We start from the raw sequence: 57,671 nt of genomic DNA on the forward strand, positions 1-57,671 counted from the left end.
TATGTCTATGAACGTATTTTCTTGTTTTTATACCACTTTCATTCCCAAAGCGGGTGCAAAAGTAATCATTATTTTTTTCCTAACAAGCTTTTTTAAAATTATTTTTTAAAAATTATTTTGAAAATATTACTTTATAAACTTATCAAGAACTTCTGACCCTTAGCGGGGTGCAAATATATATAATATTCATATCTAATTCCAAATAATTTTAAAGCCTTTTTAACTTTATTTTGTAAACAACTGAAAACCTTTCGCTTTGCTTAGAACATTAAAGATTTTATTATAATTAATTTTTGATTTTATAGACTATTAAAAAAACTTACAAAATATAAATAGCACATATCTATTAAGTAAAAAACTTTAATTTAAATTATTATCTACTTTTTTCATAATATGTATAGTTTAGATAGAAAGTATTTTTTAAATCTACTATATTTGCCTCTTTTAAAATTTAGCGAATGATAAAGATTACTTTACCTGATGGTTCGGTTAGGGAGTTCGTACATGGTTCGACTCCGATAGATGTTGCAAAAAGCATCAGTGAAGGATTAGCGCGAAATGTTATTTCGGCAGCTTTTAATGGTGCAACTATAGAAACTTCGACGGAATTGACAACCGACGGTTCCCTTATATTATATACTTGGAATGATAAAGAAGGTAAAAAAGCTTTTTGGCACTCTACTTCTCACGTTATGGCTCAGGTTTTGGAGGAAAAATACCATGGTATTAAATTGACGCTTGGACCTGCAATTGATAATGGGTTTTATTATGACGTTGATTTTGGCGACAACAAAATAAATGACGCCGATTTTAAAGCTATCGAAGATAGAGTTTTAGAAATTTCTAGAGAAAAGCATGAATTCAAAATGCGAGCGGTTTCAAAAGCTGAAGCTTTGGAATTATATAAAGGTAACGAATACAAGACTGAGTTGATTTCAAACCTAGAAGACGGGACAATTACCTTTTGTGATCATGCTAATTTCTTTGATTTGTGTCGTGGTGGACATATTCCGAATACTGGGATTATTAAAGCTATGAAAATCATGAGCGTTGCCGGAGCTTATTGGCGTGGTGATGAGAAGAACAAACAGTTAACTCGTGTTTACGGAATTTCATTTCCTAAGCTAAAAGATTTGACTGACTACCTAGAACTATTAGAAGAAGCAAAACGTCGAGACCATAGAAAACTAGGAAAAGAACTTGATTTGTTTGCTTTTTCGCAAAAGGTTGGTCAGGGCTTACCTTTATGGTTACCAAAAGGTGCTGCTTTGAGAGATCGATTAGAGCAATTTTTAAAAAAAGCACAAAAAAAAGCTGGATATGAACAAGTTGTTACTCCACACATCGGTCAAAAAGAGCTTTATGTAACTTCTGGACATTATGCAAAATATGGCGCTGACAGTTTTCAACCAATAACTACGCCGGCTGAAGGTGAGGAGTTTCTATTGAAACCTATGAATTGTCCTCATCACTGTGAAATTTACAACACTAAACCTTGGTCTTACAAAGATTTACCAAAGCGTTATGCGGAATTTGGAACCGTATATAGATATGAGCAAAGTGGAGAATTACACGGATTGACACGTGTTAGAGGATTTACTCAAGATGATGCCCATATTTTCTGTACACCAGATCAATTGGATAATGAGTTTAAAAAAGTAATTGACCTTGTATTATATGTATTTGGTTCGTTGGGTTTTGAAAACTTTACCGCTCAAATATCATTACGCGATAAAGAAAATAGAGATAAATATATAGGAAGCGATGAGAATTGGGAAAAAGCTGAAAATGCAATTATTAATGCTGCTGCAGATAAAGGTTTAAATACTGTAATTGAATATGGTGAAGCTGCTTTCTACGGTCCAAAATTGGATTTCATGGTAAAAGATGCTCTAGGAAGAAGTTGGCAACTGGGAACTATTCAGGTTGATTATAACTTACCGGAACGTTTTGAATTAACCTATAAAGGTGCAGATGACAAATTACACCGACCAGTTATGATTCACAGAGCACCTTTTGGTTCGATGGAGCGTTTTATAGCCATTTTACTAGAACATACCGCAGGAAACTTCCCGCTTTGGTTGATGCCAGAACAGGCTATTATATTGTCTTTGAGTGAGAAATATGAAAATTATGCTAAAAAAGTTTTAGAATTGCTAGAAAATCACGAAATTCGCGCCCTAATTGATAATCGCAACGAGACTATTGGCAAAAAAATCAGAGAGGCTGAAATACAAAAAATGCCATACATGCTTATAGTTGGTGAGGAAGAAGAGAAAAATGGAACCATTTCTGTTCGCAGTCGTGGTCAAGAAGGAAAAGGTAATGTAACCGTTACAATTGAGGAATTTGCCAAAATTGTAAATGAAGAAATTGCCAAAACATTAAAAACATTTGAAGTTTAACTAAAATAATAAAGTCATAGCAATAAGAAGCAACAGAGGTTATCAACCTCGAGTAGAGAAAACAGCAGCCCACCGAATAAATAATTTAATTCGAGGCGTAGATGAAGTTCGTTTAGTAGGCGAAAATATTGAACCAGGTGTCTTCAAGTTTAGTGAAGCTATTCGGTTAGCCGAACAATTTGAGGTAGATTTAGTTGAAATTTCTCCTAATGCGGTTCCTCCGGTTTGTAAATTGATGGATTATGGTAAATTTATTTACCAACAAAAAAAACGTGATAAAGAGTTAAAAGCTAAATCAACCCAAATAATTATAAAGGAAATTCGTTTTGGTCCTCAAACTGATGAGCACGATTATGAATTTAAAAGAAAAAACGCCGAAAAATTCCTCAAAGAAGGAGCTAAATTAAAAGCATTTGTTTTTTTTAAGGGAAGATCTATTATTTACAAGGAACAAGGTCAAATCTTATTGTTAAGACTTGCACAAGATCTTGAAGAATATGGAAAAGTTGAAGCGTTACCAGTATTAGAAGGAAAGAGGATGATTATGTTCATTGCTCCAAAGAAAAAAAGTAAGTAAGTTGAATTAAATAAACTAGGAAAAAATGCCTAAAATGAAAACAAAATCCAGTGCTAAGAAGCGATTCAAAGTAACTGGCTCTGGAAAAATCAAGAGAAAACACGCTTTTAAAAGTCACATATTGACTAAAAAATCGAAAAAGCGTAAATTAGCTTTAACTCATTCTGCTTTGGTTCACCCAACAGATGAGAAAAGCATCAAACAACAATTAAGGATAATCTAGTAGTCAGTGAACAGGAGCAGTTGGCAGTTTTTATACTGTAAACTGAGACTGAAAACCGTAAACTTTTACCTTTAGGTTAAAACAATTTTAATAACCTTGGAGTGTGGCCATTAAAGTTCCCTTGATTAAATTCGGGACGCCAACTACAAAAAAAACAGAAAAATTATGCCAAGATCAGTAAATTCAGTTGCTAAAAGAGCAAGAAGAAAAAAGATAATGAAGCAAGCCAAAGGTTTCTTTGGTAGACGTAAAAACGTTTGGACAGTTGCAAAAAACGCAGTAGAAAAAGCGATGGTTTATGCTTATCGCGATAGAAAGCAAAATAAGAGAAATTTCCGTTCTTTATGGATTCAACGTATCAACGCTGGAGCTCGTTTAGAAGGAATGTCTTATTCGCAATTTATGGGATTAGTTAAGAAAAACGGTATCGAATTAAATCGTAAAGTATTAGCTGATTTAGCAATGAATCACCCAGAAGCTTTTAAAGCTGTTGTGAAAAAAGTGAAATAAAAACGTTTGTACAACCTTGATTTAACTTACTTACTAAACATAAAATCGTCTCAAAATAAGAGACGATTTTTTTTTAACATATCTTTTATAACATAACCTGTAGTGTTTAACTATTTTTAACGAAAATTTAATATATGAAAAAAATTGTCCAACTAACTTTCTTTCTAGTTGCATTTATGTCTCAAGCTCAAACAAATCTAACGGAAAAAAAACAAGATACACAGGGTTACAGCTATGAAATTGTCAAGAATGATAAAACAGGCACAAGAATTTATACTTTAAAAAATGGTTTAAAAGTATATTTAGCTCAAAATACAGATGAGCCACGAATTCAAACTTACATTCCAGTGAGAACAGGTTCTAATAACGATCCTGCAGACAATACTGGACTTGCACATTATCTTGAGCATATGGTTTTTAAAGGAACAAGTAAAATAGGAACTCAAAATTGGGAAACTGAAAAAAAACTTATCGCTCAAATTTCTGATTTGTATGAAAAACATAAAGCAGAAACCGATCCTGACAAAAAGATAGCCATTTACAAGCAAATTGATGAAGTTTCACAAGAAGCATCGAAATACTCTGTTGCCAACGAATATGATAAACTTATATCGTCTCTAGGCGCTAGAGGAACCAATGCGTTTACAAATCTTTATGCTACAGTGTACCAAAATAACATTCCAAATAATGAATTGGAAAAATGGATGATGGTTGAAAAGGAGCGTTTCTCAGAATTAGTTTTGCGCCTATTCCACACAGAATTGGAAGCAGTTTATGAAGAGTTTAATCGTTCGCAAGACAATGATGGCCGTTTAGTTAATTTTGAATTAATGGCTGCTTTATTTCCTGATACGCCTTATGGAACACAAACAACCATAGGAAAATCAGAGCACTTGAAAAATCCATCAATGGTTGCCATTCACAATTATTTTGATACTTATTATGTGCCCAATAATATGGCTGTAGTTCTAGTTGGCGACTTGGATTTTGATAAAACCATTAAAATGGTTGATCAATATTTTGGCGCTTTTCAATATAAAGAACTTCCAGTAAAAAATGACAAGGTAGAAAAACCAATGACTAATATTGTCTCTCGCGAAGTAAAAAGCCCTACAGCAGAAAGATTAAACATCGCTTGGAGAACTTCGGGAACTGGAACAAAAGAGGCAATTCTAGCTGACATGACATCTGAAATTCTAAGCAATGCTGGCGGTGTTGGTTTAATTGATATCAATATTGAGCAAAATCAATTAGCACTAAATGCTTCGGGCTTTTCCACTACCTTTGATAAATACGGATATTTTGGATTGACGTTAACAACTAAAGAAGGTCAAACTTTAGAACAAGGAAGAGATTTATTGCTTTCGCAAATTGAAAAATTGAAAAAAGGAGATTTTGACGAGTCATTAATTCAAGCTACTATCAACAATAGAAAACTTGATATAATGAAAACTTTCGAAACTACTAATGGCTTAGCAAGTGCCATGCACTTAAGTTTTACACAAGGTAGAAGTTGGGAACAGACATTATCAGAAATTAATGAATTTTCAAAAATCACCAAAGATGACATTGTAAAATTTGCAAATGATTTCTTCAAAGACAATTATGTAATTGTATACAAGAGAAAAGGTATCAACGACAAATTAGTTCGCGTTTCTAACCCAAAAATCACTCCTATTCAATTAAATAGAGAGGCACAATCTGAATTTTATAAAGACTTTGCTACATTAACCTCAAGCGAATTGACACCAGTTTTTGTTGATTTTAAAAAAGAAATTCAAACCAAAAAAGTTAAAAACACCAATATTAGCTTTGTTAAAAACACGACCAATTCCATTTCAAATCTGTATTATATTTTCAAAATGGGTACAGACCACAATAAGAAATTGTCTTTAGCAATGGGAATGTTAGACTATTTTGGAACAGATAAATTAAGTGCAGAAGAAGTAAAGAAAGAGTTTTATAAATTGGGAGTGTCCTACTCTGTGACGGCTGGAAATGACATCAGCTATATAACACTTACAGGCTTAGAAAGCAACTTACCAAAAGGTATTGCATTGTTAGAAATCTTAATGGCAAATGTAAAACCAGACCAAGAAGCTTACAATAAACAAGTAACTTCAATTTTAAATAATAGACAAAATGCTAAAAAACGTAAAGAAAGTATTCTCAACGCATTAGTAAACTATGCCAGATATGGCAAAGAATCTCGCTTTAGAGATATTATTTCAGAAAAAGAAATGAAAGAAATGAAAGCTACTGAAATGACCGATATTATCAAAGGATTGAACAGTTACGAACATGAAATTTTCTTTTATGGAAGCGATTTAAGTCCCATTTTAAAAGCACTAGAAAAAAATCACAACCTAAATGCAAATAAAGCAATACCAACGCCAAAAGTATATGTTGAAGCAGAAACAAATAATGTGGTCTATTTTGCAAATTATGACATGGTACAAACTGAAATGACAAGAGTTGCCAAAGGAGCTAAATTCAATATGGATTTAGCAGGAACAGTAAATGTTTTTAACTCTTATTTCGGATCAGGATTATCATCCATTGTGTTTCAGGAGATTCGTGAGTCAAAGTCATTGGCCTATTCTGCTGGAGCAAGTTATAGAATGGCCAATGATAAAAACTTAAACGATTATATGCAAGTCACAATTGGAACACAAGCAAACAAACTACCAGAAGCAGTAGATGCTATTTCAGTTTTATTATCTGATATGCCAAAGATTGAAAAACAATTTAATAATGCAAAAGAGTCAAGTTTGAAACAAATTGCATCAAGTAGAATAATCAAAACAAATATTTTCTTCAATCAAATGAACTTAAAAAAACTTGGCTTTGATTACGATGTTCGAAAGGATACGTACAAAAACATTCAAAATCTAACGCTAGATGCAACAAATGATTTTTTCAATAAAGAAGTAAAAACTAAAAAATACAACACCGCCATTATTGGAAAAAAAGAAAGTCTTGACTTTGAAGCGTTAAAAAAACTCGGCGACATCCAAGAGGTAACTTTAGAAGAAATTTTTAACTACTAAAAAGTAGGTTTCAATAAACTTATAAAAGGTCTCAACGAAAGTTGAGGCTTTTTAGTTTTTACTAAATTCGTTAAAAAAATCACAACATAAATTAAATGATACCAATTATAATTATTTTAGACAACCTTTAAAAACCAAATTAAAACATTATAAATGACGACAAAACTCAAACTCACAACTATTTTATCATTAGTATGTCTACTAACCTTTAGCACAAACTTTGCGCAAGAAAAATCTGAAAAGAAAAAGAAAAATAAAAAAGAAAGTGCTGAAGTTGCTAAAAAAGACTCAATTAAAGATAAGAAAGCAGCCAAAGTTACGATCAAAGATAAAGTAAAAGGTAGTAAAAAAATTGAAGGTTTGTTTACGATATACCAAGATACAGTAACGGGAAGCATGCAACTTCTAATTAAAAAAAACCAATTGGAAAAAGAATTTATCTACCAAAGCTTTTCTATTAATGGTCCGACAGAGCTATTTTTAAATCAAAGTATGCATCGCAATACTAATGTGATCACGATTAAAAAAGCAAATGATAAAATTGAATTTGGCTTAGTCAATACAAATTTTTATTACGATAAAAATAATCCTGTTAGCAAAACCGCAAATACCGATATTGCTGAAGCTATTTTCCTAGCAGAAAAAGTAATTGCGCAAGATAGTACAAGCTATTTAATTGCAGCTGATGGTCTGTTTCTGAGCGAAAAACTAGATCCTGTAAAGCCCACAACACCGCCAGGAATGCAACCTGGCGCAATGTTTAACCTAGGGAATTTTAATGCTGCTAAATCAAAATATCACAACGTTCGTTCTTTTCCTAATAACACAGATGTAATTGTAGACCTTGCTTATGACAATCCTAATCCGTTAAATGGTGGTGATGCTTCTATAACAGATGCCAGATATGTTCGCGTTCGAATGCAACATACTTTTTTAGAAATGCCAATTAATAATTTTAAATCAAGAAGAGATGATCCTCGCGTTGGCTATTTTGGACAAACTATTGATGATAAAACGAGTTTAAAAGCAGCACCTTATAAAGACATCATTAACCGATGGTATTTGACTAAAAAAGATCCATCGTTGGCCATTAGTGAACCAGTTGAACCTATCGTTTGGTGGATTGAAAATACCACACCTCTTGAATACAGACAAACTATAATGGAAGCAGGAAATCGTTGGAACCAAGCATTTGAAAAAGCGGGTTTTAAAAATGCTATTGTTATGAAAATTCAGCCCGATGTAGTGGATTGGGACGCAGCCGACGTTCGTTATAACGTAATTCGTTGGGTATCGTCTTCCAGCGCTAGTTACGGTGCAATTGGTCCTAGTTTTGCAAACCCAAGAACTGGTCAAATATTGGGTGCAGATATAACAGTTGAATGGGAATCAGGAAGCTTCTCTCCTATTTATAATGAGTTATTCTCTGCAGCAGCTGTTCAAAATCAGGACAATTTAGCAACTCATTTTCACAAAGATGGAAAAGCATGTACCATGGCCAACGAATTGAAAAATCAATTTTTAGCAGGCACAACTTTAGTAGAAACTGGTAATGAAGACCCAAAAACAATTCTCAAAGTACATAAAGAGTTTTTATACTATTTAATGCTCCATGAAATGGGTCATACTTTAGGACTAAATCACAATATGAAATCAAGTCAAATGCTTGCGCCATCGGAACTTCACAATACTGAAATTACTGAAAAAATTGGTCTAATAGGTTCAGTAATGGATTATCCTGCTATAAACCTTTCTTTAGACAGAACAAAGCAAGGTAATTATTATACGACAAAACCTGGACCTTATGATTTATGGGCTATCGAATATGGCTACAAAGAATTTGACGAAAAATCAGAAGAAGTCGAATTGAATAAAATTCTTAGTCGCAGTTCGGAACCAAGTTTAGCTTTTGGTAATGATGCCGACGATATGCGCTCTCCAGGTTCAGGAATTGACCCTAGAGTCATGATAAATGATTTAAGCAGTGATGCTATCGGTAATGCTGAGGAAAGATTTAAAATCGTTAACAACGTCATGCTAAAACTTAAAGATAAGTACAGTAAAAATGGCGAAAATTATGCTGAATTAAGAAATAGATTTGGAATTTTGAATGGCCAAAGAAGAAATATGTATGCTGTCGTTAGCAGATATGTGGGCGGCGTTTTTGTAGATAGAAGTTATGTTGGACAAAACACAACCCAAAAACCATTTACGCCTGTATCAAAAGAACAACAAAAAAGAGCCATTGAAGTTTTAAATAAATATGCTTTCGCACCAAATGCTTTCAATGCAGACGTTGCTTTATACCCGTATTTACAATTACAAAGACGCGGATTTAATTTTGGCGGAACTACAGAAGATCCAAAACTAAATGATATTTATTTATCAATGCAAATGGCAGCTCTTTCACACGTAATACATCCAAGAACGCTGTTACGATTATCAAATACAAATTTATATGGCAATTCCTATTCAGTAACCGAAATGATGAGTGATTTAGTGAATGGAATTTTTAAAGCTGATTTAACCACAAAAGTAAATATGCAACGTCAATACCTACAAACTAATTTTGTAAAAGGAGTTATAGACATTGCAAATGTTAATGACCCAAAAAATAGATACGACGATATTTCAAGAGCTGCTGCTCGTCAAACATTAAAGAAAATAAAAGTACTATTAACAACAGCGGTATCTGCAGATGAAGCAACGAAGGCACATCGAAATTATATCCTATTTTTAATTGATAATGCGCTGGCCATAAAATGAAAAATTTAAGCCCTTTTTAAAACACTAAATCCCAGCTAAAAACTGGGATTTAATTTTTTATGAAGGTACAAGTTATAAAAATACCACTTCATTTTCTCCATCAAAACTAGCAAAAACCATGCTCGGATGAGAATCTTGGTGATACATATTTCCTTTATTATCAATGGCAATTGCTCCAGCAAATCCGTCAAAAGGTTTTAGTTCTGCAAATGTTTTTTCAAATGCTTGTTCCAACGTAAAACCATCGGTAACACGTGTAACTATTTTAGCGGCAACCGCACCGCTCACAATGTCTTCGCCAACTCCTGTTAAACTAACACCACAAAATTCGTTGCAATAATTTCCGGCGACAGTCGCCGAGTCGGAAACGCGTCCAACGATTTCAAAACCTTTACCACCAGTTGAAGTAGCGACAGCAATTCTCCCTTTATTATCTAAAGCTACACAACCTACAGTTCCCATACCAAATGATTTTATTTTAGCCTCATATTCTGCTCTTCGTTGTGGAATTTCAGTTGAAAATGGCTCAAAACCATTTTTCCTTGCAAAATTAGTTGCGCCTTCTCCACTCAATATTCTATCGTCAACAGTCATTAACACTTTGGCCACTTGAATGGGGTTTTTTACTTCTTCAATATTAATCACACCACTCATTTTCATGGTAGTGGCATCCATCAGTGATGCACTCATCCTTATTTTGCCATCGCTTTGAATTTGCGAACCAATTCCTGCATTGAACAGCGCATCGTCTTCTAAAAGCGATGTGGCATAAACCACTGTTTCCACTGCCGAATGTTTTTCTAAATAAGCAAAAGAGTCTTTCACAATTCTAAGTAAAGCTAGTTGTTTTGCTACCTTAGTTTCAACATTAGTTGATGACTCAGAAAAAAATCCACCGTGTATAATTATTTTTGACATAAGGTAAAGTAAAAAAAAACAGATTAGAGAAAATTTAAAATTGATATAATTTCTATAATCTGTTTTCCAAAATTATTTGTTGAGTTTAACCAAGTATTAAACGTATTGAGAACTTTTTATCGTCATTTTAAATGTGTCTAAATCAAAAGTGTCATTTTTGCTCATTACATGCGTAACTAAATGATTGATAGAAACTGGCTGTCCTAATTCTACTTGCGTTAAATTAGTATCTTTTATTTCTCTACCGTCAACTAAAATGACTAATCCAGAACCAAGCGCTTCCATCTGTCTTCCATTAGTAATCAATAATCCGGTATCTTCACCTAGACCAATTCCCAATACTTTTGGATTGCCAACAACAGCTTGAAATAATCGTCCAATTCGTCCTCGTTGTACAAAATGTGTGTCAATAATTACATCGTCAATCAGTCCAAGACCTGAGGTAATTTTGACTTCTCCTTTCAATAAAGCTTCATGACTACTACCTTGATAAATCATGCTATTTGAAGCTGCGGCTGCACCAGCAGAAGTTCCAGCGTAAACAAAATCTTCAGTACGGTATTTTTTAATTAAAATATCATCAAATGGTGTTCCTCCTAATATAGAGGTCAATCGCAATTGATCGCCACCAGTAAACATTACAACATCTGCTGCTAGTAGTCTATCCAAGATTTGATCTTCCGATGCTTGTTCTCGTCGCTCAATATGAATAACATCCACATTATTTGCTCCTAAATAATTAAACGCTTTCACATATTCAGGACCAATTTCACGTGGAATTTTTGAAGCGGTTGTTATAACCTCGATTCTTGATAATTCTTTTTTCTTTGATTCTTTAATAATGCGTTTCAAAATACCTTCCTCAAAGAAGTTCAAATTTTTTGAAGCACTTTTGTCTAAATCAGTTTCAGTGAAACTGCCTTTATCTACAGCACCACCTATTATAATAAGTTTTCCTTGTATATTCATGTTGGTAAAAATAACAAAAACTGAAAACCTACCATCTTTTTTTTACATTTTTGGTGTAAATTTATCAACGAGTTATCAAAAAGTAGCAAATCGAAATTGTACTATATTTGTACTATGGAAAGTAACAAAACACGCATCAATAAATTTCTTTCAGAGTCGGGATTTTGTTCTCGTCGCGAAGCCGATAAATTATTGGAAGAAGGACGAATTACCATTAATGGCGTTGTACCAGAAATGGGCACTAAAGTAGCAATGGATGATGAAGTGCGTGTAGATGGAAAATTAGTTCGTGAAAAAACCGAAAAACCAGTTTACTTAGCTTTCAATAAACCTGTTGGAATTGAATGTACTACCAACCAAAATGTTAGAGATAATATTGTAGATTATATCAATTATCCAAAACGTATTTTCCCAATAGGACGATTGGATAAAGCCAGTGAAGGACTAATTTTCATGACAAATGATGGTGATATCGTCAACAAGATTTTGCGTGCGAGAAACAATCACGAAAAAGAATATGTTGTTACCGTTAATCGTCCAATTACGGATAGATTTATCGAAAAAATGAGTAATGGAATTCCTATTTTAGATACGATAACACGAAAATGCAAAGTGGAACAAATCAGCAAATTTGTATTTAAAATTATTTTGACACAAGGATTGAATCGTCAAATTAGAAGAATGTGTGAATACCTGGATTATGAAGTTACTGCTTTAAAACGTACCCGAATAATAAATATTTCACTCGATGTACATGTAGGTCGTTATAGAGATTTAACCGATGATGAAATAAAGCAACTGAATAAACTTATTGAACCTTCGAGTAAAACAGAAGAAGCAAGTTTGCCAAAAATAAATTTAGTTGGAAGTCGGAAGTTGGAAGATGGAAGAAAAAATGAAAAGTCTACAAAATTGGCGCCTAGAATTAAAAGAAATCTTAGACCCTAATTAAAAAATGCTAAAAACCATTTTATTTATCGCTATTGGCGGTGCAATTGGCAGTGTACTCCGATTTTTGACGACTGTTTTAGTGTCAAAATTTTATTCCAATCACTTTCCGTTAGCTACTTTTATGGTAAATGTTATAGGTTGTTTTCTTATTGGGATTTTAATGGGTTTTTTAACAAAAAACGCATTGGATAATAGCAATTTAAAATACTTTTTAGTAACCGGATTTTGCGGTGGCTTCACCACTTTTTCTGCCTTTGGTATCGAAAATGTAACGCTGTTACAAAATAACAATACAATCCTTGCTTTTGCCTATATGGCAGTCAGTATACTGCTAAGTCTTTTTGCGGTTTGGTTAGGGCTATTCGTTGCCAAATAAAAACAAAAATTGGTGTTAAGCTGTGCTATCTGTGACCTATTTTTAGTACTTTCGCTTCCTATGAAAAAAGAAGAAATAATAGCTATTCAAAATCTATTAACATCACCCAAAAAAATCGCCATCATTCCACACCGAAGTCCAGATGGTGACGCCATGGGATCAACCTTGGCGTTGTATCATTTTTTAATAAAATTAAATCAACAACCAGTTGTGATAGCACCAAACGATTTTCCAAACTTTTTAGCTTGGTTGCCTGGTTCTGACAAGGTTTTGATTTATGAAAATGATAAAATTAATTGTGCAAAAATACTGCAAGAATCAGAAATTATTTTCACCTTAGATTTTAATGCATTGCATCGAACAGGCGAAATGGAACACGTACTAAATAAACTAACAGTTCCAATGATTATGATTGATCATCATCAAAAACCTGATAATTATGCTACTTACACTTATTCAGATACACTAATTGGTTCAACCTGCGAAATGATTTACAACTTCATTTCCTTTTTAGATAAAACAGCGTTAATCGATAAAACTATTGCCACTTGTATCTACACGGGAATTACTACCGATTCAGGTTCGTTTAGGTTCCCTTCAACCACAAGTACAACACACCGAATTGTAGCCGATTTGATTGATATTGGCATCGAAAACAGCAATATCCACAACCAGCTTTTTGATAATAATTCTTATAATCGATTACAGCTTTTAGGTCGTGCCTTGCAAAACATGAAAGTTTTACCACAATATAAAACTTCCTACATAACGCTTTCGCAAAAAGAATTGGATGAATTTCACTATGAAAAAGGAGATACAGAAGGAATTGTAAATTATGGGTTAACGATAAAAGGAATAAATTTTACCGCAATCTTTATCGAACACCATCCCGAAACATCGGGAGAGAATATTATCAAAATATCGTTTCGTTCTCAAGGTGATTTTGATGTCAATCAATTTGCACGCGAACATTTTAATGGTGGTGGACACATAAATGCTGCCGGAGGAAAATCATACTTGAGTATGAAAGAAACAATCAATAAATTTGAAACATTAATATCAAAATCAAATCTTTAAGATGAAAAATATAGTTAAGACTTTATGTGTTTTGCTGCTTTTAGCAACTGTTATTAGTTGCCAAAAACAGCAAGCAAGAATGCCAATATCGCGTTCATCGGGAACTTTTATGAAAGAGTCCATCGAGCGCAATAAAAAATTAAATGCTGGCGAAGAAAGTCAAATAGACAGCATTATGAAAACCAACCCAAATATAAAATATATTGCTTCCAAAAAAGGGTATTGGTACACTTACGAAGTTAGGAATGAGCATGATACACTTAGACCAAGAAAAGGAGATATTGCTCAATTTGACTATGAAATTAAAGATTTTAAAGGAAACGTAGTTTATTCTGAAGTAGAATTAAGACCACAAACCTATAAAGTGGACAAACAAAATATAATTATGGGTTTGCGCGACGGCATAAAACTGATGCGTAAAAACGAAAAGATTACCTTTCTTTTTCCCTCACATATGGCTTATGGATATCGTGGAGACACTAAACGAATAAGTTCCAATCAACCTATAATTTGTACCGTTACACTTCACGATTTTAAACCTGAAAACATCTTAAAAACAGAAAATTAAATAGAATAAAATGAAAAAATCAATGTATTTCCTTATGCTTGCTTTGGCTATAATTAGTAGCTCTTGTAAAGATGAACATAAAAACTTAAAAGATGGATTATATGCTGAAATTGAAACTTCTCGAGGAAACATTATCGTGGCATTAGACTATAAGAAAACGCCAATAACAGTAGCCAATTTTGTTTCTTTAGCCGAAGGAAAAAATCAATTTGTGACAGACGATTTAAAAGGAAAACCATTTTACGACGATTTGCAATTTCACCGAGTTATTGCCGATTTTATGATACAAACAGGAGATCCAATAGGAAATGGTTCAGGTGATGCTGGCTATAAATTTGTAGATGAAATTACGGATTTAAAGCATGATAAACCTGGCATTCTATCCATGGCCAACTCAGGACCAAAAACCAATAGCAGTCAGTTTTTCATTACTCATGTTGCAACACCTTGGCTTGACGGTAAACATACTGTTTTTGGTCATGTTGTGGAAGGAATGGATATAGTAAATACCATCACTCAAGGCGATTTGATGAAAAAAATCACCATCATTAGAAAAGGTGAAGAAGTTAAAAAGTTTGATGCGGTAAAAGTTTTTAGCGATTATTTTAAAAATGAAATTGAAAATCAAAAAAAGCAAGCTGCCATTGATGCGCAACAACAAAAGGAGTATGACGCAAAATACAAAATAGTGAAAGACCAGAAAGTGGCCTATTTTAATCAGTTGATGAAATCAGCTACTAAAACAGCTTCTGGTTTTAAATTCAATATCCTTCAAAAATCAAATGGTAAAAAACCACAAGATGGCGAAACTATTGCTATTGAATATGCTGGCTATCTCGAAGATGGAACGTTATTTGATACAAGCAGTGCTGAAATCGCCAAACAATTTGGTAAGTTTGATGAGCAAAGAGCCATGCAGAATGGCTATACTGCTTTGCCCTATGTGATGGGTTCAAATCAACTAATACCCGGATTTGTAGAAGGAATAAATAAATTAAAAATGGGAGAAAAAGCAGTTTTCTTTATCCCTTTTAACTTGGGCTACGGCGAACAAGGTGCAGGAAATGTTATACCAGCCAATGCTAATTTAATATTTGAAGTAACAATTGTAAAATAATAACAACCTTAATAAATAAATAAATCATGAATACAATTAAAGTTAATCTAATTCTAATTCTTTGCATGGGAATGATTGGTGCTACAGCGCAAACTACGAAGAAACCAGCTGCAAAACCATCACCTACTACCACTGCAAAAAAGCCAACGCCAAAAGCTGTTGACGCAGGAATTTTTGCAGAAATTGATACAGATAAAGGAAAAATTGTCTTGAAATTGGAGCATCAAAAAACGCCGATAACAGTTGCTAACTTCATTTCATTGGCAGAGGGAACAAACACCGCAGTAACTGATGAAAAACGAAAAGGAAAACCCTTTTATGATGGTTTAAAATTCCATAGAGTTATTGCTGATTTTATGATACAAGGTGGCGACCCACAGGGCAATGGATCAGGTGGACCAGGTTATGCATTTAAAGACGAGATTGTTGCAGACTTGAAACACAATCGACCAGGAATTTTATCGATGGCTAATTCAGGTCCAAAAACCAATGGCTCTCAATTTTTTATTACACATAAAGAAACTCCTTGGTTAGATGGAAAACACACTGTTTTCGGAAACGTGGTTACAGGACAAGATGTTGTTAACGCCATCAAACAAGACGACGTTATTAAAAAAATTACCATCGTAAGAAAAGGTGCCGATGCAAAGAAATTTGATGCCGCAAAAACATTTGCTGATTATATGGCAAACAAAGCAGGAGACGACGCAAAAGAAGCCGCAATTGCTGAAGAAAATAGAAAAAAACAAGCCGAAGCGGAAGCAGCTAAAAAAGCAGAATATAATGCAAAATATGGTCCTGTTATTGCGGCAAAAGCGAAATATTTAACTGAAACAAAAGCAACAGCAACAGAAACTGCCACTGGTTTGCGCTACATCATCACCCAAAAAGGTTCTGGTAAAAAACCTGCTGATGGAACTACAGTTTATATTCATTATGCCGGTTATCTTGAAGATGGAAGTCTTTTTGATAGTAGCTATGAAACTGTAAACAAAGAGTGTGGCAAGTTTGACGAAAACCGAGCAAAACAAAACGGTTATCAACCATTTCCTTTTCAATATGGGAAAAAAGACGGTTTAATTCCAGGTTTTATTGAAGGATTAAGCATGATGAATTTTGGAGATAAAGCATTGGTTTACATCCCTTCGAAATTAGGTTATGGAGAAAGAGGCGCAGGAAATGTCATTCCGCCAAACGCTAATATCATTTTTGAAATAGAACTTTTAGAAATGGCGCCAACAAAATAACTTCTTCTAAATTCTATAACGAAAAGAGTCTCAACGAGGCTCTTTTTTTTATTGTTAAATGGATAAAAAATAGAGTATAAAAAACTAAGTCATACGCTCTAAATAATTAACTACAAATCTGATATTATGCATGGAACAAATGGTTTTGCCGTCAGATGTAAGAAAGAAGCGTTCAGATGTGCGTTTGCAAGCGTTAAATAACCAGTTGCAGCAGTCAGATGACCTTAAATAGGCTTCCGATAACTTTTCGAAGGCATCAGATAAGTAAAAGTAAGTGTCAGATGAGATAAAACAGGAGTCCGAAGACTAATCGTAGTTGTCCGAAGTAAGAAAATATCCCCCTTTTTGGTTAAATAACGCTTTTTTTACTCTATCTAGAAGCTGCAACCCTATTGCTGTGGTAAAAAAATGCTTCTCACTTCTCTATTCTTTCTTATTCATAAACCAATAATACACTGGAATACCTAGAGCCACAATAACTAATCCTAATCCGGTATTTAAAGTATCATAAATTAAAAGTGTCAAACATATTCCCGCTGTAACAACAAGATATAATATAGGAATTAGTGGGTAACCAAAAGCTTTATAAGGTCTTTCGGCATCAGGTTCTTTTTTTCTGAGAATAAAAATTCCGTAGATAGTTAAGATATAAAATAACAAAGACGCAAAAGTAGCATAGGTCAATAAATCGCCATATTTCCCCGAAATGCATAGCAAACAAGCCCAAATACATTGCAACCAAAGCGCTTTCTCGGGCACATCGTGGTGGTTTAATTCGCCTGCTTTTTTAAAAAACAAACTATCTTTTGCCATGGCATAAAACAATCGTCCACCAGATAAAATCAAACCGCTATTACACCCAAAAGTAGAAACCATAATCAAACCTGCCATCACAAAAACACCAATATTACCCATGATGACATTAGCCGCTGCTGCGCCAACTCGATTTTGATTGGCAAACATAATTCCGCTTTCAACAATAGTTCCGTTTGGATTTCCGTTTAAGGGTAAGAGTGCTAGGTATGCAATATTGGCCAAAATATAAATAATTGTTACTATCAGAGTTCCGAGGAATAAACTACGCGGAATATTTTTCTTTGGGTCTTTAATTTCTGCCGCAATAAATGTAACATTGTTCCAAGCATCGCTCGAAAACAAGGAGTTAATAATAGTAGCTCCAATAGCGCCAACTATGGCTATTCCTGTGAGTTTGGTTACCGTCACCGTTTGGGTAGCTTCATCAAAAACAGTCTTTTTTGCTTCCCACATGTTGTTGAAATTAGTAGAAAAAGTATCGGTATGAAAACCGATATATAGCCCAAAAATGATCAAGGCAAATAGTGCAATCAACTTGGCAGAGGTAAAAACCAATTGTATCACTTTTCCATTTTTTACTCCTTTTGTATTAATATACGTCAGTAAAACAATACTAAACATGGCTAAAACTTGACTGTTTGTAAAGGCATAGGTTTTGCCAACCGTAAAAATTTTGTTTTCTAAAATGGGAAAAAACACTGCCGCATAATTAGCAAATGTAACAGCTACAGCTGCTATAACTCCGGTTTGAATGACGGTAAAAACGGTCCAACCGTATAGAAATGAAACCAATCTGCCATAAGCACGTTGAATATAGACATATTGTCCGCCGGCATTGGGCATCATTCCCGCTAATTCGCCATAACTCAACGCAGCCGACATGGTCAATAAACCCGTAATTAACCAAGTGACCAATATCCATGCTGCCGAACCTAAATCGCGTGCCATGAATGTAGTTACCACAAAAATTCCTGAACCTATCATGGAACCAGCCACAATACTGGTGGCATCAATTAATCCTAAGGAACGCTGGAGATGGTGTTTTTCTTCTGACATTGTTTTTGGTTTATTGGGTTAGTCGATTTCAAATATAGTGAAATATAGATATTAGATTTTCAGATTTTCTGATGCCCAAAGCTAGCGCGAGCATCTTGCTCGTGCCAAAAAAGAATTTTATATTTTTTATTTATTATTTTTATTACTAATTAAAGTAAATAAGCAAAATGAGCAGAAAATATAAATTTGCAGAAAAAGAAGGAGCCTATTTTGTCTCTTTTGCAACAGTAAATTGGATAGACGTATTCACGCGAGATATTTATTTTTCAATAGTTACGGAGTCACTAGATTATTGTAGAAAAGAAAAGGGAATGGAGTTATTTGGGTATTGTATAATGCCAAGTCATGTTCATTTAATTTTTCGTTCTTCAATTGGTGATCCGTCTGGTTTAATGCGTGATTTCAAAGGTTTTACCTCTCGAAAATTATTAAAAACTATTGAAGAAAATCCACAAGAAAGTAGAAGAGAATGGATGTTATGGATGTTTGAAAGAGCAGGCAAAAAGAATAGTAATGTAACGCACAGACAGTTTTGGCAAAAAAACAATAACCCAATTGAAATATGGTCATTAAAGGTATTTGAACAAAAATTAAATTACTTGCATTATAATCCTGTTGAAACAGGTTTTGTAACCGAACCAATTGATTGGAAATACAGTAGTGCTAGGAATTACGGTAATAATGACCAAACTGTTCTAGAAATTGATTTAAATTAGAGTTTGCACGAGCAAGATGCTCGCGCTAGCGGGGAATGGATGTTATGGATGTTTGAAAGAGCAGGCAAAAAGAATAGTAATGTAACGCACAGACAGTTTTGGCAAAAAAACAATAACCCAATTGAAATATGGTCATTAAAGGTATTTGAACAAAAATTAAATTACTTGCATTATAATCCTGTTGAAACAGGTTTTGTAACCGAACCAATTGATTGGAAATACAGTAGTGCTAGGAATTACGGTAATAATGACCAAACTGTTCTAGAAATTGATTTAAATTAGATAGTTTGCACGAGCAAGATGCTCGCGCTAGCGGGGGACGAAGGTGCTAGCGTAATTGAACTTGTGTTTGAAGTGCCAGACCATCCTAGGGCAGACCATTGATAAACTACATTTGCACCTGCAGGAATGTTTGCGGCAGTTACCGAAAATGTTCTCGGATTTAAGTCATTGCAGCCTACACTAACTGTGCTTTGCGATAAAGTGAAAGTAGGAATTGCATTTTTGATTATTGGATTTTCACAACTCTGATATTTTACATTACCTGCGCTAGTATATTCCACAAAAATTGTACTACCAGATACTTGAATTTCGTTTGCTCCTATATTACAACTAATAGTAGATTGATACTGGGTTGGAGACCAAAAAGATGCTGGTATGCTCATAGCAACTTTTTCTGTTGGGAATGAAGAAGAAGTATTTTTTAATAGTATCCTTACAGTTCCATCACCAACTGCTTGACTAGACGGTTTTGTTAATGTATAATAGAAAACTAAGTTTACACTTTGATTGCTTGCTAGATTAATTGTGTTACATAGATTAACCGTAGTTTGATTGTTAACAAAAACTTGATCAACAGTGGTAGTTACTTGTGAATGACTAATATTCACAAATAAAATTAAGAGTATAATTTTTTTTAATAAGTTTTTCATACGAATGATTTTTAATTAATTATTTTCTAAATGTATTTGAAAACCAAAACCAATACTAAAATTTCTAATTGTGGAATCTGATGTTTGATTAGAGAATTTTGAAATTGCATAATTGAATGTAAACTCTAAACCTACACTACTATTAAAATAGACAACTGGACCAGCTTTAAAATTTAATTCATTAGATTTATTATCATTGCTATCAGCACCATAATAATAAGCTACTTGAGTCAAGACATTGACTGTTTTCTCGGTTTTTAATAAATAATATCGAGCAAAAGGTCCAATTCCATAACCAGTAGTATTTTTTCCATTTTCTGGCATTGACAATGAAAAATTTCCAGATAATCCGCTTGCAAAATTATTTGCCAGAAAATATCCTACCGTTGGTGAAACTATTATATTACTGCCTTTACCATTAGTGGTATTACCATTACTACTTGTTGATTCAAAAGTAGTGTTGTTATAACTTGCAGTACCCCCAAACATCCAATTTCCTTTGGTGATTTGAGCGTTTGCAGCTGTAGAAAACAGAACTAGTGATATACAAATTGATTTTAAGGTTTTCATAGTGTTTATGTTTTTAAATTGTTAGTAGATTGTTGTTTTTTCATATTTTTGATGTGTTAAATTAAACTTTTGTGAGAAATTGTTTCTTTGACTGTGAGAGTTGTCTGCCTAGCAGATGGCTCTCTTTTTTTATGTGTACTTTATTCCATATCGAACCATTTTTAAGAATTAATATATGCGTAGCGTTCCACGATATTCGCAGTAAACCATGAGCTAATAAAGCCAAAACTATTTTTTGTAAAAAAAATTAATTTACTTCTTTTAAGTAGTAAATTAAGTGTTCATAAATACGAGGTGGTTTGTTATTTATGAACTAATAAAATTCTGATACGTAAAACTAGAACTATATTTCTGAAAAAAAAAAAAAAAAAAACTTACATTTTTTTCAAAAATATAAGATTTAACGTTTGTTTAGGGTTGTAGTAACTTACGAGCTAATTCTGTTAAAAAAAGTATATACTAATTTATAACTGATCACTGATTCCTGCCAGCTGAACACTACAATTTCTTCGCTTCTTTCCAAAACTGAAATATTTGAAAATCAAAGATTTTCCAATTCCTATTTTTATGGAAGCAGCTTCGCTTCTTCCCAAAATTGAAATATTTGAAAATCAAAGATTTTCCAATTCCTATTTTTATGGAAGCAGCTTCGCTTCTTCCCAAAAAATATCCATTTCAGCCAAAGTCATGTCCATCAATGGTTTTCCGAGTTCGCCTGCTTTGCTTTCAAGATATTGAAATCGTTTGATGAATTTTTTATTGGTGCGTTCCAGCGCATCTTCGGGATTTACGTTTAAAAATCGGGCATAATTTATCATCGAAAATAACACATCGCCAAACTCGGCTTCTATTTTATCTTGATTGCCTGCTTGAACTTCATTTTGTAATTCTTGTAATTCCTCTTGCACTTTGTCCCACACTTGGTGTGGTTCTTCCCAGTCAAAGCCTACGCCTTTTACTTTATCTTGAATTCGGCTGGCTTTTACCAAGGCAGGCAAACCCTTTGGAACACCTTCTAATACTGATTTTTTTCCTTCTTTGAGTTTGAGTTTCTCCCAGTTTTGTTTTACTTCTTCTTCATCTGCTACAACTACATCACCATAAATATGGGGATGACGATGAATTAACTTGTCACAAATTTCGTTACACACATCGGCTATGTCAAAAGAAGTTGCTTCGCTACCAATTTTGGCATAGAAAACAATATGCAATAGTAAATCGCCTAATTCTTTTTTAATTTCTTGTAAATCGTTATTCAAAATAGCATCGCCCAACTCGTAGGTTTCTTCGATGGTAAGATGACGTAAACTTTCGAATGTTTGCTTTTTATCCCAAGGGCATTTTTCGCGCAAATCGTCCATGATATCCAGTAAACGACCGAAAGCTTCTAGTTTTTGATGACGAGTGTTCATTTTTATGTTAGATGTTAGATAATAGATACTCAGTTTCTCAGTCACTCAGTCACTCAGTCACTCAGATTGGTAAAAATAAAAAATCCTATCGTTGATTTAAACAATAGGATTTGTATTTATAAAGAAGTAATTAACTATTCTTCTTTTTTTGTTTTTTTGGTTGGTTTTTTTGTTTTCGTTTCGCTTGTTTCGGTTTCGCCTTGAGTAACTTCTTCAACTACTTGTTCTTTTATTTCTTCTGCATTTGCAATCGTTGGTTCATCCTTTGAAACCATTCCTTTTGCTTGAAGAAGATTGTACCAGTTGAGTACTTTTTTAATATCAGAAACATATACTCTATCTTGATCATAATCGGGAACAATTTCTTTGAAGTAGGCAATTAACTTGGCATTATCTTCTTTGATGGAAATTGCTGGACCTTCGTTCTCTTTAATGGCTATAGCTCGCATGATTTCTACAAGCGGTTTATCTTCGTTGTAGGTGTAAATTGAAATTTCTGTTAATAAACTAACGTTATTTCGCAAACCTACTGTAATTTTTTTTCCGTCTAGTATTGACTCGGCTAAAAATCCAGAACGGGTTTGTAGCTTTAATTCAAATAGACCTGGTTTTCCTGCAATAGCTAAAATTTTATCTACGTTCATTTTTATAGTGATTTTTTGAAATTAAATTTGATTTTGTCCCGAAGCTTGGGGATTGATTTTTAAAACTATCTTCCTTTTTTATTGGCAAATTTCATGCGATAATCGGGTCTAGCTTTTCCGTCCATGATGTTTTGAAGTTTCTTTTTGATTAAAGTTTTTTTCAAAATGGTGAGGTGATCAGTAAACAAAATACCTTCAATATGATCGTATTCGTGCTGAATTACTCGGGCAATTAAACCATCAAAAACTTCGGTTTTTTTATTAAAATTCTCATCGCAATATTCTAATGTAATTTTTTCATTGCGGTATACATCTTCTCTCACATCGGGAATGCTCAAACAGCCTTCATTAAAACTCCATTCTTCGCCTTCTTCTTTGAGCATTTTTGCGTTGATAAACGTTTGTTTAAAATTTTTCAATTGCTCTTGCTCTTCTAGTGATAAATCTTTGCTATCGCTAAACGGTTCGGTATCAATAACAAAAAGTCGTATGGCCATACCTACTTGTGGTGCGGCTAAACCAACACCATAGGCATTGTACATGGTCTCATACATGTTGTAAATTATTTCCTTTAAATGAGGATAATCTGGGGTAATTTCTTGAGCCACTTGTCGAAGGACAGTTTCTCCATAACCATAAATCGGTAAAATCATTTGATTTTAGATATTAGATTTTAGATGGTAGATAGTAGATTTATAGGCCTATTATCTGTCAATCTTTAGTATTTAAAATTAGTTAACTTTTGTTTTTTTAACGTGGCAAAAATAATGAAATTAAATCATTTTTCTAGTCAAATAATCTTGCAACATTATAGTTGCTGCAATTTCATCTATCAAAGCTTTATTTTGACGTTGTTTTTTTTTCAATCCGCTATCTATCATTGTTTGAAAAGCCATTTTTGACGTAAATCGTTCATCAACGCGTTCAACCTTTATTTCGGGAAAAGCAGTTGTGAATTGAATTACAAACTTGTCAATAACAGTGGCACTTTCAGAGGGTTGTCCATTCATTTGCTTAGGTTCGCCAATAAGGACTTTGGTCACATTTTCTTTCGCAAAATAATTAGCTAAAAAAGCAATCGTTGTTTCAGAAGGAATAGTTGTTAATCCCGATGCTATTATTTGCAAATCATCAGTAACTGCAATTCCTGTTCGTTTTATTCCATAATCAATAGCTAAAATTCGTGGCATTGGAAATTATTTTATGGCAGTAAATTTTGCGATTACTTTTGTTCTTTCACTAAATAAAAGTAACCTATCGTTTTCAATTTTGTAGCTCGCAACGTTTTCTAACATAGCTAGAAAATCTGTTTCCAAAGTCATATCAGGACAGGCCATTCTGGTCATTACTGCATTTGAAAATACAATTTTAGTAGACATTGGCATAGCATAACTTCCTGAAATAGAATTACAACCCATGTAGGCAATAAAACGACCATCTTTTGAGTTTAATTTCAAGAAATTTACTTTTTTGCTTTTTTGAACGATAGCGACATTGTTTAAGCTGGCTAACTTCCATTTTGTTTCTGCTAAGGTAAACTTACCTATCGCGGGATTTACTTTTTTTATAACCGTTGTGGTTGCTATTCTATTGTTTAAATCCACTGTCGATGTGCTGTTTTCATCAATAGTTTCGGCGGTTGTAGAATTGTTTGACTGCTTAGATAAAATGTACTGTGATGCTAAATTACCTGTAATTTTTTGACCCGATAAATCTAGTTGTGTCAAGGTATTTTCTCCCACAAAATACTGATTTGGCTCATTTTTAACATTTGTCAAAATGATAACATTGCCCTCTTTATTCCAAATAAAATTTCCTTTTTGGACAAACACCCTAAAACCTTTTCCTTGGTATCTTCTTTTGATGCTGTAAGTATCATTTTCATTGATAACAATTTCAGTTTCCAATCCTTCGCAGTCAGCGCACGGTAAAATGCCTTTATATGAACCAATATAATCGAGGGAAGTTTTAGCATTATGCATCTCAGAAAATGCACTGCTAATAGTATCTTTTTTTGCTTCAACATTATTTTTTGGTTGCTGTTGACAACTTAAAACTAGAAAAGAAAGCAACACTAACAGAATTTTGTTCATAAAAATTATTTTTTACTTCAGTAGTTTATCAATGCAACGAAATTTTTATTACAAACAAAATATTTTCACAAAATTTTAAATGGTTGTCGTTATCTGATAGCACTACTTTGACGGTCAAAAATATCAAATCAAATCGAAAAATAAAGTTAAATAAAATGCATTTTTAACAATCGTCTAAAAAAGGTATATTTGCTGACTTTAAAATTACTACATTTTTTTGCTTACAAATTAAACATACAAAAATGAACCACTTACAATCCATCATAGAAAAAGCTTGGGAAAACCGAGAATTATTAAAAGAAGAAACTACCACAAATGCTATTAGAGAAGTCATTGCGTTATTGGATGCAGGAACTTTGAGAGTTGCTGAACCACGAGATGACGCCAGTTCAACAGTATGGCAAGTAAACGAGTGGGTTAAAAAAGCCGTTGTGATGTATTTCCCTATTCAAAAAATGGAAACTTGGGAAGCAGGAATTTTTGAATATCATGATAAAATGTTGCTGAAAACGGGTTATGCAGAAAAAGGCATTCGAGTAGTTCCACCAGCAACGGCAAGGTATGGTGCCTATATTTCCAAAGGTGTTATTTTGATGCCAAGCTATGTAAATATTGGTGCCTATGTTGACGAAGGCACTATGGTCGATACTTGGGCAACCGTTGGAAGTTGCGCTCAAATTGGTAAAAATGTTCACCTTTCTGGCGGTGTTGGAATTGGTGGCGTTCTTGAACCGCTTCAAGCTGCGCCAGTAATTATTGAAGATGGTGCTTTTATTGGTTCGAGATGCATTGTGGTTGAAGGTGTGCGTGTAGAAAAAGAAGCTGTTCTTGGTGCCAACGTTTGTTTGACTGCTTCTACAAAAATTATTGATGTAACGGGAAGCGAACCTATTGAATATAAAGGAGTTGTTCCTGCACGTTCTGTAGTTATTCCTGGCAGTTACACTAAGTCATTTGCAGCAGGAGATTTTCAAGTTCCTTGTGCTTTAATTATTGGAAAACGTAAACCATCAACTGATTTAAAAACATCACTTAATGATGCGTTAAGAGAATATGATGTAGCGGTGTAACCTAAACCTTTTTAATTATTGTAAATTTGGATATATCAGTTGTAATTGTTAATTATCGTGGGTGGAAATCTTTGGACGAATGTCTTCATTCGTTGAAAGAAATTATTTCAACTACTTTACAATTTGAAGTAATCATTATCGATAATTTTTCGAATGACAATAAATTAGAAGATTGTAAAAAACGATTTTCTGAATTTAAATTTTATGAAAATTCAGGAAATAATGGTTTTGCCAACGGCTGTAACTTTGGCGCTTCAAAATCAATTGGAAAGTATATCTTATTTTTAAATCCTGACACAAAAATAACAACTGAAGCACTTGAAAAATTATTGCAAACTGCTGTTTCCAATCCAGAAATAGGGATACTTTCATGTCTTCAAGTAAACGAAAACAACCTATACTATAATCAAAAACATCTATTTCCAAAACTGGGTCGCTTCTTTGGTATATCGCGAATATTTTACAGAAAACTATACAAAAATAAACTCAAAGGAAGGTTTGAAACAAATTCAGATTTATTTTATCCTGACTGGGTTTCGGGCGCTGTGGTATTTATTAGTAGAGAATGGTTTGATAAAATTAAGGGGTGGAATGAAGATTACTGGATGTATTTTGAAGATGTAGATCTTTGCCACAAAGTAACTTTGAACGGAGGAAAAATTGCTGTTACAAGAAAAACTACAATTTTTCATAAACATGGTGGAGCATCACGAATAAATGTTAAAACAAAAGCACTCACAAAGACTGAAGTAATTATTTCGAAACATGTTTACATAAGCAATTATTTCAATGTGTCAGAACAAATTTTAATTCAAACTTTATTAATTTTAGATACAGTTATAAAGAAATTGATTTTATCAATACTTAGTTTGTTTTTATTTTTTATTCCAAAATTGATTGTCCATCGATTATTACTAAAAAACATAATCCGCTATTACTACCAAGCAATCCTAAATAAAACTTGGATTAGTCCACGGTCAATGAATTATTTAAAAATGAAATCCTAGATACGGAATGAAAATATTAGTAATTCAACAAAAAATGATTGGCGACGTATTAGTAAGTACTATTTTGTGTGACAATTTGCGTAAAAAATATCCTAATGCACAAATTGATTATATGGTGTATCAATCTACAGTGGCGGTTTTAAATGGCAATACATCGATAGATAATTTAATCTTATTTGAAGAAAAACACCGCTCAAATAAATGGGAACTTTTTAAATTGCTGCTATCCATAAGAAAAGAAAAATATGATGTTGTCATTGATGCCTACTCTAAATTAGAAAGTTGGCTTGTCGTTGTATTTTCTGGAGCAAAAATGAAAATTTCTTTCAAAAAAAAGGTAATACGTTATATTTATACTGATACCATAGAAAGACCACGAATTTCTGCTACAAACTACGGCTTAATTATCGATGAAAGATTAGCGCTTTTAGAGCCATTACATTTGAACATAACTCTTGACCCATTTCCAAAAATTTATGTTTCAACTGAGGAACAAAATTTTGCTGAAAGACTTTTTAAAGAGCATGAAATTGACCGGTCAAAAAAAATGGTCATGATAAGTATTATTGGCAGTGATAAGAACAAAACATATCCGCTAGAATACATGTCAAAACTAGTAGATTTGATAGCTGATACTGGCGATGTGAATATACTGTTCAATTATATTCCAAGCCAAATAAATGAAGCAAAAAAAGTTTTCGAAAATTGTAAATCCACCACACAAAACAAAATATATTTTTCAGTTTTAGGCAAAAACCTTCGAGAATTCATTGCCATTATGAATAAATGTGATTTGATAATTGGCAACGATGGCGGTGCAATAAATATGGCAAAAGCGTTAAAAAAACCGTGTTACATTATCTTTTCACCATTTATTGATAAAAAAGGCTGGGCTACATTTGAAGATGGAATAAATAATATCTCTATTCATTTGAGTGATTTTAAACCAGAATTGTTTAAAAACAAATCATATAAAACATTAATAAACGAGTCATCATCACTTTACCAAGAGTTTACTTTAGATTTAATTGAGCCTAGTTTGACTACATTTTTGGAGAATCAACTGAAGTAATTCCATTTTCGATTTTAATTACTTTATTTTTTCTGTTGAAAGCTCTAATAGCATTGTTTTTTTTCCAAATTTCGGGTGAAGCATAACCTCTTTCATGATCAAGATGTAAGCAAATAGCTGAATATCGAATTTGTTTTGACAGCAATCCAAGATGATCAAGTCGTTCGCCTAATTCACGGTCTAATCCACCGTATTTCATATCGTTATTAAAACCGTTTACAGCAATAATATCTTTCTTAAAACCCGATGAGTTATGACCATTCCACGTTCTCTTTGTTGGAGTAAGCCAATTCATGAACGAATTAAAGTAATAATTTTTTATCAACTTAATTAGTTTAAAACTAATTGGTAAACCCGCGCCTTTCAACCACGAAATAGAAAAACAATTTTGATTGATAATATCTTCTTCTTTGATTAATTTTGAAACAGTCATAGGTAATTTAAAATAGCCACCCGAAAGAAAAAAACCTTCCTCTTTAAATCTTAAATGTGTAGCTACAAAATCATTTCTAGGAATGCAATCGCCATCTGTGAACAACAAATACTCAGCGTTCGATTTTAGAATGGCTTTATTTAAAATTAAGGATTTCTGAAAACCATTATCTTCATGCCAAACATGAATAATAGGATGTGTAAATCGAGCAGAAAAAGAGTCTATAACTGCTTTGGTTTCATATGTTGAACCATCATCAGCAATAATGATTTCAAAATCATCAACAGTTTGCACACTAAAACCCAAGAGTACTTTTTTGAGCCATTCTTGTGAATTATAAGTGGTGATGATAATTGATATTTTCATCTAAGGATTAAAAAGTGAAAATACTACTTTTTCCAAAACTTCAATTTCTTTTTTATCCTTTTTTTTCTGTGGAAACCATATTGAAAATCTTCTGTAAGCTGCCACATGGTTTTGAAAACAGTATTTTCATCTTCGCCAGAAAGTTTAGCATATTCATTGCTCATGACAGCAATCATTTCCTTCTTAGGTGTTAAACGAGATAAGTTTTTCATGCGGGTTTGAAAATCTATTTCGTTATGAAATTTCATTCGATTTAAATCAACCAAATAGAAATTGTAGTCTCCTTTTTCATTTTTTTTAATCAAGGTGTTTCCTGGCGAATGATCTAAAAATTCAATTCCTTTTTGATGCAATTGATAAGAAAACTGAGTAAATTGTCTCAGAATTTTATCCCGATCCGGATAGTCCGGAATTTCAACTAACTCACGGTAGGTTAAATCACAATTCAGGTGTTCGCTAACATAATAGCTATCTTTTAAACCTAGCCAATCAAAATTCTCAAAATAAGCAATGGGTTGCGGTGTGCCGATTTCGTTTTCTAACAACTTATTTGCAAATTCGAAGGAACGTCTCGCTTTTGATTTTCTGAAATAACGGTAAATTATTTTGTTAAAAAGGTTAGGGATTTTAAAGGATTTTACATTAATTGTAATTTCATTAAATTCAAAAAGTTTGATTGAATTTCGTTTGCCTATCGCAAAATTCTTACCCGATGAAGAAAAATTGATAATACAATTTCCAATTTGATTTTTATATTTATAAAATTTGGAATGATATTGCGAAAGCATGTTTTTTTAATCAAAAGTAGCTATTGTAGATTATATTTCCAATTTATTGAATATTTTTACAAAAAAAAATATGAAAACAATATTTTTAGAATCTCATAATATAAAAAATAGAGCTTCCGGATTAGGAATCTTTAATTATGAATTAATTAAAGCAATTTCAAAATTAAATTTATCAGAATTATCTATTACATTAAATGCAAAATATACTAAAATATTGCAAGAGGAATTCGGCACAACCTTTAATTACCACAGATATCAAAGTCTGCAAAGATATCCTTTTTTTCGAACAAGAAAAAAATATGATGTTTGGCATAGCTTAAATCAAAATACTAAAGTAGAACCATTCCATAAACCAAAAAAATATATTTTAACAATTCATGATGTTAATTTTGTTGAGGAATATTCTTCTGATATGAATCACAAAAAAAATAAATTCATTGAAAAGTTAAATCGAGCAGATTGTATTACTTATATTTCAAATTTTGCTAAAGAACAAACTCATCAATACTTTAATGTTCCTGATGTTCCTGAAACTATAATTTATAATGGAAATCCAGTTGCAGAGGTAGTAACCGATTCTAATGTATTTCCAAAAATGACATTCAGTAAACCTTTTTTCTTTACTCTAGGTGATTTTATTGAAAGGAAAAATTTTCATTCATTAGTTGAAATAATGAGAATTATGCCCGATTATAGCTTAATTATTTCTGGCAATAATAATAAACCTTATGGAGAATATATTAAGCAACTTATAGGGAAGTATAAGTTAAAAAATGTTTTTGTAACAGGAAAAATTTCAGATCAGGACAAGCATTTTTATCTAAGAAATTGTGAAGCATTTTTATTTCCTTCAATAAGGGAAGGATTCGGACTACCGCCAATTGAAGCAATGACTTATGGAAAACCTGTTTTTTTATCAGACAAAACATCACTTCCTGAAATTGGAGGAGATGCAGCTTACTATTGGGAAAATTTTGATCCAGAATATATGAAATCGTTTCTTTTAAAAAATATTGAACTTTTCAAAATGGAAGGTCCAATGGCTATTGTTAAAGTAAAAAAAAGAGCAGCTTTTTTTAATTGGAAAAAAGCCGCTGAAGAATATTTAAATCTTTACAAATAATTATTTATTTTTAAATAAGAATTTAAACCATTGACCTAAATTTTTTTTTCTGATATGAAAAGAGGTTGGTAAAAAAAGTTTAGAATTAAAATTTTTAGAAACTTCTTCTATATTTTTACCTGAAACATATTGCAATGATTTCCATTTTTCTGGTTCTATATAAAAAACATTTTTCAACTCTCGATAATTGTTTTTATTAGCACTTTTCCATTTATCTAAAAAATGTGGATTCAATTCATTTTTGTGTCCCCAATTTTTAATTTTCATTTCTAATTCTTTTTCAGAACGCGACAATGTTTCGTGAAAAATTAAATTACTTGTATAAATTATTCTTTTTCTTGTATTTCTACCCACCTTATAGTTAGGAACATTAGTAGCTACTAAGCAACGTGTTGGTTTGTCAACATATAAAAATCCATCTTCCACAAATTTGTATATATTAATCAAAAAAGCAGCAATTTGGATTTCTTGAACTTTGGGATTTAGAAGAAAAGAATCATACTTTCTGATATCTAAAACAAATTTTTTAAAATCTAAAAAATATTCATCTACATCCAACTGTATCAGCCAATTTCCAATTCCCATTTTTTCCGCAAGCAATTTTCTCTCTCTTACTTCGCATTCCATTGGAGTAAAACTTTCAATATAAAATTCGTCCTCATAAATGATTATTTTTTCTTCAGTATCAAATGAACGAAGCCATTTAAAAAAAGATTCTTCTATTAAAAAAACATTACCACTCCATGTCCTTCTGTATTTATCAATTGCTAAAAAAATAGTATCTGCATTATTATAAACCCTTGGTAAAGCATTTTTTAACAACTCGTAATCATAAGATATAAGGAAACCAACTTGAATCTTCATCTAATTATTATTAAACTGCACAAATGTAACATATCAAAGGATAATATTTTTATATTCGTAAAAAATTTTGATGAGTAAAATTACAGTTGTTATGCCTGTCTATAATGCACAAGCGTTCCTTATTGAATCAATTGATAGTATATTAAATCAAACTTATAAAGATTTTGTTTTTATTATTTTAAATGATAATTCAACAGATAAAACTTCCGAAATTTTAAACAGTTACCAAATTAAAGATAAAAGAGTTATTGTCATTAATAAAAATCAAAATCAAGGTCCTGCAAAACTAAGAAATGAAGGTATTAAGCTCGCACAAACAGACCTAATAGCATTGATGGATGCAGATGATATTGCACATCCTGAAAGATTTCAAAAACAAGTTAAGTTATTTGAACAAGATGAATTTCTAGGATTGTGTGGAACATGGTTTACAATTTTTGGAAAGAAAAATAAAATAATAAAACATTCAACAATTGACCCTAAATTAAGAATACAATTTTTAGATAGTTGTGGAATGGGGAATTCAACTGTAATGCTAAAAAAATCTAAATTAAATGGTTTAGAATTTGATACTGATTTAGTGCCAGCAGAGGATTACGCATTATGGAGTCAATTAATAAAAAAAACTAAATTTGCCAACATCCCTGAACCTTTATTAAGATACCGTTGGCATGACAACAATATAAGTCAAACTAAAGCTGACAACTTAAAAAAATCAGAAATAATTATCAGAAAAAGGCAACTAGAGAATTTTGGAGTTTTGTTTAATGACCCAAATATTGACTATTTCTTAAATACGGTTAGTTTAAAAAGAAATTTAGACAAAAATGATATTCTTAAAACTATAAATTTTGCTACATTAGTAATAGAGAAGAATAAACAACATAGATTTTATAATGAAATCCTATTGGATGAACACATTAAAAAGGTATTACGTAGAACTATACTAAATTGTAAAAACCCAGATATGTTTTTTTATAATTCTTTAAAATCTGGTTTTTATTTCAAATCATTGAGATTAATCGATAAAATTAATTTATTTTTTAAATGTTTTTTTTGAATAAATAACTAAATCTTATTAGATTGGATTGCAACACAGAAGTTTACAAAGCATTTGAAGTTATTCAAAATGGTGGCATCATTCTCTATCCTACCGACACAGTATGGGGAATTGGTTGCGATGCTACAAATGAAGAAGCAGTGAAAAAAATAATCGATTTAAAAAAGTTACAACAAAACACCGAGATGATTTGTATCACAAATGGTGAAAAAATGATGTATAATCTATTCAAAGAAATTCCCGATGTGGCGTGGCAAATCCTAGACCTATCCGAAAAACCAACCACTTTAGTATTGGACAACCCTAGAAATATTGCTCTAAATTTAGTAGCTACTGATAAATCTCTCGGTGTAAGAATGGTGAAAGAACCGTTTTGTTTCAAGTTATTAGAGCGTATGAAAAAACCACTGGTGGCAACATCAGCGAATGTAAGTGGCATGTTTGCTCCAAAATCTTTCAAAGAAATTGCACCCGAAATTATAAACGGTGTAGACTATGTAGTAAATTTGCACCATGACAAAATTTGTGATAAACCTTCTACTGTTATTAAATTGACAAATGATAGTCAGGTGAAGATAATTAGAAAATAAAATCTACCGCAAATTCGCAAATTATTTTAAAAAAATGTTAGAATATTTACATAAAGAAGAAAGTTATAAAATTGTAGGTGTCCTTTTTGATGTTCATAAAAATCTTGGAAAAGGTTTCTCTGAAATTGTTTATAAGGATGCCATTGAATATGAATTTAACCAACTTAATATTTCTTTTGAAAGAGAAAAAGAATTCGCAGTACATTATAAAAATACCATATTAAACCATAAGTTTTATGCTGACTTTGTAGTTTTTGATAAAATAATTCTTGAAATCAAAACAGTAGATTGTTTTAATAATAGCCACTACAATCAGTGTTTGAATTATTTGAATATATCTAAAAATGAATTGGCAATTTTAGCGAATTTTAACCTAATTTCATTGGAATACAAAAGGATTGTAAATTCAAAAAAACAATTTAATAAGTTGTAGTTTTTCATTTTAAAAATTACTTGATTACATTATTATTAACTCATTACAAATTAGAAAAAAATAATTTGCGAATTTGCGGTAAAAACCATGAACTACAAAAAAGCATTAATTATTCCCATATTTGAAATTATTTCAAAAGCAAGTCAAGAACTTAACCTCGAAAGTTACGTTATTGGCGGTTTTGTGCGTGATTATTTATTAGAACGTGATTTCAAAAAAGACATTGATATTGTGGCTATTGGTTCGGGAATTGAATTAGCATTGAAAGTTTCTGAATTATTACACAATAAACCGAAGGTTCAAGTTTTTAAAAACTATGGAACCGCTATGTTGCGATATAAAGAGATTGATATCGAATTTGTTGGCGCACGAAAAGAAAGTTACTCAGAAGACAGTCGTAATCCTATAGTTGAAAACGGAACGCTTGAAGACGACCAAAATCGTCGTGATTTCACCATCAATGCATTAGCTTTTTCGTTAAACGCATCAAATTATGGTGAACTCCTTGATCCATTTAATGGGTTGCAAGATTTAGAAAACAAAATCCTAAAAACACCTTTAAACCCAGATATTACGTACTCAGACGATCCGTTGCGAATGATGCGCGCCATACGATTTGCAACTCAATTGAATTTTACCATTGAAGCAGAGTCTTTAAAAGCAATTGAAAGAAACAAAGAACGTATCAAAATCATTTCGGGTGAAAGAATTGTAGATGAATTGAATAAAATTTTGGAAACACCAAAACCATCCATAGGATTTTTACATTTGTACAAAACGGGTTTATTGGACATCATTCTTCCCGAACTTACTGCTTTAAATAATGTAGAAGAAATTGAAGGGCAAACTCATAAAAACAATTTTTATCATACTTTAGAAGTCGTAGATAATATTTGTCTGAATACCGACGATGTTTGGTTACGTTGGGCAGCTTTACTGCACGACATTGGCAAAGCGCCCACAAAAAAATTCAACAAAAAACAAGGTTGGACCTTTCACGGACATGAGTTTCTGGGTAGTAAAATGGTCAAGAAAATCTTTGAAAGATTGCACATGCCATTAAACCAAAAAATGAAATTTGTACAAAAAATGGTGATGTTGAGTTCACGTCCTATTGTTTTATCGGAAGATATCGTGACAGACTCTGCTGTTCGTCGCTTAGTTTTTGATGCTGGCGAAGATGTAGATAACTTAATGACTTTGTGCGAAGCAGATATCACAACCAAAAATCCAACGAAATTCAAAAAATACCATAATAATTTTGACATCGTTCGTCGAAAAATCATTGAAGTAGAAGAACGAGACCAGGTTCGCAATTTTCAACCGCCAATTTCAGGAGAAGAAATTATGGAACTTTTCAACTTGAAACCATCGCGCGAAATAGGAATTTTGAAAGAAGCCGTTAAAGAAGCCATTCTTGAGGGCGAAATTCCCAACGAATATCAAGCTGCCTACAATTTTGTTTTAAAACGCGCTGAAACATTAGGTTTGAGAAAAGTTTAAGGTTTGTTAAACCAAATAGATTTAATGCTTTCTCTACTTTTGTAACATAATTATTTTCAGAAAAAAAATGAAAAAACACTTTGTCACTATTGCAAAAATTTCTTTGATTTTAGTTTATTTAGTAATAGTTGCTGGCGCATTAGTGAGAATGACCGGTTCGGGCATGGGTTGTCCTGATTGGCCCAAGTGTTTTGGCTACTACATTCCACCCACAGAGTTAAAAGAATTACTCTTTACCGCCAATAAAGAGTACACAAAAGGACAAGTCATCATTTTAGACGAAACACTTTTTGTGGCAAAAAAAGATTTTACATCGTCGACGACATATCAAGCCACAGATTGGGAAAAATATACCAAACACGATTATGCTATTTTTAACCCGATGCATACTTGGATAGAATATATCAACAGATTATTGGGCGCATTGGCTGGGTTGGCTTGCTTTATAACGTTTTTGGTTTCATTCTATTATTGGAAAGAACGCAAACTTTTTGTTTTCTTTTCACTTGGAATCTGTGTATTAATGGGTTTTCAAGCTTGGTTAGGAAAAACTGTAGTCGACTCAGAACTGAGTCCTTATAAAATTACTACTCACATGTTAGTTGCCTTCCTGATTGTAGCCATGCAACTGTATCTGATTTTCAAAGCGACAACAAAGATAACATCATCAAAAATTGATAATCCACTGTTTAAAAAGGTAATAGTTGTTGCATTAGGATTAACCATTATTCAAGTGGTTTTGGGTACAACAGTTCGGGAGTTTATTGACCACATGCAAGAAGCAGGTTTGGAAAAAATGATGTGGTTACAGTCGCCCGAAGTTTCTTTTTACGTGCATAGAAGCTTTTCAATCGCAGTTTTACTACTCAATATTTATCTTTTTTACAGCAATCGAAAACTGAATTTAGGTTTTTCAAAAATAAATTGGGTGATGTTAATTATAGGATTTGAAATACTAAGTGGTGTAATTATGGCTAACTTCTATTTTCCTTTTGGTTCACAAACCATTCACCTGATATTAGCAGCGCTGTTATTTGGTGTGCAGTTTTATTTGGTTTTAGAAAATTATGCTAAAAAAACTCGCAATTAAACGTTACGACTTATCATTGATTTACTAGAAATCGATTTTCTATTTCAACCCAAGAATTGCCTTAGAGGTTGTTATTCCAAGTCTTTAACCGATGTAAAATTACTGCAGAAGACAGAGTAACAATTACAAAAGATTTATATTTCTAATTATGTATCATAATGTAGAACCCACAATGAAAGTAATCAAAATAATACTCATCACCATACTTATGTCAACAACAACAAGCGCTCAAAAATTCATCCCCATTGAAAACGACTCTAAAATAAAATTTGCAATCAAAAATTTTGGACTAACCGTTGATGGGACATTTTCAGGATTGACAGGTACTTTAACAGTAAATAATGAAAGCATAGAAAAATCAGAAATAGCACTAAGTGTCAATGCTGCTTCTGTGAATACAGAAAACAAAGCACGTGACAAACATTTGAAAAACGAAGATTATTTCGATGTGGCGACGCATCCATTAATTAGCTTTAAAAGCACAAAAATTACCAAAACAACTGGCTTGCATAAATTTGTGGTCGTAGGGAATTTAACCATCAAAGGAATTACAAAACCTACAGAAGTTGTTGCGACAATTACTACCAAAGAAGGAGTAAAATTAATCAAAGGCACATTCGAAGTAAGCAGAAAAACTTTTAAAATAGGAGATCGCAGCATGGTTCTTTCAGACTCCGTTAAATTAAATGTTAGTATTAGTTGCAAAGAAGTACAACCTTAAAAGTTGCCTGTTGATATCATTTTACTCTCGATATTTCGCTTGTTTTTCATTATATAATATGATAAAGAAGTGTATTAAAATGTCATAATCTTTTCCCTGTTATTTCTTCTTTGTTACCAAATTGTAAATTAAAATTTTATACCTACTTTTGCAACCCGACTATTTTGTCACATCCTCTTGTTTACTGATAGTACATGTCAAAACTTGCTGCTGAAGATAAATTTTTAGATTTATCAGATTATGGAAGAACCTTTGGACGGTTTTTTGCCAATCAATTAAAAAACACGCGCTTCACTCCTATTCATGTCACCTTGTTATTTGGAATTTCGGGTTTGATTGCCATTTATTGTATCCTCACAAATCACTTTTATTTGGCTGGATGTTTTATCCTTTTAAAATCAGGGATTGATGCGGCTGACGGCGAATTGGCCCGATTGAAAAAAACACCTTCTTATTCGGGAAGGTATTTGGATAGTGTATTTGATATTATATTGAACTTTTTGTTTTTAATGACCATTTGTTATGTTTCTGCAACTAACATTTGGCTGACTTTGGTCGCTTTTATTTGCATTCAGTTGCAAGGCACTTTGTATAATTATTACTATGTAATTTTGAGAACAAAATCAGTTGGTGGCGACACAACCAGTAAAATATTTGAATACAAAACACCTAAGGCTTTGCCGGGAGAAACGCAGCAATCAGTCAATATTTTATTTGGAATTTACAAAATCGTCTACGGAATTTTTGATAAAATAATCCATTTTTTAGACACCGACGCGTACAAAGCCAAAACATTCCCAAACTGGTTTATGACCTTTCTTTCTATTTACGGATTAGGATTTCAACTTTTGGTCATGGCAGCAATGCTTGCCCTTGGTTGGATTGAATATATCGTTCCCTTTTTTATAGCTTTTAGTTTGTTTATTTTTATTTTAATTGCAATCCGAAAAAAAACACTAACCTAACCACTCTTTAAAATCAGAAACACGTTCTCTCGCTACAATTACCTCATCGTCTTTGTAAGTAGGCAAAATAACTTTTAAGCGCGAGTTGCTATGCATTTGAATTTCTTTAATGGCTTTGAGTGGTAAGATAAATTTACGGGAAACACGATAGAAATCCTTCGGATCCAATTCGGTTTCTAATACTTCTAAAGTGGTGTCTAATAGGTAGTTTCTATTGTCAAAAGTATGCAAATAGGTGCCTTTGTTTTCGCTATAAAAACATTCTACTTCTTCTATATTTACCATTTTTAATTGTTGACCCATCTTGATGGTAAACCTCTTTTTATAGGTTCTGTCTAGTGGATTGATAAACATCCGTTTGATGGCTTCAAAATCCAAATTGGTCACACCGCTTTTTTGAAATTGATTTTTGAATTTTGAAACTGCTGTTTCTAAATCATCTTCATCTATAGGTTTTAGCAGATAATCTATGCTATTTAATTTAAAAGCACGCAAAGCATATTCGTCATAAGCAGTAGTGAAAATAACAGCACTTTTGATATCAATACTTTCAAAAATTTCAAATGATAATCCATCAGAAAGTTGAATATCAAGAAAAATCAAATCGGGATGTGTGTTTTTTTGAAACCAATCTATAGACTCTTCTACCGAGTGTAACAAGGTGTTGACTTGCAAACCAAGTTTCTCTACTTTTCGTTGGAGTAATCGTGCTGCTGGTTTTTCGTCTTCTATAATTATTATATTCATATTTATTGCGTTGAGTGTTGTAAGTTAGGAGTTAAGAATAATTACTGCATATTAGTTTTCTCTTTCTCCATCAATTCTTTTATCTTTTTTTCTTCCCAATTTTTTCCAAGCAGTAACGCTGGACCAAAAACAGTAAATCCGTGCGCTACAAGTCCAATTCCCCAAAAGAATGCAGTAGAAAAGTTTCTCATTTCAAAACTCCAAGTGCTGTTGTTATCAAAATCTCCCTTGGATAAAATAATAGCTATATTGATTACAAGATACACTAGTAAATGGGTGTAAAATCCTTTAATTTTTTTTACGCGTTTTACTGCTTCTTGGTATTTTATTTGGTCTAAATTTTCCATGATTATATAAATTTATTTTTATTGTTTTCTTCATCCATATACTGCTTAATCTTGCGCTGTTCCCAATCACTATTTAAAAAAGGAACAATATTAAAAGTTCTACTAGCGTGAAAAAGCAAGCCAATTCCCCAACCAAAAAATGTCCATAAAAACCAAAGATACTGCGGTGTGTATTTTAAATTAACAAAAATTAAAAAGGCCATTACAAAAACAAAGGAGAGTAAATGAGAGTAAAATCCTTTTATTTCGGCCACTTTCTCTTTGGCGCGTTGGTATTTTTCGTAATCTGTTGCTTTGGTTTCCATGATTATTTCCATTTATTAGTTGCATTATTTTCTTTGTTTAAAATCTCTTGAATTTTTTTCTCTTCCCATGATTTCCCATAACCAAACGTTTCGAGAGCATGAAAGGTTAATCCCATTCCCCAACCCAACATTGGGAACCAAAACCACTGAAAATTGGAGGTATTGAGGTTTATAAATATTAAAACTGGGATGACAAAACAATAGGAAATTAAGTTGCCATAAAATCCTTTTAAGTTTTCTACTCTTTCTTTGGCTTTGATAAAAGCCATATTTTCGTTGTAATTATTTGTGGTTTCCATAACGGTAATTTGTTTTGTTAATATTGGAATTTTTACTCTAAATGCATTGGTTGTTTCTTCTACCAATACTTTTCGTTCTGAAATTAATGCGTATCGGTTGACAATATTCTGTAATCCAACGCCTTTTCTATCCTGAAGCACTTCCTTTTTTTGCAAATTATTTTCTACAATGAGGTAGTTATTTTCGATATAAATTTTAATGTGCAATGGCTTCTGTTCGCTAACCACATTGTGTTTTATGGTGTTTTCTAATAAAAGCTGCAAAGAAAGTGGCACTACTTTAGCTTCCAGGTTATCAAAACCTACTGGAAGATCATAATTAATGGAGTTCTCAAAACGCATTTTTAATAAATTCATATACGTTTTAGCAAAAGCTAATTCTTCTTCTACAGGTACTAATTCTTTGTCTTTTTGTTCCAAAACATAGCGGTATATTTTAGACAACGAAGTAGTAAAGCGTTGCGCATTTTCGGGATTTTCCTCTATTAACGAACTCAACACATTTAAACTATTAAAAAGAAAATGAGGATCGATTTGATTTTTTAAACTTTCAAATTTTGCCGAAGCTGCTCCAGCGATTACTTTTTGTTCTTTGACTTTGTTTTCATTATAGGCCTTAAAAATGTAAAAGGCATAAAAAGATAACAGCACAATAAAAGTCATTACAAAAGCAAAAACATAATTGGATGGACGCTCATTATTCCAATAGTTTTCAATGGTGTTTCCTTCAAATACCACTTCAATAACTACACGTATTAGAAAAATAACAGCAATCGTTACTACAAATGAGGTGAAAAACCCAACTAGAATTCTTTTCAACGAAAAACGTTCGTTATAAAATTTTTTATCTAAATATTTAAAGACAATTTGGTTAGCATAAGCCAGTGAAACCGAATACATAAGCGTATATAAAAAGTCTCTTCCTAATTCAATATTCCATTCTATTGTACCGCCATAAATAAGATTAAGCAACACTAAAATAAAAAATATTAATACCCCAATTCCTATTGACCTTAGTAATTCTCTGAGTGTAAATTTCATAATCATGTATTTAATGGACAGGTAATTTCTTAATGTATTATTTACAATTTTTCAACGCTTCTTGCGCTCTATCTAATCCCCATTTTGGTGAGAAAGGCGTTGCAGGTTTAAAGTTAGCAAATAGTCCAATTGATTTTTCAATTTGAGCACACATTGGTTTGGTATCTGTTCCCCAATATTTTGCCGAACCAATCTCGAATTCTGCTTTAGAAAAAACGGCGCGTGGATTATTTGGATTTATCGCCAGCGCTTTTCCATATTCTTCCATAGCAAGTTTTGAATATTTCATCCCGTTGTTCATTGGGTCTTGTGTTAAGATGGCCGTGTAAAGCATCGCCTGAACCACTAGTAATTCATCATTGTTTGGACTAATAACCGTGGCTGCATCAAGTGCCGATTGGGCTTTGGTAATCATGCCAGCGGCTTTTTCTTTATTAGCAGGATTAAATGCTCCAATTGTATTGATAAACGCTACATAATAATTAGGCAACCAATTGTTTTTTTCGGCCGAAGCAATTCTTTCAAATAGCGAAGTGGCTTCTTCTGGTTTTCCTTCACCCCAAAGTTGCATGGCTTTTCCCATACCTTGTTCGTATTGCGCGTTAACTGATAAGAACGAACAAACAATAAATGCGATTGTGATACTAAATTTTGTCATGATTTCTAATTTTTAATTGTTGATTTTTTTTTTGATGATTTGAAACTCGATTATTTTAACACTTCAAAAGTATTTCGTTAACTGCCGATGTAAAACTAATAATTACCCAACTGTAGATTATTGAGGATGAATTGTAGTTTTTATATTTTAATCCTAATAGTTTTGCTTTCGTTCAACTGAAACTTGGCATCTTGATATTTTGGCGCGCTCATAAATCCTTTGGCATTGTTAGACATAGCATAGTCTTCCTTAGGAATTCCCATGAAATTAGTGTCTAATTTTCCGTTGCTGTTTTCATCGTGGTAAGAACTCACGGCGTAAACACCTTTGGGCAAATCAGTAAAAGTAACCACGACTTTTTGATTTTCTATTTTAACAATTTTACCCAAAAAAGGTTTTTTAAGAAAGTCTTTCTCGGTATTATAAACCGCTACATAGGCGCTTCCTTTATTGTTTTTGTAGCCCGAAACTTCTACAGTCAAAGTGGTAGTTTGTGCACTGCCAGTGGCAACTACCATAAAAAGCGAACATAAAATAGTGTGTAACATAATGGTAAAATTTAAAGATTATTTAATTGATTATCATTTTTATTATCGCTAATGGTCCAAAAGAATCCCACAAAGAAAAATCGATCGGCTGTCGGGATAATGGCACTTCGTTCAAAGACACCATTCGCATTTGGAGTATTGGCATAATTGTATCCAAAAACATTTTGCGTAGCGAAAACATTCGACACTGAAAAGTAAAGAATTTTTTGTTGCGTTAGCAAATAAGCCCAGTTAAAACTTAAATTATTAAAAGCCCTCGTTTTACTGTTCATAAAAACTGTTTCGTTGGGGTTGTTATAAGGTCGACCACTACTAAACTGATGCGTAAAACCAACTTGCGATTTCCAATCAGATATCCAGTACTTAGTAACTAGCGAAGCACTGTGTGCCGCAACAAAACTGGGCGTAGCTGCCGTGGGAAAATTTTGGTAGGTTCGTTTGGTGTCAATAAAAGAATAAGAAATCCAATATTCCAAATTTTTTACACTGCTGTTATCTCTCCAAAAAAGATCAATTCCTTGAGCAAAACCTTCACCATCATTACTGAAATTTGAATTAAACTGCGCCACATTGGTATCATAGCGCACTAAGTCGGAATACCCTTTAAAGTAGGCTTCGGCTCTAAAAGTCTTATTGTTTTTAGTATATTGATAATTCAAAATATAATGTGCCGCTTTCTCCGTAATAAAATCATCAGAATACTTCAAATACTGCTGTCTTGGTGCTTGTTCAAAGTTGCCATAGGCAAAAGCCAATTGACTGCTTTTAGAAAATTTATAAGCCAATGAAGCTCTAGGTGAAATACTGTTTTCTTGAATAAAATCATTATTTGATGCCCGAACACCCACTTTAGCAGCTAGATTTTTTGAAAAGAAAAAATCAAATTCTGAGTACACTGCGGCAATTTGGGATTGATAGCCACTGCTAAACGTAGTATTAAAATCTTCATCAAACTGCGTGATAAAATAATCAGAACCAAAGTTAAGTTTTACCTTGTCTGACAGTTTTTTGGTTAATTTAAATTTTAAATGCGAAGCATGTTCTACATTGTTTACGGCATCCGAATTGATACCTATTTTATTTTGACCATAACCATAGCTCAAACCGGTAAATAGTTGCCAGTTACTCCCAAAATTGCCCTTATAGGAACTATTAAAATAAAAGTTATTATTCTTCAAATCTACCCTTACTTTTTCCGGTTGATTAATGTCTTCTTGGTTCAAATCAAAACGCGAGGCTTCAAAAGCACCATATATTTTAAAAATGCCATTGACAAAATTATAACGATACACCGCTTCACCTGATAACGATTGAAAAGCCCTGTTCCAATCCAAGTTTTGTGGCACCGCCACTTGATAGGGCGATAAATCAATATAGGCCGTGTTGATACTCAAAGAACTTTTTTTCCATTTTTGTGTATTTCCCACACCTAATCCTACAGTCATCAAAGAAATTTCTGTTTTGTTTTGGTCAGGTTCATCCTGTGTATTCAATAACAATACACTCGACAACGCTTCGCCATATTCTGCCGAATAACCTCCAGTAGAAAAAGAAATACCGCTAAACAAGAAAGGGGAAAAACGCCCACGCGTGGGCACATTGACAGTCGTCGCACCATAAGGTTGTGCTACCCGAATGCCGTCCACAAACGTTTGGGTTTCATCAGCTTCACCACCACGAACAAATAATCGGCCATCCTCAGCCACGTTTTGAGTACCAGGCAAAGTCTGCAACGCCGCAATAATATTGCCAGCCGAACCAGCGGTAGTAACAATATCCAATGGTTTTAAAACAGAAACCCTACTTTTTTCGCCTGCACTAAAATTCCCTGCGGTGATAACAACAGCATCCAAAGTATTGGTGCCTTCTTTAATAATAAACCGTTTTTCTTTACAATCGCCAGCATCAATGGCCACTTTCAAGGTTTCATAAGTAATAAAACTAATCACCAAAATTTGATTGCCAGTAGCAGTAGTGGTAAAACTAAATTGTCCTTTATCGTCAGTCAAAGCGCCATCATAAGTGCCTTCAATAAAAACATTAGCTCCCGTTACAGGTTTGTTTTTTTCATCGACAACAAATCCCGAAACGGTTTGCTGCGCATGGCTTGTTATTGTTAAAAAGAAAAGTAAAAAAAGGGAAAAAGTTTTCATGTGTCTATCATTTGATGAAGCAAATTTGCAACAGACCAAAACAGAAATAAAGTTAAGTTGACTGAAATGTCAATTTTTCATGCTGAAATGTAGTCAAAATGTTTTCAACAAAACAGAAAACTTACTTCAAAACCACCACCTCAAACCAGATAACACCAGCAAACACTACAGCACCTATTTACAGCCCCAGAAATAAATTAAAATAACACCTTAAATACCTAGGCTTTCTACACACAAACCTTACTAAGCCACTAACAGTACTATTTTTATTTTTATATATTTGAAAAATAAAGCGAAACAAAACTTCGCCTATACACCCCAATAAGGGTAGATAAGCGAATGTTTATAGTGCATATATGCAAGTTGGCAGACAGCTAAAAAAACCTAACTCAAATTAAAAACAAAAAAAATGATTAAATTAAAACTACTTACTTTATTTTGTTTTTGCAATGCAACAAATTTATTTTCTCAGACAACAACTACTAAAGACGAAATTCAAATAGAAATTGTAAAATCAAAATTAGTTGACAATGAAAGTGTATTTGGAATCAGACAATTAAGCGTGACGAGTGAAAAATTAAAAAAAATTATGATTAAGACAAAGATAAAATCTACAATTGACAAAACAAAGTTGAGTGCATTTTATCTTTTAGATGTCAAAAATAAAATTCGTTATAGACTTGCCGATTATAAAGGATATACTGGATTTATTGGATATCCTGAATTGATTCCATTAAGAAAAGAAAGATTTTTTGATGAAAAAGGTGCTGAAATTGAAGGATATGGTTGGCCTATTTATGATGAATCTGTAAAAGATTACTTCAATGATTACGATATTGAAGGTTACAATAATTTTGAAATGAAAATAAATTTTGGTAGTGAGAAAAAACCAAAACTTGGTGTAGTTTATTTTGGAGAAACTAGTTACGATAAATTTACAGCTGAATTGTTCTTTGCGATTATAGTTGAGCATAAAGACTCTGATTATGAATTATACTATAAAGATGAAAAAATAAGCGATATAAAATTTAAATAAGCCGGTCTGCCCGATAGCGCGGATTTGCAATCCGTGCCCATAAACAAAAATAAAAGCCCATTATGGAAATATAAAATTGTGCAAAAAAACACCTCCAGCTCCGCAAAGTCTCCCAACTTTAAGCAAGAATAAATAAAACCACATTGCCCTTATAAAGCGTTACAAAAAAATATAGTGCAAACAATACAACTTAAAATATTTTTTCCTACATTTGAGCATAGTAACCCCTTAAATTACAACATCATGGCATCAACATCAGAAGTAGGACACGCAAAAAATGTAGCAAACTTTAAACTTTTAATGAATAACTTCGTAGCGATTGGCGCACCATACAACCCAACCAATCCCCAACTGCAATTAACCTTTCTACAAAACAAATACACCTTGTCATTCAACATCCAAAAAAGTGTCAACGATTTACTCGCTCCATACACCATGGCAGTCGATACAAGAGAACAACTTTTCAAACCACTAAACAAAGAACTAACCAAACTGCGCAAAGCCTATAAAGCTACCGAAGGAGTAACTGCCGTAGAGCTCGAAAATCTAATGACAATAATCAGAAAACTAAAAGGAGAAAAAAAATCAAAACCAAAGTCACAAGCAGAAACACCTGACGAAGCAGAAACACACTCTACTTCTCAATTAAGCTACGACCAAAGAACAAACACTCTTGACGCACTAATTTCACTGCTTCAAAACACCCCTAACTATAATCCAAACGAACCCGAATACCAAGTAGCAACATACCAAGCAAAAAAAGAAGCAATGCTCGAAGCTACCCAGAAAGTGGCAGAAACCTTCATACCGCTAAATACAGCGCGCTCAGAAAGAAACAAAGAATTATACCTCGCCGATGACAATCTTGTAGATATAGCAATCAAAGCCAAAGATTATGCTGCCACTATTTTAGACACAAACTCCGCCCAGTATAAAGCAATAGCAAAAATAAAATTCAGAAAAAGATAAAACAACCATCTTTTTATACAAATCAACAAAGCCTTGTCCTCAACCAACAAGGCTTTGTCACATAACAACAAAAGCATGACAAAACCCAAATAAACCTTGGCACAACCCAAATAGACCTTGGCACCACCCGAATCGACCTTGGCACGACCCGAATCGACTTTGGCACAACCCGAATAGACCTTGGCGCAACCCGAATCGACCTTGGCACGACCCGAATCGACTTTGGCGCTATCTAAAATTGCAACCAACAATCCCCATACCACCACCGCACCACAACAAAAGAACAAAGCACACAAAAAATAGCAAAATGCACCTTAAAAAAACACAATATCTACAATAATTAGCACCTTCCTTCAAACAAATACCAATTAAAATTTTACCTTTGAGGCCATCTAAAAAATACAAATCATGATATATAAATTTAGAGTAATTCTCGACGCCGAAGAAGATGTAATACGAGATATTGCAATACTTCAAACCGATACTTTAGAAGATTTACATAACGCCATTGTAAACGCCTATGGGTTCGACGGACTAGAAGTAGCTTCATTTTACACTTGTGATGACACCTGGAACCAAGAAGACGAAATCCCCATGTTTGACGCAGGCGACGTTCCTGGCGAAAATAAAATCATGAGCGATTATCAATTGGCCGACATCCTTGACACAGAAAATACTAAGATTATCTACGTCTATGATTTCATCAATATGTGGACATTTTTAGTCGAACTTGCCGCCATCGAAAATAATGCAGAAACCGGAATGACCTATCCAAATCTATTATTTTCCCATGGCGAAATGCCAGCCGAAGCCATGGAAAAAAACTTCCAATCCGATTTTGACGAAGAAGAAAGTTACAACGAATTTGAAGACGACCTAGACGAAGACGACCTAGACATGTTTGGAGGCGATGACAGCTTCGAAGACTTTGGGTTTGAAGAAAATTGGAATTAGGAAAAAGTTTAAGATTGTTTAAAGGTTTAATAGTTTAAAATTGTTAATATGGCTACAATAAAACGTTTTGAAGATTTAGAAATTTGGCAAGAAGCAAGAAAACTTTCTAAAGAAATTATTACTTTATCAAAAACTACAGAACTAAAGACAGATTTCAAATTTAAAGAACAAATTAAAGATTCTTCAGGTTCAGTAATGGACAATATTGCTGAAGGATTTGAAAGAAACGGAAACGGTGAGTTTCGTCAATTTTTATCCATTGCAAAAGGGTCAGCAGGAGAAACTCGTTCGCAAGCATACCGACTTTTTGACAATGACTACATCAATGAAGAACGACTAAAATCATTAGTCACAGACTATGAAAAATTAAGCATCAAAATACACAACTTTATAACCTATCTGAACAAAAAAGAGTATAAAGGCACAAAATTTATAGAGTAATAAGGTCAAACAATATTAAACAACCTTAAACAATATTAAACAATATTAAACAACCGTAAACAATATTAAACAATATTAAACAACCTTAAACAACCTTAAACCTTCAAACAAAATTAAACAACCTCAACAATGATAAACCTATTCAACGCTCATATCGAGAGCCTATCAATACACCGTGTGGGAAACAAAAGCCGTAACGAAACGATTTTCCTTTCAGATCAACCCTATGGCTTGAACGACGAAATTGTGCCACTACTAAAAGAATATTTCTTCAAACCTTTTCGCGAAAAAGAGGAAAACTACTTTCAATTTGCCCACGAGGTAGATTTGGAATACAACGACATGTTTAATTTAGTTACCGAGATTTTCACTAATCCAAGTACTACACATGACGTATCAAAAAAAATTACCAAACACCTGTTCGAGCAGTCCAATCATCCCCATATCAAGAACGGCGAAGTATATGTCGCCCATATTACTAACCTGACAATAGATAATAATGTAGTAGATGCCATAGGCGTTTTCAAAAGCGAAATACAAACCGATTTTTTGCAGTTTGAAGAAAAAGGCACAACACTCGAAATGATTTTGCAACAAGGCATTAATTTGAACAAACTCGATAAAGGCTGTTTGATTTTTAATCACAAAAAAGAGGAAGGATACAAAATCTTAACCGTAGATAGCAATCGTTATGATGCCCGTTATTGGTTAGAACATTTCCTTTCGGTAGATGCCTTTCAAGATGAAAATTTCTTTACCAAAAAGTATTTAAAATTCTGTCAAGGTTTTGCCAAAGACGTGGTTTTTCCTGCCGAAGATAAAAAGGAAGAAGTGATGTTTATGAACCGCTCAGTAAATTATTTTGCAAAAAATGATCAATTTGAAGAAAGCAATTTCTTAAACGAAGTGTTAGACAATCCCGACTTAATCCCTGAATTTAAAAATTACAAAGTAGACAAAGGCGAAAAGTATAGCATCGAAGACATTACCAATTTCCCCATTGCCAACGCAGCCGTTTCTGATGCACGAAAGTCGATAAAAAATGTAATTAATTTGGATACCAACATTCAAATAAAACTTGATTTTATCAATCCAGAAAGTGCTGAGAAATACGTAGAAAAAGGTTGGGACGAAGAAAAACAGATGTATTATTATTTGGTGTATTTCAATAAAGAACAAAAAAGTTAACCTCTTTGTTATCCCAAAAAAAATAAAAATACTCATCCTCAATTGATAAAAACAGTTGAGGATTTTTTATACAATGTTAAAAAAGACTACAAACCTCTTTTATTCCGTACATTTGTTAATATGCCTTATAATCAAACAAATAAGTTCTTTTTGTATTTTATATTTCTGTCTCTACTGAGTGCTCAAACCTTTCATGGGCAAGTAAAAAACAGTGGCAACGACTCTGTTAAAGTCTATCAAAGAATTGAAAACTATGGTAAAAAAAATAATTTTAACAAAACAATTTACAAACTACTATTTAAATCAAAAAGAAAAACTGCACCAACAAAAGCAGATAAAAGAAAAAAAGAGTTACTAAAAAAATCATTTGATAGATCCGAAGGTAAAATCATCCGAAATATAAATATTGTAACGCTTGATCCATTTGGCTTCAATGTTGATGATAATCAAAATCGAGCGGAGAAAGGAGTAGAAAAATTCGGAAACAAAATGCATTTCAAAACACGAGTTTGGACTATTCATAACCTCTTGCTTTTTAAAAAAAATGAGCCATTAGACTCTTTAACCGCAAAAGAGTCAGAACGATTAATTAGAAAACAGCGATTCATCAGAAGTGTGGTTATAAAACCAGTTGCAATTGAAGGCAGCAAAGACTCAGTAGATATTTCAGTTCGTGTTTTAGATTCTTGGACAATCGTCCCGGATTTTTCTGTATCGAGTTCGCGAGTAAACTATGGAATCAAAGAGAAAAATTTTATGGGATTGGGCCACACTTTTCAAAACGATTTCGTCAATCGATTTGATACCGGAGATCAATCATATCTTGGCAGATATACCATTCCCAATTTTAAAAATACATACATTAACGCTACGGTAACTTATGAAAATTCATTAAACAACAACACTCGAAAAAGTGCGCGAATAGAACGTAGATTTTATTCCCCACTAGCCCGATTGGCTGGAGGTATTTTTTTTGAAAACAGCGCTTTTGTAGACTCGCTACCAAACACGGCTTTACTTTTTGAAAAGCAAAATTTTAAGTCCGAAATTCAAGAATATTGGCTGGGACATTCTTTCAGGATTTTTAAAGGAAATGATATTGATTTCCGAAGCACAAATCTTGTAACTACAATTGGTTTTAACAACATCACTTACCTGAAAGCGCCAACGGAAACCTTTGATGCATCCAACTTTTTTTCCTCTGAAAAAACTGTCTTAACTAGCATAGGAATCACTACACAAAAATTCGCTCAAGATAAATACCTATACAATTTCGGAATAATTGAAGATGTTTCTTATGGTCAAGTTTACTCGATAACAGCGGGTATAAGGGATAAAAACTTTGAAAAAAAAATGTACCTTGGTGGTCGCTTTTCTTATGGAGATTATTACAATTTTGGATTTCTTGGCGTAAACACAGAATGGGGAAGTTTTTTTAACAGCGGTACGACGGAAGAAACAACTTTTAGATTAGAAATAAATTACTTTTCTAATTTACAGCAACTTGGCAACTGGAAACTGCGTCAATTCATAAAAACCACTTATGTGATGGGAAATAATCGTGCACCTATTATAAAAGACAGGGTTGTTTTTTCACAAACAGATGGACTTTCTGGCTTTGAAAATCCATTACTTAATGGAACACAGAAGTTCACTACTTCGTTTCAAACTCAAACTTATGTACCTGGAAACTGGCACGGTTTTCATTTTAGCCCATTTTATAACATGACCTTCGGAGTAATTCATGGCGATACAAATGAATTTACTTCCAAAAAAATCTATTCCAAATTTAGTGTTGGCATTGTAATAAATAATGATTATCTCGTTTTTGATAATTTTCAACTTTCGTTTTCCTACTTTCCAATTATACCCTTCGAAGGAACAAATATCTTTAAATCAAACACATTTAATAACAATGATTTAGCACTTCCCGAATACGAAATAGGTCAACCTCGAATTGTTCCTTACAAGTAGTTGGCAGTTATTCAAAATTACTTTTTTTGTAAGTGCTATCATATCATTTTACTAAATAAATGTATTTTATCGATATTATTTGATGTTTAATCGAATATATTCTATGTTTGTTTTCATCAATTTAAAACCTTATCCTATGAAAATTAACTACTTAACTCAAGGTCTGGTAAAAAAAAATTACATCTGCTCGTTATTTGGACATCAATACGTCGAGATAAAAACCGTGAATGCTCACTTTAAAGAATTTGAATGTAAAAACTGCAGAATGCAAGCCACAAATGATAGTGTGGGCCAAAAAATCAAATTAACCTCAGAGCTGAAAGACATCAACGAAACGCTCTTTTACCTCTATTTAAAAAGACAATTTTTAGCAAAGTTTTATTTCGAGAAAAAAGAGCAGTAACAATTTAGGCATTAACTCGTCATACGAGTATATCTAAATTATTTCTTTTGGAAACTACTATTCTTTCTATAAATAAATTGAACAAACGCTATGGCAAACTCCATGCTGTAAAAGACGTTTCTCTCGAAATTCACAAAGGCAATGTTTATGGAATTTTAGGGCCAAACGGAAGTGGAAAATCAACCACTTTAGGAATTGTGTTGAATGTGGTCAACAAAACTTCGGGCGAATACAGTTGGTTTAATGGTACTATGGAAACTCATGATGCTTTGAAAAAAGTGGGTGCCATTATTGAAAGACCTAATTTTTATCCTTATATGACTGCTGTTGAAAACCTTCAATTGGTATGCAAAATTAAAGGAATAGACTATTCAAAAATTTCCGAAAAACTAGAAATAGTTGGATTGATTGATAGAAAAGACAGCAAGTTCAAAACCTTTTCATTGGGTATGAAACAACGATTAGCCATTGCCTCTGCCCTGTTAAACGATCCCGAAATATTAATTCTTGACGAACCTACAAACGGTTTGGACCCACAAGGAATTCATCAAATTCGAGATATAATTAAACTTATCGCTTCTCAAGGAACAACTATTCTCTTGGCTTCTCACCTGTTAGACGAAGTAGAGAAAGTGTGCAGTCACGTTTTGGTTTTGCGTTTTGGAGAAATTCTATATTCAGGAACTGTGGACGGAATGACCAATCAAGTGGGCTTTTTTGAATTAAAAGCTGAGAACAATACTGCTCTAATCGAAACACTAAAAAATCACCCTAATTTTGAAAAAATTTCGGAAATGGAAGGAAAAGTGATTGTTCATTTTAATAAAATTATTGATGCTGGAGAACTAAACAAGTATTTATTGGACAAAGGAATTATACTAAATCATTTAGTAAACAAAAAACAAAGTTTGGAAGAACAATTTTTAGCATTAACCAATAAATAATAGACACAAAATGAAAAGATTACTTGCCATAGAATTACAAAAAATCTGGAAAAACAGAGCTAGCAAAATACTCACCATAAGTTACTTTGTCATACTTTCTTATATTGCTATAATAGCTGTAATTGTTGTTCAGACAATCAAAAATTAAATTATTAGACAATTATTAGTTTTTTTATCAAACTTTTTTTAATACTAATTACTAAATATGAAATTAAATTTATTTTTTTTAGAAAATGCCATTTTAGGCAAAAATAGTTTGTGGCGTTTTGCATTAACAATTTTAACTACAGTTGTGTTCTATTTTATAGGCGTTTTTATAACTGGTTTGGTTGGAATTTATTTAAATAATGGAACGCCACCTAAAGAAATGTCTTCATTTATCGTCAAGAATTCAAATGTTTTTATTAGTACTATAGCTACCAATTTAGAATTTATTTTTGGAATTATAGGACTTCTATTGGCAGTAAAACTTATTCATAAAAGAAATCCAACTACACTAATTACAACATACTCTAAAATAAATTGGAAAACTATATTTTTCGGAGCAATTGTCTATTTTATAATTTATGCCATTGTTGAAATTGTTTACAGCTTTTATTCTGGAAATTCTTTTCAATTAGTATTACAAACTGATAAATTTTTCCCCTTACTATTTATTTCTCTTCTAATTGTGCCACTTCAAACCAGCTTTGAAGAACTTTTTCACAGAGGTTATTTATTACAAACATTGAATTATTATTTGGGATATCCTATTATTACATTATTTATTACATCTGTTCTTTTTGCTTCTTTACACTTTGAACAACCAAATTATTTAATATTTTACTTTATTAGTGGATTATTGCTTGGTATGATAGTCATTGTATCTAACAGTTTAGAATTGGCATTAGGTATTCATATAGTTCATAATTTATTTGGTCTTTTCATTGCGGATAACTCAACAGATATATCATTTTTTTATCATAAAGAAAATCCTGAAAACATACTTATTTGGTTAATTCCAGATATTATAATTTTTATTTTGGTACTATATAATTATGGTAACGATAACTTAAAATTACTGTTTGTGAAATCAACTTTAAAATGAAATAAAATTTAAAAAAACAAAATAAATATAAATAATTAACAGCTAAACACCACTTGGCAACATGTCCGGTTTATGATTAATTTGAAGTTGATTTTATACTTTTAAAAATAGTCATTAAGCGAAAGTTGAGGTTTTCATAATCCGCCACATGGCCATGTAGTCACCTGTAAAAAAACAAAGTTTGGAAGAACAATTTTTAGCATTAACCAATTCAATCGAAACCCAATCATGAAACGTTTATTAGCCATAGAGCTTCAAAAAATCTGGAAAAATCGCGCTAGCAAAGTATTAACCATTGGATATTTTGTTATTCTTTCCTTCATCGCTTTAATTGCTGCAATAAAATTTGACATCGGAATTTTTAAATTTCATTTAGCAGAAATGGGAATTTTTAACTTTCCATATATTTGGCATTTCAACACTTTTATCGCTGCATTTTTAAAAATATTTTTAGCAGTCATAATCGTTTCTATGATGGCAAACGAATACAGTTATGGAACGTTAAAGCAAAATCTCATCGACGGAATGAGTAAAAAAGAACTGATTTTGTCAAAATTCTTAACCATTGTTCTTTTTGCTGGAATTTCAACTGTTTTTGTTTTTATAATGTCATTACTTTTAGGATTTGGCTTTTCATCCTATACTGAAATTGGAATTGTTTTCTCAGATTTAGAGTATCTTCTCGCCTATTTTGTCAAATTATTAGGTTTTTTTTCGTTGTGTTTATTTCTAGGAATACTAATTAAACGTTCTGCTTTTGCATTGGGTTCGCTTTTTATTTGGTTTATATTTGAAATGATTACCTATGGTATTTCACTCAACCAAATAAAAAACACAGCTTTAGTTGATAAAGTTTATGATTTTTTTCCTTTAATGTCTATGTGGAATTTAATTAAAGAACCAATAACAAGACTAAGTTCTGTAAAAAATCTTCAAGAAGCTGTAGGTGAAAATTCTATCAAAGATTATGATGTTCACTATTCTTCCATTCTGATAGTGCTAGTTTGGACTGCAATTTTTATTTATTCCTCTTACTTGATTATTAAAAAACGAGATTTATAGGTCACCTTAACTTTTCTTAAAGTTTCTATAAAACCTACTTCTTCGGTTACTGATTCATTTTTATTTGCTAATTTTAGCCAATGAAAAATAGGTTTCTACATTTACTTTTATTGGTTATAATTTCAATCAATTGTTTCTCTCAATTTAGCAAAACTCACTATATTCCGCCGTTATCAGGTTCATCTAGTGTGGTTTCAGAAGACCAGTTTTTGTACATTTCTACTCCAAATGTTAATCCAATTAATTTTAGAATAATTGAACTAGGCGGAAATACCATTATTGGTACTGTTTCTAGAAATGTTCCTTATGTATACTATGCTGGTTTTGGTAATGATACACAACTTCACGTTGATGCTGCGGCGGTAAATAATGTTTTCAGTAACAAAGGGTACATTGTTGAAGCAGACGATTTAGTTTATGTTTCAGCTCGAGTTACAGCAGGAAGCGGTAATCAGGCAGGTCAATTAGTTTCTAAAGGTTTAGCTTCATTAGGTAACCGATTTAGAATTGGTGCTTTTAACAACAATTCTGTTGCAAATTATACTGACATTCATACCACTTTTATTTCTGTTCTTGCCACTGAAAATAATACCGTTGTAAACTTTAGCGACATTAAACCTGGTGTTATTCCAATAAATAGTTCGACGGGAAACGCACCATTTAGCATTACCTTAAACAGTGGCGAAAGCTATGTAATGGCAGTTCAAGGTCCAAATAATCCTAACAGAGATGGTTTGATTGGTTCATTAGTAACTTCTGATAAACCGATAGCTGTAAACTGTGGTTCTTTTGGTGGTAGTAATGCAGTCGGAAATTTAGATTTGGGTTTTGACCAAATTGTAGCAGCAGAAAGAACAGGAACAGAATATATTTTTATAAAAAGTACAGGCATTGATGCTGTAGAAAAAGTGCTTCTAGTAGCAGATGAAAACAACACAGAAATTTTCATAAACGGCTCAAGTACGTCTATTGCGACTATCGATGCTGGTGAATATTTTGAACTACTAGGTTCATCGTTTAGTAGTGATGGCAATTTGTATGTGCAAACTTCAAAGAAAACATTCGCCTATCAAAGTATTGGCGACAATGGTGCTTCAGACCAAAGAAATCAAGAATTGTTCTTTGTTCCGCCATTAAGTTGTCAAACACCGCGAGTAATAGATAATATTCCTTTTATCAATTTAGTAGGTTCACGACCTTTTACAGGACGGGTTACCTTAGTAACAGAAACCGCAGCGACACTAACTTTTGTTATTGATGGTGTAAATTATACATTAGCAACTTTACCTTTTGGCATCAGTGTAGATGGACCAACAAATGTTACCGGAAATGCAAACTATCAAACGTATGTTCTTACAGGTTTAACCGGCAACGTGTCCGTTTTTTCAACTGGTGAAATTTATTTGGCTGCTTATGGTTCGAGTGGTGCAGCTACTTTCGGCGGATTTTATTCTGGTTTTACCTTTAAACCTGAGATTTCGTTCAATCAAGTAAACGTGGCACAGGCGAGTTGTATTCCCAATACTATTTTATCGGTTAACACCTTAAGTCCATTCGATACTTTTCAATGGTATTTTAATGATGTACTTATTCCTGGCGCTACAAATAGTGCTTATACACCGCTAAATCCGGGTTACTATTATGTATCAGCTGTAATTTCAGGTTGCGGCGCAGCAATTGAATCAGATAAAATACCCGTAAGCGCTTGTCCTTTGGATTCTGACAATGATGGTATAAATAATAACTCCGACCTAGATAATGACGATGACGGAATAACCACTTGTAGTGAATCGTTTGGAAATCAAAATTTTAATTTAACCAATTCAGCAACTGGAACTATTGCTGTTGGAAATTATTCAAATTCATATACTGGAACAGTAACTTTTACCGGCACTGCTACACCAGCTCCAAATCCGATAACTGGAGATAGTATTGGAAACTTTGCCACAATAGCGGCACAAGGGAAACAAAATACTGTGACTTACGCAGTTTCTAATTTTACAACACCAATTAGTTTAAAAGTGGAGTACGCTTCAATAGCGGCAACAAATGATTTGTTTACCTCAGCTACAGAAATCAGAATTACATGTCCTGTGGATAAAACACTAACCATTTTAAATCCAACAAATCAAATTTTAATTGACACTAACTTTGACGGTATTTTTGAAAGTGGTGTCACACAATATTCTTCTTTTGAAATTCGTTTCCGCTTAAATAGCAATGCGCCATTGGCAGCAGGAACAGGAACTTTTTCTATCAATGGAAATTTAATTACTTCATTATCTATCACTAATATAAATCTGGTTGACACAAGCACGAGCAGAGTAGCTTTGCGATTAATAGCATCGTGCGTTCCAAAAGACTCCGATAATGATGGTATAGCTGACCAAGATGATTATGATAGTGACAACGACTCCATACTCGATTTTGTAGAAGCACAAGGTTTAAATGTGGTAGCATTATCTAATGTAGATGCTAACAGTGATGGAATTGATGATGTTTTTGGTAATGGATTAACTCCAGCTGACAACGACAATGATTTAGTCCCTAATTATTTAGATTTAGATTCAGACAATGATGGAATTCATGATTTAGACGAGTCAGGAAGTAATGCAACAGACGCAAACAGCAACGGAATTATCGATGGAACTAACTTTGGTTCAAATGGCTTGGCTAATAGTTTAGAAACAACACTCGACAGCGGTATTTTAAATTATACTTTAGCAGATACAGATGCTGATGGTATTTTTAATTTTTTAGAATTAGATAGCGACAACGACTTATGTAACGACGTTATTGAAGCAGGTTATTCAGACAATGATGGCGATGGATTATTGGGCGCGTCAATTCCTCCGCTAATTAATAGTAGTAATGGATTAGTTACAAGTGGAACCGGTTACGGAAACCCAAATGCGAATTACATCATTGCAGCACCAATTACCATTACCACGCAACCCGATAATTTTACGAGCTGTGAGTTACAACCTGCTACTTTTTCTGTGGTTTCAAATCCTGTTAATTCATACCAATGGCAACTTTCTATTGACAATGGTGCTACTTGGAACAACATTATCAACAACGCTATCTATTCCAATGCAACTACAGCCAATTTAACCATTATAAGTGTTTCTCCAACTATGAGTGGTTATCAATATCGCGTCTTGCTGAACAAAAACGGAAATTCGTGTGGTTTATTTTCTTCAGCTGCCACTTTAACTACCTTTTCATTGCCAGTTGTTACGACGCCAATAACCTTGAGGCAATGTGATAACGATAGCGATGGAATTTCAAATTTCAATATAACGCAAAGGAATGACGCAATTTCGGCGAATTATCTGAATGAAACATTTACTTATTACACAAATTTAGCCGCTGCAAATTCTCAAAACAACACATTTTTGATAGCTAATCCGTTATCATTTACATCAGGAAATGGT

The 57,671-nt window shown here is 32.8% G+C and carries 55 protein-coding genes and 1 pseudogene (1 of these 56 running past the window's edge); 36 read left to right on the forward strand and 20 right to left on the reverse strand.

The features are described from left to right. Positions 1–458 precede the first annotated feature (458 nt). From thrS to WFZ85_RS04455, 6 genes are all read left to right on the forward strand, one after another. Positions 459–2,405, forward strand: coding sequence for a threonine--tRNA ligase (gene thrS, locus WFZ85_RS04430; RefSeq protein WP_342695077.1), 1,947 nt, complete (start codon positions 459–461; stop codon positions 2,403–2,405). Between the two features lie 76 nt (positions 2,406–2,481). Then, a complete protein-coding gene (gene infC, locus WFZ85_RS04435) occupies positions 2,482–2,982 on the forward strand; it encodes a translation initiation factor IF-3 (RefSeq protein WP_342695252.1) in 501 nt (166 codons plus the stop codon). A 25-nt stretch (positions 2,983–3,007) separates the two neighbouring features. Beyond that, a complete protein-coding gene (gene rpmI / locus WFZ85_RS04440; protein WP_136151968.1) occupies positions 3,008–3,205 on the forward strand; it encodes a 50S ribosomal protein L35 in 198 nt (65 codons plus the stop codon). A 165-nt stretch (positions 3,206–3,370) separates the two neighbouring features. Then, positions 3,371–3,715, forward strand: coding sequence for a 50S ribosomal protein L20 (gene rplT / locus WFZ85_RS04445; protein WP_298120274.1), 345 nt, complete (start codon positions 3,371–3,373; stop codon positions 3,713–3,715). A gap of 134 nt (positions 3,716–3,849) precedes the next feature. Further along, a complete protein-coding gene (locus tag WFZ85_RS04450) occupies positions 3,850–6,765 on the forward strand; it encodes a M16 family metallopeptidase (protein WP_342695078.1) in 2,916 nt (971 codons plus the stop codon). A gap of 153 nt (positions 6,766–6,918) precedes the next feature. Continuing rightward, entirely contained in the window at positions 6,919–9,531 is a 2,613-nt protein-coding gene (locus WFZ85_RS04455; RefSeq protein ID WP_342695079.1) for a zinc-dependent metalloprotease, read from the forward strand. 72 nt (positions 9,532–9,603) lie between these two features. On the opposite strand, the gene WFZ85_RS04460 is transcribed toward WFZ85_RS04455, so the two are convergent. Together WFZ85_RS04460 and WFZ85_RS04465 are read right to left on the reverse strand one after the other, a co-directional pair. Further along, positions 9,604–10,449, reverse strand: coding sequence for an isoaspartyl peptidase/L-asparaginase (locus WFZ85_RS04460; RefSeq protein WP_342695080.1), 846 nt, complete (start codon positions 10,447–10,449; stop codon positions 9,604–9,606). A gap of 96 nt (positions 10,450–10,545) precedes the next feature. Further along, the gene (locus WFZ85_RS04465; RefSeq protein WP_342695081.1) at positions 10,546–11,418 is read right to left on the reverse strand and encodes a cyanophycinase; all 873 of its coding nucleotides are present in this window, start codon (positions 11,416–11,418) and stop codon (positions 10,546–10,548) included. A 114-nt stretch (positions 11,419–11,532) separates the two neighbouring features. Between WFZ85_RS04465 and rluF the strand changes: the two genes are divergently transcribed. Genes rluF through WFZ85_RS04495 form a run of 6 tightly spaced genes read left to right on the forward strand, consistent with a single transcriptional unit; the run spans position 11,533 to position 16,754 of the window. After that, positions 11,533–12,366 carry a 23S rRNA pseudouridine(2604) synthase RluF gene (gene rluF, locus WFZ85_RS04470; protein ID WP_342695082.1) on the forward strand — a complete coding sequence of 278 codons (834 nt, stop codon included), beginning with the start codon at positions 11,533–11,535 and terminating at the stop codon, positions 12,364–12,366. Positions 12,367–12,373: 7 nt separating this feature from the next. Then, entirely contained in the window at positions 12,374–12,745 is a 372-nt protein-coding gene (gene crcB / locus WFZ85_RS04475) for a fluoride efflux transporter CrcB (RefSeq protein ID WP_342695083.1), read from the forward strand. Between the two features lie 60 nt (positions 12,746–12,805). Continuing rightward, positions 12,806–13,822, forward strand: a complete 1,017-nt coding sequence (locus WFZ85_RS04480; protein ID WP_342695084.1) for a DHH family phosphoesterase — start codon at positions 12,806–12,808, stop codon at positions 13,820–13,822. A 1-nt stretch (position 13,823) separates the two neighbouring features. After that, positions 13,824–14,390, forward strand: coding sequence for a gliding motility-associated peptidyl-prolyl isomerase GldI (gene gldI / locus WFZ85_RS04485; protein ID WP_342695085.1), 567 nt, complete (start codon positions 13,824–13,826; stop codon positions 14,388–14,390). A 10-nt stretch (positions 14,391–14,400) separates the two neighbouring features. Next, entirely contained in the window at positions 14,401–15,507 is a 1,107-nt protein-coding gene (locus WFZ85_RS04490; RefSeq protein WP_342695086.1) for a peptidylprolyl isomerase, read from the forward strand. A 35-nt stretch (positions 15,508–15,542) separates the two neighbouring features. Next, positions 15,543–16,754, forward strand: a complete 1,212-nt coding sequence (locus WFZ85_RS04495) for a peptidylprolyl isomerase (RefSeq protein WP_342695253.1) — start codon at positions 15,543–15,545, stop codon at positions 16,752–16,754. A gap of 423 nt (positions 16,755–17,177) precedes the next feature. On the opposite strand, the gene WFZ85_RS04500 is transcribed toward WFZ85_RS04495, so the two are convergent. Further along, positions 17,178–18,626 carry an APC family permease gene (locus WFZ85_RS04500; protein WP_342695087.1) on the reverse strand — a complete coding sequence of 483 codons (1,449 nt, stop codon included), beginning with the start codon at positions 18,624–18,626 and terminating at the stop codon, positions 17,178–17,180. A gap of 167 nt (positions 18,627–18,793) precedes the next feature. Between WFZ85_RS04500 and WFZ85_RS04505 the strand changes: the two genes are divergently transcribed. Together WFZ85_RS04505 and WFZ85_RS04510 are read left to right on the forward strand one after the other, a co-directional pair. Further along, on the forward strand, positions 18,794–19,342 hold the full coding sequence (locus tag WFZ85_RS04505) for an REP-associated tyrosine transposase (protein ID WP_342695088.1): 549 nt from the start codon (positions 18,794–18,796) through the stop codon (positions 19,340–19,342). A gap of 33 nt (positions 19,343–19,375) precedes the next feature. Beyond that, positions 19,376–19,624 (forward strand): annotated as a pseudogene (locus WFZ85_RS04510) (transposase); the annotation flags it as partial. Here the strand turns inward: WFZ85_RS04510 and WFZ85_RS04515 are convergent. The 7 genes from WFZ85_RS04515 to WFZ85_RS04545 form a co-directional block, all read right to left on the reverse strand. Next, a complete protein-coding gene (locus tag WFZ85_RS04515; protein WP_342695089.1) occupies positions 19,621–20,274 on the reverse strand; it encodes a hypothetical protein in 654 nt (217 codons plus the stop codon). The pseudogene WFZ85_RS04510 and the gene WFZ85_RS04515 sit on opposite strands and share 4 nt — an antisense overlap. A gap of 15 nt (positions 20,275–20,289) precedes the next feature. Then, on the reverse strand, positions 20,290–20,844 hold the full coding sequence (locus WFZ85_RS04520; protein ID WP_342695090.1) for a hypothetical protein: 555 nt from the start codon (positions 20,842–20,844) through the stop codon (positions 20,290–20,292). Positions 20,845–21,479: 635 nt separating this feature from the next. Further along, positions 21,480–22,256, reverse strand: a complete 777-nt coding sequence (mazG, locus tag WFZ85_RS04525; protein ID WP_342695091.1) for a nucleoside triphosphate pyrophosphohydrolase — start codon at positions 22,254–22,256, stop codon at positions 21,480–21,482. Between the two features lie 134 nt (positions 22,257–22,390). Next, positions 22,391–22,900 carry a DUF5606 family protein gene (locus tag WFZ85_RS04530; RefSeq protein ID WP_342695092.1) on the reverse strand — a complete coding sequence of 170 codons (510 nt, stop codon included), beginning with the start codon at positions 22,898–22,900 and terminating at the stop codon, positions 22,391–22,393. Between the two features lie 65 nt (positions 22,901–22,965). Next, positions 22,966–23,553, reverse strand: coding sequence for a peptide deformylase (gene def / locus WFZ85_RS04535; protein WP_342695093.1), 588 nt, complete (start codon positions 23,551–23,553; stop codon positions 22,966–22,968). 120 nt (positions 23,554–23,673) lie between these two features. Continuing rightward, positions 23,674–24,090: a Holliday junction resolvase RuvX gene (gene ruvX / locus WFZ85_RS04540; RefSeq protein WP_342695094.1), complete on the reverse strand. Its 417-nt coding sequence runs from the start codon at positions 24,088–24,090 to the stop codon at positions 23,674–23,676. A gap of 6 nt (positions 24,091–24,096) precedes the next feature. Further along, on the reverse strand, positions 24,097–24,993 hold the full coding sequence (locus tag WFZ85_RS04545) for a copper resistance protein NlpE N-terminal domain-containing protein (RefSeq protein WP_342695095.1): 897 nt from the start codon (positions 24,991–24,993) through the stop codon (positions 24,097–24,099). A gap of 242 nt (positions 24,994–25,235) precedes the next feature. On the opposite strand from WFZ85_RS04545, the gene WFZ85_RS04550 reads away from it, so the two are divergent. Genes WFZ85_RS04550 through WFZ85_RS04560 form a run of 3 tightly spaced genes read left to right on the forward strand, consistent with a single transcriptional unit; the run spans position 25,236 to position 28,142 of the window. Continuing rightward, complete coding sequence (locus WFZ85_RS04550; protein ID WP_342695096.1) at positions 25,236–26,063, forward strand: 2,3,4,5-tetrahydropyridine-2,6-dicarboxylate N-succinyltransferase; 828 nt, start codon at positions 25,236–25,238, stop codon at positions 26,061–26,063. A 26-nt stretch (positions 26,064–26,089) separates the two neighbouring features. Next, the gene (locus tag WFZ85_RS04555; RefSeq protein WP_342695097.1) at positions 26,090–27,070 is read left to right on the forward strand and encodes a glycosyltransferase family 2 protein; all 981 of its coding nucleotides are present in this window, start codon (positions 26,090–26,092) and stop codon (positions 27,068–27,070) included. A gap of 7 nt (positions 27,071–27,077) precedes the next feature. After that, the gene (locus WFZ85_RS04560; RefSeq protein WP_342695098.1) at positions 27,078–28,142 is read left to right on the forward strand and encodes a glycosyltransferase family 9 protein; all 1,065 of its coding nucleotides are present in this window, start codon (positions 27,078–27,080) and stop codon (positions 28,140–28,142) included. On the opposite strand, the gene WFZ85_RS04565 is transcribed toward WFZ85_RS04560, so the two are convergent. Together WFZ85_RS04565 and WFZ85_RS04570 are read right to left on the reverse strand one after the other, a co-directional pair. After that, positions 28,114–28,941: a glycosyltransferase family 2 protein gene (locus WFZ85_RS04565; protein WP_342695099.1), complete on the reverse strand. Its 828-nt coding sequence runs from the start codon at positions 28,939–28,941 to the stop codon at positions 28,114–28,116. The genes WFZ85_RS04560 and WFZ85_RS04565 overlap by 29 nt on opposite strands. 23 nt (positions 28,942–28,964) lie before the next feature. Beyond that, positions 28,965–29,729: a lipopolysaccharide kinase InaA family protein gene (locus WFZ85_RS04570; protein ID WP_342695100.1), complete on the reverse strand. Its 765-nt coding sequence runs from the start codon at positions 29,727–29,729 to the stop codon at positions 28,965–28,967. Positions 29,730–29,799: 70 nt separating this feature from the next. Between WFZ85_RS04570 and WFZ85_RS04575 the strand changes: the two genes are divergently transcribed. Next, the gene (locus WFZ85_RS04575; RefSeq protein WP_342695101.1) at positions 29,800–30,852 is read left to right on the forward strand and encodes a glycosyltransferase family 4 protein; all 1,053 of its coding nucleotides are present in this window, start codon (positions 29,800–29,802) and stop codon (positions 30,850–30,852) included. On the opposite strand, the gene WFZ85_RS04580 is transcribed toward WFZ85_RS04575, so the two are convergent. Beyond that, positions 30,853–31,716 (reverse strand): hypothetical protein, encoded by an 864-nt coding sequence (locus WFZ85_RS04580; protein ID WP_342695102.1) that lies wholly within the window; start codon positions 31,714–31,716, stop codon positions 30,853–30,855. It lies immediately after the preceding gene. Positions 31,717–31,786: 70 nt separating this feature from the next. Here WFZ85_RS04580 and WFZ85_RS04585 point away from each other — a divergent pair, with 70 nt between their 5' ends. The 7 genes from WFZ85_RS04585 (at position 31,787) to WFZ85_RS04615 (ending at position 38,078) form a co-directional block, all read left to right on the forward strand. Beyond that, positions 31,787–32,776: a glycosyltransferase family 2 protein gene (locus tag WFZ85_RS04585; RefSeq protein ID WP_342695103.1), complete on the forward strand. Its 990-nt coding sequence runs from the start codon at positions 31,787–31,789 to the stop codon at positions 32,774–32,776. A 23-nt stretch (positions 32,777–32,799) separates the two neighbouring features. Next, the gene (locus tag WFZ85_RS04590) at positions 32,800–33,366 is read left to right on the forward strand and encodes an L-threonylcarbamoyladenylate synthase (protein ID WP_342695104.1); all 567 of its coding nucleotides are present in this window, start codon (positions 32,800–32,802) and stop codon (positions 33,364–33,366) included. A 34-nt stretch (positions 33,367–33,400) separates the two neighbouring features. After that, positions 33,401–33,799, forward strand: a complete 399-nt coding sequence (locus WFZ85_RS04595; RefSeq protein WP_342695105.1) for a GxxExxY protein — start codon at positions 33,401–33,403, stop codon at positions 33,797–33,799. A gap of 87 nt (positions 33,800–33,886) precedes the next feature. After that, the gene (locus WFZ85_RS04600) at positions 33,887–35,302 is read left to right on the forward strand and encodes a CCA tRNA nucleotidyltransferase (RefSeq protein ID WP_342695106.1); all 1,416 of its coding nucleotides are present in this window, start codon (positions 33,887–33,889) and stop codon (positions 35,300–35,302) included. 67 nt (positions 35,303–35,369) lie between these two features. Beyond that, entirely contained in the window at positions 35,370–36,392 is a 1,023-nt protein-coding gene (locus WFZ85_RS04605; protein WP_342695107.1) for a COX15/CtaA family protein, read from the forward strand. A gap of 208 nt (positions 36,393–36,600) precedes the next feature. Then, entirely contained in the window at positions 36,601–37,113 is a 513-nt protein-coding gene (locus WFZ85_RS04610) for a YceI family protein (protein ID WP_342695108.1), read from the forward strand. Between the two features lie 194 nt (positions 37,114–37,307). Next, entirely contained in the window at positions 37,308–38,078 is a 771-nt protein-coding gene (locus tag WFZ85_RS04615; RefSeq protein WP_342695109.1) for a CDP-alcohol phosphatidyltransferase family protein, read from the forward strand. On the opposite strand, the gene WFZ85_RS04620 is transcribed toward WFZ85_RS04615, so the two are convergent. The 7 genes from WFZ85_RS04620 to WFZ85_RS04650 form a co-directional block, all read right to left on the reverse strand. Next, entirely contained in the window at positions 38,070–38,825 is a 756-nt protein-coding gene (locus WFZ85_RS04620) for a LytR/AlgR family response regulator transcription factor (protein WP_342695110.1), read from the reverse strand. The two genes, WFZ85_RS04615 and WFZ85_RS04620, sit on opposite strands and share 9 nt — an antisense overlap. A gap of 41 nt (positions 38,826–38,866) precedes the next feature. Then, complete coding sequence (locus WFZ85_RS04625) at positions 38,867–39,172, reverse strand: 2TM domain-containing protein (RefSeq protein ID WP_342695111.1); 306 nt, start codon at positions 39,170–39,172, stop codon at positions 38,867–38,869. 2 nt (positions 39,173–39,174) lie between these two features. Then, on the reverse strand, positions 39,175–39,477 hold the full coding sequence (locus WFZ85_RS04630; RefSeq protein WP_342695112.1) for a 2TM domain-containing protein: 303 nt from the start codon (positions 39,475–39,477) through the stop codon (positions 39,175–39,177). 2 nt (positions 39,478–39,479) lie between these two features. Then, positions 39,480–40,817: a 2TM domain-containing protein gene (locus WFZ85_RS04635; protein WP_342695113.1), complete on the reverse strand. Its 1,338-nt coding sequence runs from the start codon at positions 40,815–40,817 to the stop codon at positions 39,480–39,482. A gap of 37 nt (positions 40,818–40,854) precedes the next feature. Next, a complete protein-coding gene (locus WFZ85_RS04640) occupies positions 40,855–41,475 on the reverse strand; it encodes a tetratricopeptide repeat protein (protein ID WP_342695114.1) in 621 nt (206 codons plus the stop codon). Between the two features lie 140 nt (positions 41,476–41,615). Then, entirely contained in the window at positions 41,616–42,023 is a 408-nt protein-coding gene (locus tag WFZ85_RS04645; protein ID WP_342695115.1) for a DUF2141 domain-containing protein, read from the reverse strand. An 11-nt stretch (positions 42,024–42,034) separates the two neighbouring features. Further along, positions 42,035–44,176, reverse strand: coding sequence for a TonB-dependent receptor (locus WFZ85_RS04650; RefSeq protein WP_342695116.1), 2,142 nt, complete (start codon positions 44,174–44,176; stop codon positions 42,035–42,037). Between the two features lie 409 nt (positions 44,177–44,585). Between WFZ85_RS04650 and WFZ85_RS04655 the strand changes: the two genes are divergently transcribed. The 11 genes from WFZ85_RS04655 to WFZ85_RS04705 form a co-directional block, all read left to right on the forward strand. Beyond that, a complete protein-coding gene (locus WFZ85_RS04655) occupies positions 44,586–45,212 on the forward strand; it encodes a hypothetical protein (RefSeq protein ID WP_342695117.1) in 627 nt (208 codons plus the stop codon). 243 nt (positions 45,213–45,455) lie between these two features. Beyond that, positions 45,456–46,181 carry a hypothetical protein gene (locus WFZ85_RS04660; protein WP_342695118.1) on the forward strand — a complete coding sequence of 242 codons (726 nt, stop codon included), beginning with the start codon at positions 45,456–45,458 and terminating at the stop codon, positions 46,179–46,181. A gap of 408 nt (positions 46,182–46,589) precedes the next feature. Further along, positions 46,590–47,135 carry an IS1096 element passenger TnpR family protein gene (locus WFZ85_RS04665; RefSeq protein WP_342695119.1) on the forward strand — a complete coding sequence of 182 codons (546 nt, stop codon included), beginning with the start codon at positions 46,590–46,592 and terminating at the stop codon, positions 47,133–47,135. A gap of 48 nt (positions 47,136–47,183) precedes the next feature. Next, entirely contained in the window at positions 47,184–47,576 is a 393-nt protein-coding gene (locus tag WFZ85_RS04670) for a four helix bundle protein (RefSeq protein ID WP_342695120.1), read from the forward strand. A 129-nt stretch (positions 47,577–47,705) separates the two neighbouring features. Beyond that, the gene (locus WFZ85_RS04675) at positions 47,706–48,764 is read left to right on the forward strand and encodes a nucleoid-associated protein (protein WP_342695121.1); all 1,059 of its coding nucleotides are present in this window, start codon (positions 47,706–47,708) and stop codon (positions 48,762–48,764) included. A gap of 42 nt (positions 48,765–48,806) precedes the next feature. Beyond that, positions 48,807–50,738: a BamA/TamA family outer membrane protein gene (locus WFZ85_RS04680; RefSeq protein WP_342695122.1), complete on the forward strand. Its 1,932-nt coding sequence runs from the start codon at positions 48,807–48,809 to the stop codon at positions 50,736–50,738. Positions 50,739–50,874: 136 nt separating this feature from the next. Beyond that, the gene (locus WFZ85_RS04685; protein WP_342695123.1) at positions 50,875–51,141 is read left to right on the forward strand and encodes a hypothetical protein; all 267 of its coding nucleotides are present in this window, start codon (positions 50,875–50,877) and stop codon (positions 51,139–51,141) included. A gap of 47 nt (positions 51,142–51,188) precedes the next feature. Further along, positions 51,189–52,085, forward strand: coding sequence for an ABC transporter ATP-binding protein (locus WFZ85_RS04690; protein ID WP_342695124.1), 897 nt, complete (start codon positions 51,189–51,191; stop codon positions 52,083–52,085). Between the two features lie 205 nt (positions 52,086–52,290). Beyond that, positions 52,291–53,172, forward strand: coding sequence for a CPBP family intramembrane glutamic endopeptidase (locus WFZ85_RS04695; RefSeq protein WP_342695125.1), 882 nt, complete (start codon positions 52,291–52,293; stop codon positions 53,170–53,172). A gap of 228 nt (positions 53,173–53,400) precedes the next feature. After that, complete coding sequence (locus WFZ85_RS04700; RefSeq protein WP_342695126.1) at positions 53,401–54,234, forward strand: ABC transporter permease; 834 nt, start codon at positions 53,401–53,403, stop codon at positions 54,232–54,234. Between the two features lie 80 nt (positions 54,235–54,314). Next, a protein-coding gene (locus WFZ85_RS04705; protein ID WP_342695127.1) for a T9SS type B sorting domain-containing protein crosses the window boundary here: on the forward strand, positions 54,315–57,671 show its 5' portion. The gene runs 1,743 nt beyond the window's last position; the window shows 3,357 of its 5,100 coding nt (coding positions 1–3,357); it begins with the start codon at positions 54,315–54,317; the stop codon falls past the right edge of the window.

Source organism: Flavobacterium aureirubrum (genome assembly GCF_038739835.1).
GTDB lineage: Bacteria > Bacteroidota > Bacteroidia > Flavobacteriales > Flavobacteriaceae > Flavobacterium > Flavobacterium aureirubrum.

Excerpts from the sequence above, each read along its gene's own strand:
- WFZ85_RS04580 (WP_342695102.1), bottom strand. The coding sequence starts at position 31,716 with ATGAAGATTCAAGTTGGTTTCCTTATATCTTATGATTACGAGTTGTTA.
- crcB (WP_342695083.1), top strand. The coding sequence starts at position 12,374 with ATGCTAAAAACCATTTTATTTATCGCTATTGGCGGTGCAATTGGCAGT.
- def (WP_342695093.1), bottom strand. The coding sequence starts at position 23,553 with ATGATTTTACCGATTTATGGTTATGGAGAAACTGTCCTTCGACAAGTG.
- WFZ85_RS04695 (WP_342695125.1), top strand. The coding sequence starts at position 52,291 with ATGAAATTAAATTTATTTTTTTTAGAAAATGCCATTTTAGGCAAAAAT.
- WFZ85_RS04575 (WP_342695101.1), top strand. The coding sequence starts at position 29,800 with ATGAAAACAATATTTTTAGAATCTCATAATATAAAAAATAGAGCTTCC.
- WFZ85_RS04460 (WP_342695080.1), bottom strand. The coding sequence starts at position 10,449 with ATGTCAAAAATAATTATACACGGTGGATTTTTTTCTGAGTCATCAACT.
- WFZ85_RS04675 (WP_342695121.1), top strand. The coding sequence starts at position 47,706 with ATGATAAACCTATTCAACGCTCATATCGAGAGCCTATCAATACACCGT.
- WFZ85_RS04600 (WP_342695106.1), top strand. The coding sequence starts at position 33,887 with ATGAACTACAAAAAAGCATTAATTATTCCCATATTTGAAATTATTTCA.
- WFZ85_RS04585 (WP_342695103.1), top strand. The coding sequence starts at position 31,787 with ATGAGTAAAATTACAGTTGTTATGCCTGTCTATAATGCACAAGCGTTC.
- rpmI (WP_136151968.1), top strand. The coding sequence starts at position 3,008 with ATGCCTAAAATGAAAACAAAATCCAGTGCTAAGAAGCGATTCAAAGTA.
- WFZ85_RS04490 (WP_342695086.1), top strand. The coding sequence starts at position 14,401 with ATGAAAAAATCAATGTATTTCCTTATGCTTGCTTTGGCTATAATTAGT.
- WFZ85_RS04645 (WP_342695115.1), bottom strand. The coding sequence starts at position 42,023 with ATGTTACACACTATTTTATGTTCGCTTTTTATGGTAGTTGCCACTGGC.
- WFZ85_RS04660 (WP_342695118.1), top strand. The coding sequence starts at position 45,456 with ATGGCATCAACATCAGAAGTAGGACACGCAAAAAATGTAGCAAACTTT.
- thrS (WP_342695077.1), top strand. The coding sequence starts at position 459 with ATGATAAAGATTACTTTACCTGATGGTTCGGTTAGGGAGTTCGTACAT.
- WFZ85_RS04565 (WP_342695099.1), bottom strand. The coding sequence starts at position 28,941 with ATGAAAATATCAATTATCATCACCACTTATAATTCACAAGAATGGCTC.
- WFZ85_RS04620 (WP_342695110.1), bottom strand. The coding sequence starts at position 38,825 with ATGAATATAATAATTATAGAAGACGAAAAACCAGCAGCACGATTACTC.
- WFZ85_RS04615 (WP_342695109.1), top strand. The coding sequence starts at position 37,308 with ATGTCAAAACTTGCTGCTGAAGATAAATTTTTAGATTTATCAGATTAT.
- WFZ85_RS04635 (WP_342695113.1), bottom strand. The coding sequence starts at position 40,817 with ATGAAATTTACACTCAGAGAATTACTAAGGTCAATAGGAATTGGGGTA.
- WFZ85_RS04610 (WP_342695108.1), top strand. The coding sequence starts at position 36,601 with ATGTCAACAACAACAAGCGCTCAAAAATTCATCCCCATTGAAAACGAC.
- WFZ85_RS04570 (WP_342695100.1), bottom strand. The coding sequence starts at position 29,729 with ATGCTTTCGCAATATCATTCCAAATTTTATAAATATAAAAATCAAATT.
- WFZ85_RS04665 (WP_342695119.1), top strand. The coding sequence starts at position 46,590 with ATGATATATAAATTTAGAGTAATTCTCGACGCCGAAGAAGATGTAATA.
- WFZ85_RS04480 (WP_342695084.1), top strand. The coding sequence starts at position 12,806 with ATGAAAAAAGAAGAAATAATAGCTATTCAAAATCTATTAACATCACCC.
- WFZ85_RS04595 (WP_342695105.1), top strand. The coding sequence starts at position 33,401 with ATGTTAGAATATTTACATAAAGAAGAAAGTTATAAAATTGTAGGTGTC.
- WFZ85_RS04630 (WP_342695112.1), bottom strand. The coding sequence starts at position 39,477 with ATGGAAACCAAAGCAACAGATTACGAAAAATACCAACGCGCCAAAGAG.
- rplT (WP_298120274.1), top strand. The coding sequence starts at position 3,371 with ATGCCAAGATCAGTAAATTCAGTTGCTAAAAGAGCAAGAAGAAAAAAG.
- WFZ85_RS04545 (WP_342695095.1), bottom strand. The coding sequence starts at position 24,993 with ATGAACAAAATTCTGTTAGTGTTGCTTTCTTTTCTAGTTTTAAGTTGT.
- WFZ85_RS04685 (WP_342695123.1), top strand. The coding sequence starts at position 50,875 with ATGAAAATTAACTACTTAACTCAAGGTCTGGTAAAAAAAAATTACATC.
- WFZ85_RS04520 (WP_342695090.1), bottom strand. The coding sequence starts at position 20,844 with ATGAAAACCTTAAAATCAATTTGTATATCACTAGTTCTGTTTTCTACA.
- WFZ85_RS04700 (WP_342695126.1), top strand. The coding sequence starts at position 53,401 with ATGAAACGTTTATTAGCCATAGAGCTTCAAAAAATCTGGAAAAATCGC.
- WFZ85_RS04670 (WP_342695120.1), top strand. The coding sequence starts at position 47,184 with ATGGCTACAATAAAACGTTTTGAAGATTTAGAAATTTGGCAAGAAGCA.
- WFZ85_RS04450 (WP_342695078.1), top strand. The coding sequence starts at position 3,850 with ATGAAAAAAATTGTCCAACTAACTTTCTTTCTAGTTGCATTTATGTCT.
- WFZ85_RS04550 (WP_342695096.1), top strand. The coding sequence starts at position 25,236 with ATGAACCACTTACAATCCATCATAGAAAAAGCTTGGGAAAACCGAGAA.
- mazG (WP_342695091.1), bottom strand. The coding sequence starts at position 22,256 with ATGAACACTCGTCATCAAAAACTAGAAGCTTTCGGTCGTTTACTGGAT.
- rluF (WP_342695082.1), top strand. The coding sequence starts at position 11,533 with ATGGAAAGTAACAAAACACGCATCAATAAATTTCTTTCAGAGTCGGGA.
- WFZ85_RS04655 (WP_342695117.1), top strand. The coding sequence starts at position 44,586 with ATGATTAAATTAAAACTACTTACTTTATTTTGTTTTTGCAATGCAACA.
- WFZ85_RS04465 (WP_342695081.1), bottom strand. The coding sequence starts at position 11,418 with ATGAATATACAAGGAAAACTTATTATAATAGGTGGTGCTGTAGATAAA.
- WFZ85_RS04560 (WP_342695098.1), top strand. The coding sequence starts at position 27,078 with ATGAAAATATTAGTAATTCAACAAAAAATGATTGGCGACGTATTAGTA.
- WFZ85_RS04640 (WP_342695114.1), bottom strand. The coding sequence starts at position 41,475 with ATGACAAAATTTAGTATCACAATCGCATTTATTGTTTGTTCGTTCTTA.
- WFZ85_RS04625 (WP_342695111.1), bottom strand. The coding sequence starts at position 39,172 with ATGGAAAATTTAGACCAAATAAAATACCAAGAAGCAGTAAAACGCGTA.
- WFZ85_RS04505 (WP_342695088.1), top strand. The coding sequence starts at position 18,794 with ATGAGCAGAAAATATAAATTTGCAGAAAAAGAAGGAGCCTATTTTGTC.
- WFZ85_RS04530 (WP_342695092.1), bottom strand. The coding sequence starts at position 22,900 with ATGAACGTAGATAAAATTTTAGCTATTGCAGGAAAACCAGGTCTATTT.
- gldI (WP_342695085.1), top strand. The coding sequence starts at position 13,824 with ATGAAAAATATAGTTAAGACTTTATGTGTTTTGCTGCTTTTAGCAACT.
- WFZ85_RS04650 (WP_342695116.1), bottom strand. The coding sequence starts at position 44,176 with ATGAAAACTTTTTCCCTTTTTTTACTTTTCTTTTTAACAATAACAAGC.
- WFZ85_RS04605 (WP_342695107.1), top strand. The coding sequence starts at position 35,370 with ATGAAAAAACACTTTGTCACTATTGCAAAAATTTCTTTGATTTTAGTT.
- ruvX (WP_342695094.1), bottom strand. The coding sequence starts at position 24,090 with ATGCCACGAATTTTAGCTATTGATTATGGAATAAAACGAACAGGAATT.
- WFZ85_RS04500 (WP_342695087.1), bottom strand. The coding sequence starts at position 18,626 with ATGTCAGAAGAAAAACACCATCTCCAGCGTTCCTTAGGATTAATTGAT.
- WFZ85_RS04515 (WP_342695089.1), bottom strand. The coding sequence starts at position 20,274 with ATGAAAAACTTATTAAAAAAAATTATACTCTTAATTTTATTTGTGAAT.
- WFZ85_RS04455 (WP_342695079.1), top strand. The coding sequence starts at position 6,919 with ATGACGACAAAACTCAAACTCACAACTATTTTATCATTAGTATGTCTA.